This is a genomic window from Salmonella enterica subsp. arizonae, from assembly GCF_008692845.1.
Taxonomy (GTDB): Bacteria; Pseudomonadota; Gammaproteobacteria; order Enterobacterales; family Enterobacteriaceae; genus Salmonella; species Salmonella arizonae.
Window position 1 is genome coordinate 57672 of record NZ_VXJW01000009.1, and the last position, 57671, is coordinate 115342.

44 protein-coding genes and 6 pseudogenes (2 of these 50 cut by a window edge) are annotated in these 57671 nt (G+C 52.2%); 37 read left to right on the top strand and 13 right to left on the bottom strand.

The features are described from left to right. The 13 genes and pseudogenes from serC to F4V61_RS16560 form a co-directional block, all read left to right on the top strand. Nucleotides 1-12: the 3' end of a 3-phosphoserine/phosphohydroxythreonine transaminase gene (gene serC / locus F4V61_RS16495; protein WP_079829374.1), read on the top strand. Its footprint begins 1077 nt before the window's first position; only the last 12 of its 1089 coding nucleotides appear in the window; its start codon lies off the left edge, out of view; the stop codon is at nucleotides 10-12. Nucleotides 13-83: 71 nt separating this feature from the next. After that, entirely contained in the window at nucleotides 84-1367 is a 1284-nt protein-coding gene (aroA, locus tag F4V61_RS16500; protein WP_080160839.1) for a 3-phosphoshikimate 1-carboxyvinyltransferase, read from the top strand. A gap of 48 nt (nucleotides 1368-1415) precedes the next feature. Beyond that, nucleotides 1416-1690: pseudogene (locus F4V61_RS16505) on the top strand (metalloprotease); the annotation flags it as partial. A gap of 232 nt (nucleotides 1691-1922) precedes the next feature. Further along, on the top strand, nucleotides 1923-2606 hold the full coding sequence (cmk, locus tag F4V61_RS16510; RefSeq protein WP_079781519.1) for a (d)CMP kinase: 684 nt from the start codon (nucleotides 1923-1925) through the stop codon (nucleotides 2604-2606). 113 nt (nucleotides 2607-2719) lie between these two features. Next, on the top strand, nucleotides 2720-4393 hold the full coding sequence (rpsA, locus tag F4V61_RS16515) for a 30S ribosomal protein S1 (RefSeq protein ID WP_000140324.1): 1674 nt from the start codon (nucleotides 2720-2722) through the stop codon (nucleotides 4391-4393). Nucleotides 4394-4548: 155 nt separating this feature from the next. Beyond that, the gene (gene ihfB / locus F4V61_RS16520; RefSeq protein ID WP_000167329.1) at nucleotides 4549-4833 is read left to right on the top strand and encodes an integration host factor subunit beta; all 285 of its coding nucleotides are present in this window, start codon (nucleotides 4549-4551) and stop codon (nucleotides 4831-4833) included. 228 nt (nucleotides 4834-5061) lie between these two features. Continuing rightward, entirely contained in the window at nucleotides 5062-7326 is a 2265-nt protein-coding gene (locus tag F4V61_RS16525) for a ComEC family protein (protein WP_080160838.1), read from the top strand. A gap of 36 nt (nucleotides 7327-7362) precedes the next feature. Next, the gene (gene msbA / locus F4V61_RS16530; RefSeq protein ID WP_000551250.1) at nucleotides 7363-9111 is read left to right on the top strand and encodes a lipid A ABC transporter ATP-binding protein/permease MsbA; all 1749 of its coding nucleotides are present in this window, start codon (nucleotides 7363-7365) and stop codon (nucleotides 9109-9111) included. After that, nucleotides 9108-10085 carry a tetraacyldisaccharide 4'-kinase gene (gene lpxK / locus F4V61_RS16535; RefSeq protein WP_000561673.1) on the top strand — a complete coding sequence of 326 codons (978 nt, stop codon included), beginning with the start codon at nucleotides 9108-9110 and terminating at the stop codon, nucleotides 10083-10085. Before msbA ends, lpxK begins: the two co-directional genes overlap by 4 nt. A gap of 43 nt (nucleotides 10086-10128) precedes the next feature. Next, nucleotides 10129-10727 (top strand): annotated as a pseudogene (locus tag F4V61_RS16540) (DNA glycosylase AlkZ-like family protein); the annotation flags it as partial. Nucleotides 10728-10831: 104 nt separating this feature from the next. Next, complete coding sequence (gene ycaR / locus F4V61_RS16550) at nucleotides 10832-11014, top strand: protein YcaR (protein ID WP_000350056.1); 183 nt, start codon at nucleotides 10832-10834, stop codon at nucleotides 11012-11014. Then, entirely contained in the window at nucleotides 11011-11757 is a 747-nt protein-coding gene (gene kdsB, locus F4V61_RS16555; protein ID WP_000011568.1) for a 3-deoxy-manno-octulosonate cytidylyltransferase, read from the top strand. The genes ycaR and kdsB overlap by 4 nt, the downstream gene beginning before the upstream one ends. Nucleotides 11758-11967: 210 nt before the next feature. Further along, a complete protein-coding gene (locus tag F4V61_RS16560; RefSeq protein ID WP_000436892.1) occupies nucleotides 11968-12861 on the top strand; it encodes a YcbJ family phosphotransferase in 894 nt (297 codons plus the stop codon). On the opposite strand, the gene elyC is transcribed toward F4V61_RS16560, so the two are convergent. Then, nucleotides 12841-13617, bottom strand: a complete 777-nt coding sequence (elyC, locus tag F4V61_RS16565; protein ID WP_000899538.1) for an envelope biogenesis factor ElyC — start codon at nucleotides 13615-13617, stop codon at nucleotides 12841-12843. The two genes, F4V61_RS16560 and elyC, sit on opposite strands and share 21 nt — an antisense overlap. 135 nt (nucleotides 13618-13752) lie before the next feature. On the opposite strand from elyC, the gene cmoM reads away from it, so the two are divergent. The 7 genes from cmoM (at nucleotide 13753) to F4V61_RS16600 (ending at nucleotide 24750) form a co-directional block, all read left to right on the top strand. Further along, a complete protein-coding gene (cmoM, locus tag F4V61_RS16570; protein ID WP_001154022.1) occupies nucleotides 13753-14556 on the top strand; it encodes a tRNA uridine 5-oxyacetic acid(34) methyltransferase CmoM in 804 nt (267 codons plus the stop codon). After that, complete coding sequence (gene mukF, locus F4V61_RS16575; RefSeq protein ID WP_058345531.1) at nucleotides 14549-15871, top strand: chromosome partition protein MukF; 1323 nt, start codon at nucleotides 14549-14551, stop codon at nucleotides 15869-15871. The genes cmoM and mukF overlap by 8 nt, the downstream gene beginning before the upstream one ends. Further along, on the top strand, nucleotides 15852-16556 hold the full coding sequence (mukE, locus tag F4V61_RS16580; protein ID WP_000060022.1) for a chromosome partition protein MukE: 705 nt from the start codon (nucleotides 15852-15854) through the stop codon (nucleotides 16554-16556). The genes mukF and mukE overlap by 20 nt, the downstream gene beginning before the upstream one ends. Next, complete coding sequence (gene mukB / locus F4V61_RS16585) at nucleotides 16556-21022, top strand: chromosome partition protein MukB (protein WP_080160837.1); 4467 nt, start codon at nucleotides 16556-16558, stop codon at nucleotides 21020-21022. Before mukE ends, mukB begins: the two co-directional genes overlap by 1 nt. A 383-nt stretch (nucleotides 21023-21405) precedes the next feature. Next, complete coding sequence (ldtD, locus tag F4V61_RS16590; protein WP_080160836.1) at nucleotides 21406-23268, top strand: L,D-transpeptidase; 1863 nt, start codon at nucleotides 21406-21408, stop codon at nucleotides 23266-23268. 258 nt (nucleotides 23269-23526) lie between these two features. Further along, complete coding sequence (locus tag F4V61_RS16595) at nucleotides 23527-24075, top strand: YcbK family protein (protein WP_000357049.1); 549 nt, start codon at nucleotides 23527-23529, stop codon at nucleotides 24073-24075. 27 nt (nucleotides 24076-24102) lie between these two features. Then, the gene (locus F4V61_RS16600; RefSeq protein ID WP_038396267.1) at nucleotides 24103-24750 is read left to right on the top strand and encodes an MBL fold metallo-hydrolase; all 648 of its coding nucleotides are present in this window, start codon (nucleotides 24103-24105) and stop codon (nucleotides 24748-24750) included. 62 nt (nucleotides 24751-24812) lie between these two features. Here the strand turns inward: F4V61_RS16600 and aspC are convergent, their stop codons facing one another. Continuing rightward, complete coding sequence (aspC, locus tag F4V61_RS16605) at nucleotides 24813-26003, bottom strand: aspartate transaminase (RefSeq protein WP_000462661.1); 1191 nt, start codon at nucleotides 26001-26003, stop codon at nucleotides 24813-24815. A 184-nt stretch (nucleotides 26004-26187) separates the two neighbouring features. Continuing rightward, nucleotides 26188-27279 (bottom strand): porin OmpF, encoded by a 1092-nt coding sequence (ompF, locus tag F4V61_RS16610; protein ID WP_000977712.1) that lies wholly within the window; start codon nucleotides 27277-27279, stop codon nucleotides 26188-26190. Between the two features lie 668 nt (nucleotides 27280-27947). Between ompF and F4V61_RS22630 the strand changes: the two genes are divergently transcribed. Then, complete coding sequence (locus tag F4V61_RS22630; protein WP_012210306.1) at nucleotides 27948-28076, top strand: hypothetical protein; 129 nt, start codon at nucleotides 27948-27950, stop codon at nucleotides 28074-28076. Further along, nucleotides 28055-28444: pseudogene (locus F4V61_RS16615) on the top strand (IS4 family transposase); the annotation flags it as partial. The gene F4V61_RS22630 and the pseudogene F4V61_RS16615, both read left to right, overlap by 22 nt. Before the next feature lie 49 nt (nucleotides 28445-28493). Here the strand turns inward: F4V61_RS16615 and asnS are convergent. Beyond that, on the bottom strand, nucleotides 28494-29894 hold the full coding sequence (asnS, locus tag F4V61_RS16620) for an asparagine--tRNA ligase (RefSeq protein ID WP_000117861.1): 1401 nt from the start codon (nucleotides 29892-29894) through the stop codon (nucleotides 28494-28496). Nucleotides 29895-30062: 168 nt separating this feature from the next. Beyond that, a complete protein-coding gene (gene pncB, locus F4V61_RS16625) occupies nucleotides 30063-31265 on the bottom strand; it encodes a nicotinate phosphoribosyltransferase (RefSeq protein ID WP_012210305.1) in 1203 nt (400 codons plus the stop codon). A 172-nt stretch (nucleotides 31266-31437) separates the two neighbouring features. Here pncB and F4V61_RS22480 point away from each other — a divergent pair. Both F4V61_RS22480 and F4V61_RS16635 read left to right on the top strand, forming a co-directional pair. Then, nucleotides 31438-31751: pseudogene (locus F4V61_RS22480) on the top strand (phage tail protein); the annotation flags it as partial. After that, a pseudogene (locus F4V61_RS16635) lies at nucleotides 31751-32329 on the top strand (tail fiber assembly protein). The pseudogenes F4V61_RS22480 and F4V61_RS16635, both read left to right, overlap by 1 nt. A gap of 140 nt (nucleotides 32330-32469) precedes the next feature. Here F4V61_RS16635 and F4V61_RS16640 read toward each other — a convergent pair. After that, complete coding sequence (locus F4V61_RS16640) at nucleotides 32470-32943, bottom strand: hypothetical protein (protein ID WP_012210303.1); 474 nt, start codon at nucleotides 32941-32943, stop codon at nucleotides 32470-32472. A 75-nt stretch (nucleotides 32944-33018) separates the two neighbouring features. On the opposite strand from F4V61_RS16640, the pseudogene F4V61_RS16645 reads away from it, so the two are divergent. The 4 genes and pseudogenes from F4V61_RS16645 to zapC form a co-directional block, all read left to right on the top strand. Continuing rightward, nucleotides 33019-33248, top strand: a pseudogene (locus F4V61_RS16645) (DUF4113 domain-containing protein); the annotation flags it as partial. A 381-nt stretch (nucleotides 33249-33629) separates the two neighbouring features. Continuing rightward, nucleotides 33630-36242, top strand: a complete 2613-nt coding sequence (pepN, locus tag F4V61_RS16650; RefSeq protein ID WP_080160835.1) for an aminopeptidase N — start codon at nucleotides 33630-33632, stop codon at nucleotides 36240-36242. Nucleotides 36243-36448: 206 nt separating this feature from the next. Continuing rightward, nucleotides 36449-37459 carry a quinone-dependent dihydroorotate dehydrogenase gene (gene pyrD / locus F4V61_RS16655; protein WP_000291723.1) on the top strand — a complete coding sequence of 337 codons (1011 nt, stop codon included), beginning with the start codon at nucleotides 36449-36451 and terminating at the stop codon, nucleotides 37457-37459. Nucleotides 37460-37634: 175 nt separating this feature from the next. After that, nucleotides 37635-38177, top strand: coding sequence for a cell division protein ZapC (zapC, locus tag F4V61_RS16660; protein WP_038396254.1), 543 nt, complete (start codon nucleotides 37635-37637; stop codon nucleotides 38175-38177). Here the strand turns inward: zapC and F4V61_RS16665 are convergent. Beyond that, nucleotides 38174-39283: a YcbX family protein gene (locus F4V61_RS16665; RefSeq protein WP_058345523.1), complete on the bottom strand. Its 1110-nt coding sequence runs from the start codon at nucleotides 39281-39283 to the stop codon at nucleotides 38174-38176. The genes zapC and F4V61_RS16665 overlap by 4 nt on opposite strands. Before the next feature lie 98 nt (nucleotides 39284-39381). On the opposite strand from F4V61_RS16665, the gene rlmKL reads away from it, so the two are divergent. The 6 genes from rlmKL to rmf all read left to right on the top strand — a co-directional run bounded on the left by rlmKL (nucleotide 39382) and on the right by rmf (nucleotide 47299). Continuing rightward, nucleotides 39382-41490, top strand: a complete 2109-nt coding sequence (gene rlmKL / locus F4V61_RS16670; protein ID WP_080160834.1) for a bifunctional 23S rRNA (guanine(2069)-N(7))-methyltransferase RlmK/23S rRNA (guanine(2445)-N(2))-methyltransferase RlmL — start codon at nucleotides 39382-39384, stop codon at nucleotides 41488-41490. A gap of 12 nt (nucleotides 41491-41502) precedes the next feature. Next, entirely contained in the window at nucleotides 41503-43410 is a 1908-nt protein-coding gene (locus tag F4V61_RS16675) for an ABC transporter ATP-binding protein (RefSeq protein ID WP_038396248.1), read from the top strand. A gap of 14 nt (nucleotides 43411-43424) precedes the next feature. Then, nucleotides 43425-44678 carry a membrane integrity-associated transporter subunit PqiA gene (gene pqiA, locus F4V61_RS16680; protein ID WP_080160833.1) on the top strand — a complete coding sequence of 418 codons (1254 nt, stop codon included), beginning with the start codon at nucleotides 43425-43427 and terminating at the stop codon, nucleotides 44676-44678. Between the two features lie 4 nt (nucleotides 44679-44682). Continuing rightward, on the top strand, nucleotides 44683-46323 hold the full coding sequence (pqiB, locus tag F4V61_RS16685) for an intermembrane transport protein PqiB (protein ID WP_079835914.1): 1641 nt from the start codon (nucleotides 44683-44685) through the stop codon (nucleotides 46321-46323). After that, entirely contained in the window at nucleotides 46320-46883 is a 564-nt protein-coding gene (gene pqiC / locus F4V61_RS16690) for a membrane integrity-associated transporter subunit PqiC (RefSeq protein WP_000759140.1), read from the top strand. The genes pqiB and pqiC overlap by 4 nt, the downstream gene beginning before the upstream one ends. A gap of 248 nt (nucleotides 46884-47131) precedes the next feature. Next, nucleotides 47132-47299, top strand: a complete 168-nt coding sequence (rmf, locus tag F4V61_RS16695; protein ID WP_023177830.1) for a ribosome modulation factor — start codon at nucleotides 47132-47134, stop codon at nucleotides 47297-47299. Between the two features lie 99 nt (nucleotides 47300-47398). Here the strand turns inward: rmf and fabA are convergent, their stop codons facing one another. Both fabA and F4V61_RS16705 read right to left on the bottom strand, forming a co-directional pair. After that, nucleotides 47399-47917 carry a bifunctional 3-hydroxydecanoyl-ACP dehydratase/trans-2-decenoyl-ACP isomerase gene (gene fabA / locus F4V61_RS16700; RefSeq protein ID WP_000227925.1) on the bottom strand — a complete coding sequence of 173 codons (519 nt, stop codon included), beginning with the start codon at nucleotides 47915-47917 and terminating at the stop codon, nucleotides 47399-47401. A 68-nt stretch (nucleotides 47918-47985) separates the two neighbouring features. Then, the gene (locus F4V61_RS16705) at nucleotides 47986-49746 is read right to left on the bottom strand and encodes an AAA family ATPase (RefSeq protein WP_080160832.1); all 1761 of its coding nucleotides are present in this window, start codon (nucleotides 49744-49746) and stop codon (nucleotides 47986-47988) included. Between the two features lie 185 nt (nucleotides 49747-49931). On the opposite strand from F4V61_RS16705, the gene matP reads away from it, so the two are divergent. Next, nucleotides 49932-50384, top strand: coding sequence for a macrodomain Ter protein MatP (gene matP, locus F4V61_RS16710; protein ID WP_000877173.1), 453 nt, complete (start codon nucleotides 49932-49934; stop codon nucleotides 50382-50384). A gap of 59 nt (nucleotides 50385-50443) precedes the next feature. On the opposite strand, the gene ompA is transcribed toward matP, so the two are convergent. Next, on the bottom strand, nucleotides 50444-51496 hold the full coding sequence (ompA, locus tag F4V61_RS16715; RefSeq protein ID WP_024131942.1) for a porin OmpA: 1053 nt from the start codon (nucleotides 51494-51496) through the stop codon (nucleotides 50444-50446). A 357-nt stretch (nucleotides 51497-51853) separates the two neighbouring features. Then, complete coding sequence (gene sulA / locus F4V61_RS16720; RefSeq protein ID WP_038396240.1) at nucleotides 51854-52363, bottom strand: SOS-induced cell division inhibitor SulA; 510 nt, start codon at nucleotides 52361-52363, stop codon at nucleotides 51854-51856. 216 nt (nucleotides 52364-52579) lie between these two features. Here sulA and F4V61_RS16725 point away from each other — a divergent pair, with 216 nt between their 5' ends. Then, a complete protein-coding gene (locus F4V61_RS16725) occupies nucleotides 52580-53194 on the top strand; it encodes a TfoX/Sxy family DNA transformation protein (RefSeq protein ID WP_001202382.1) in 615 nt (204 codons plus the stop codon). On the opposite strand, the gene yccS is transcribed toward F4V61_RS16725, so the two are convergent. After that, nucleotides 53172-55325, bottom strand: a complete 2154-nt coding sequence (gene yccS, locus F4V61_RS16730; RefSeq protein WP_038396239.1) for a YccS family putative transporter — start codon at nucleotides 55323-55325, stop codon at nucleotides 53172-53174. The two genes, F4V61_RS16725 and yccS, sit on opposite strands and share 23 nt — an antisense overlap. Before the next feature lie 18 nt (nucleotides 55326-55343). After that, entirely contained in the window at nucleotides 55344-55790 is a 447-nt protein-coding gene (locus F4V61_RS16735) for a YccF domain-containing protein (RefSeq protein ID WP_001261226.1), read from the bottom strand. A 123-nt stretch (nucleotides 55791-55913) separates the two neighbouring features. On the opposite strand from F4V61_RS16735, the gene helD reads away from it, so the two are divergent. Further along, nucleotides 55914-57671, top strand: partial view of a DNA helicase IV gene (helD, locus tag F4V61_RS16740; RefSeq protein ID WP_080160831.1) — the 5' portion only. Its footprint extends 297 nt past the window's final position; only the first 1758 of its 2055 coding nucleotides appear in the window; the start codon lies at nucleotides 55914-55916; the stop codon falls past the right edge of the window.

Consider the following 57671-nt stretch of genomic DNA (forward strand, 5'->3'; position numbering starts at 1 on the left):
CGCCACGGCTAATGCGTTTCTTTTTTTCATCCCCACGGACAGTCTGTGGGGGTTTTATTTCTGTTTTTTGAGAGTTGAGTTTCATGGAATCCCTGACGTTACAACCCATCGCGCGGGTCGATGGCGCCATTAATTTACCTGGCTCCAAAAGTGTTTCAAACCGTGCTTTGCTCCTGGCGGCTTTAGCTTGTGGTAAAACCATTCTGACGAATCTGCTGGATAGCGATGACGTCCGCCATATGCTCAATGCCCTGAGCGCGTTGGGGATCAATTACACCCTTTCTGCCGATCGCACCCGTTGTGACATCACGGGTAATGGCGGCGCATTACGCGCGCCAGACGCTCTGGAACTGTTTCTCGGTAATGCCGGAACCGCGATGCGTCCGTTAGCGGCAGCGCTATGTCTGGGGCAAAATGAGATAGTGTTAACCGGCGAACCGCGTATGAAAGAGCGTCCGATAGGCCATCTGGTTGATTCGCTGCGTCAGGGCGGGGCGAATATTGATTACCTGGAGCAGGAAAACTATCCGCCCCTGCGTCTGCGCGGCGGTTTTACCGGCGGCGACATTGAGGTTGATGGTAGCGTTTCCAGCCAGTTCCTGACCGCTCTGCTGATGACGGCGCCGTTGGCCCCTAAAGACACAATTATTCGCGTTAAAGGCGAACTGGTATCAAAACCTTACATTGATATCACGCTAAATTTAATGAAAACCTTTGGCGTGGAGATAATGAACCATCACTACCAACAATTTGTCGTGAAGGGCGGTCAACAGTATCACTCTCCGGGTCGCTATCTGGTCGAGGGCGATGCCTCGTCAGCGTCCTATTTTCTCGCCGCCGGGGCGATAAAAGGCGGCACGGTAAAAGTGACCGGAATTGGCCGCAAAAGTATGCAGGGCGATATTCGTTTTGCCGACGTGCTGGAGAAAATGGGCGCGACCATTACCTGGGGCGATGATTTTATTGCCTGTACGCGCGGCGAATTGCACGCCATAGATATGGATATGAATCATATTCCGGATGCGGCGATGACGATTGCCACCACGGCGCTATTTGCGAAAGGAACCACTACCCTGCGCAATATTTATAACTGGCGGGTGAAAGAAACCGATCGCCTGTTCGCGATGGCGACCGAGCTGCGTAAAGTGGGGGCTGAAGTCGAAGAAGGGGATGATTATATTCGTATCACGCCGCCAGCGAAGCTCCATCATGCTGATATCGGTACGTACAACGACCACCGTATGGCGATGTGCTTCTCACTGGTCGCACTGTCCGATACGCCAGTCACGATCCTGGACCCTAAATGTACTGCAAAAACGTTCCCTGATTATTTCGAACAACTGGCGCGTATCAGTACGCCTGCCTGATCCCATTGTTGCGCCAGCCGACAGGCTGGCGCGCCGAAGTCCGCTACGCTGCTGGCAGGGTGTAAAAATGGCGTGGATGGCAATTTAATTGCCAGTTCCGGCATGCAGCCTGCAAAGCCGCCACTCTGTCCGACGCGGATGTTAAAGCATTACCTAACAATGCGTGTAAACAAATGGACAGCGCGAATCAACTGGCGGGCGCGAAAAGAAAATATACCAAACGTCTGAACAAAATTGCCAAGACGCTGGGCAACAACATTGACGGTACGCCGGATAATTATAAAGTCTATATGACCAGCAATATCAATGTATGGGCGATAGCGAAGGCCTCAGCCGACCGCGCGCAGCATATGCGCAACAGAATTGCCGGAGATAAAAAGTAAATCATTGTCATCTTTCGGACTCGTTCCTCGCCAGCCCGCTATAATTGCTCAATTATTCCGCATCTGATTACAGACAAAACTGGTTTTTGCACGCAACGTTAACGGTCGCGAGCGTTGGCGCGTATAATGCGCGGCGTTTACGTTAACGGTACGCCTGTTTAAGGAGATAAAGATGACGGCAATTGCCCCGGTAATAACCATTGATGGCCCAAGCGGTGCAGGTAAAGGCACCTTGTGCAAAGCAATGGCGGAAGCATTGCAATGGCATCTGCTGGATTCCGGCGCGATATACCGCGTACTGGCGCTGGCGGCATTGCATCACCATGTCGATCTCGCCTCTGAAGATGCGCTGGTGCCGCTGGCGTCCCATCTGGACGTGCGTTTCGTCTCAACGGACGGCAACCTGGAAGTTATCCTGGAAGGCGAGGACGTTAGCGGCGAAATCCGTACGCAGGAAGTCGCGAACGCGGCATCCCAGGTGGCGGCATTCCCACGCGTGCGTGAAGCGCTTCTTCGCCGTCAACGCGCATTCCGCGAAGCGCCTGGTTTAATCGCCGATGGGCGCGATATGGGGACCGTGGTCTTCCCGGATGCGCCGGTAAAAATTTTCCTTGACGCCTCCTCGGAGGAACGTGCGAATCGACGTATGCTACAGTTGCAGGAGAAGGGCTTTAGTGTTAACTTTGAACGCCTTTTGGCCGAGATCAAGGAACGCGACGATCGCGATCGTAATCGCGCTGTAGCGCCGTTAGTTCCTGCTGCTGATGCATTAGTTTTGGATTCTACCCGATTAAGCATTGAGCAAGTGATTGAAAAAGCGTTACAATATGCGCGCCAAAAATTGGCTCTCGCTTAAATGCGACCGAATTTGCAGTACCCCCGTTGCAAAGGATTGACAGCGGGTATGTTAAACAACCCCATCCGGCACGGAGCCAGGTGGACGTTAAATATGAAACCTGAAGATTAAACATGACTGAATCTTTTGCTCAACTCTTTGAAGAATCCTTAAAAGAAATCGAAACCCGCCCGGGTTCCATCGTTCGTGGTGTTGTTGTTGCTATCGACAAAGACGTAGTACTGGTTGACGCCGGTCTGAAATCTGAGTCTGCCATTCCGGCTGAGCAGTTCAAAAACGCCCAGGGCGAACTGGAAATCCAGGTTGGTGACGAAGTTGACGTTGCTCTGGATGCAGTAGAAGACGGCTTCGGTGAAACTCTGCTCTCTCGTGAGAAAGCTAAACGTCACGAAGCATGGATCACGCTGGAAAAAGCTTACGAAGATGCTGAAACTGTTACCGGTGTTATCAACGGCAAAGTTAAGGGTGGCTTTACTGTTGAGCTGAACGGTATTCGCGCGTTCCTGCCAGGTTCTCTGGTAGACGTTCGTCCGGTGCGTGACACTCTGCACCTGGAAGGCAAAGAGCTTGAATTCAAAGTAATCAAGCTGGACCAGAAACGTAATAACGTTGTGGTTTCTCGTCGTGCCGTTATCGAATCCGAAAACAGCGCAGAACGCGATCAGCTGCTGGAAAACCTGCAGGAAGGCATGGAAGTTAAAGGTATCGTTAAGAACCTCACTGACTACGGTGCATTCGTTGATCTTGGCGGCGTTGACGGCCTGCTGCACATCACTGACATGGCCTGGAAACGCGTTAAGCATCCGAGCGAAATCGTGAACGTTGGCGACGAAATCAACGTGAAAGTGCTGAAATTCGACCGCGAGCGTACCCGTGTATCCCTGGGCCTGAAACAGCTGGGCGAAGATCCGTGGGTTGCTATCGCTAAACGTTATCCGGAAGGTACCAAACTGACCGGTCGCGTGACCAACCTGACCGACTACGGCTGCTTCGTTGAAATCGAAGAAGGCGTTGAAGGCTTGGTTCACGTTTCTGAAATGGACTGGACCAACAAAAATATCCACCCGTCCAAAGTGGTTAACGTTGGCGACGTAGTGGAAGTGATGGTTCTGGATATCGACGAAGAACGTCGTCGTATCTCCTTAGGGTTGAAGCAGTGCAAATCTAACCCGTGGCAGCAGTTTGCAGAAACCCACAACAAGGGCGACCGCGTTGAAGGTAAAATCAAGTCTATCACTGACTTTGGTATCTTCATCGGCCTGGACGGCGGCATCGACGGCCTGGTTCACCTGTCTGACATCTCCTGGAACGTTGCAGGCGAAGAAGCAGTTCGTGAATACAAAAAAGGCGACGAAATCGCTGCAGTTGTTCTGCAGGTTGACGCAGAGCGTGAACGTATCTCCTTGGGCGTTAAACAGCTCGCAGAAGATCCGTTCAACAACTGGGTTGCTCTGAACAAGAAAGGCGCTATCGTAACCGGTAAAGTGACTGCAGTTGACGCGAAAGGCGCAACCGTAGAACTGGCTGATGGCGTTGAAGGTTACCTGCGTGCTTCTGAAGCATCCCGTGACCGCGTTGAAGATGCGACCCTGGTTCTGAGCGTTGGCGACGACGTTGAAGCTAAATTCACCGGCGTTGATCGTAAAAACCGCGCAATCAGCCTGTCTGTTCGTGCGAAAGACGAAGCTGACGAGAAAGATGCCATCGCAACTGTTAACAAACAGGAAGATGCGAACTTCTCTAACAACGCAATGGCTGAAGCATTCAAAGCAGCTAAGGGCGAGTAATTCTCTGAAACTTCGGACATTTTAGTCCGAAGTGTAACGAGTTTACTTGACAGATGGCAGGATTCGTCCTGTAATCAAGCACTAAGGGCGGCTACGGCCGCCCTTAATCAATCTCACGGCTGCAGCCAATTTGCCTTTAAGAAACCGGAGGAATCATGACCAAGTCAGAATTGATTGAAAGACTTGCAAGCCAGCAATCTCACATTCCCGCTAAGGCGGTTGAAGACGCAGTAAAAGAGATGCTGGAGCATATGGCCTCGACTCTTGCGCAGGGCGAGCGTATTGAAATCCGCGGTTTCGGCAGTTTTTCTTTGCACTACCGCGCACCTCGTACCGGACGTAACCCCAAGACTGGCGATAAAGTGGAACTGGAAGGAAAATACGTTCCTCACTTTAAACCAGGTAAAGAACTGCGCGATCGCGCCAATATTTATGGTTAAGTTTTAACGCAAAACGTGAACCCGAAAAAAGCACCTTCAAGGTGCTTTTTTCATTTATAGTCCATCAGGACAGACGCCATTCAGCCGCAAACTGGAAAGCGTTTCGTATTTTTTGTTGCACCTTACATTTGCTGGGAAAAAACTCTGGAATCCGTGCCGTAGGGGGCAAAATACCCACCAGACAATGACGTCCGGAATCTGCACACTTTCCTTCACAGGGAGGTGTTTATGAAGATAACGACGGTCAGCATATGCGTAGTATGGGGCATACTTCCACTTACGATATTGCCAGCATTACCCGACATGCGGATTCTCGCGGCGCTATTTTGCCTGGTATGCTTACTTTGCCTCATACCTCATCACTATGCGCGCTATGCGGCATTATCCCTGCTCTTTTTTCTGTGGGGGACACTTGCCGCCAGGCAGGCCATCTGGGCGGGTAACGTGCTACCTGCCTCTACGCAGGAAGCGACGGTCGTCATTACCGCCACCGATCATATGACGACCCATTATGGGCGAATCACTCAATTGCGCGGAAAGCCGCTCTTTCCTGCTGTAGGGATTGTCCTGTATGGTCAGTATTTACCCACGGAAGTGTGTGCCGGACAACAGTGGGCGATGAAGCTGAAGGTCAGAGCAGTACACGGCCAGCTTAACGAAGGCGGTTTTGATAGTCAGCGCTACGCGCTGGCGCAGCACCAACCATTGACCGGGCGTTTCCTGCAGGCTAAAGCGATTAACCCAACGTGTAGCTTGCGTGCGCGCTACCTTGCTTCGCTTCGCGCTACGCTTGCGCCTTATCCGTGGCAGCAGGTTATCCTGGCGTTGGGGATGGGGGAGCGGGGGGCGATGTCGCAGGATATAAAGGCCGTCATGCGCGAGACGGGGACGGCTCATTTGATGGCGATTTCCGGCCTGCATATCGCTTTTGCCGCGTTATTGGCTGCCGGGTTAATTCGCGGCGGGCAATTGTTTTTACCGGTCAGATGGATTCGTTGGCAGACGCCATTGCTCGGCGGCATTGTTTGCGCGATGTTTTATGCCTGGCTTACCGGTTTACAACCACCCGCACTGCGCACGGTGGCGGCGCTGAGTGTCTGGGGTGGATTAAAATTAAGCGGACGGCAGTGGAGCGGCTGGCAAGTCTGGTGCTGCTGTCTGGCCGCAATTATCTTCGCCGATCCTGTGGCGGTTATATCACAAAGTCTTTGGCTGTCAGCGTTTGCGGTTGCCGGCCTGTTATTCTGGTATCAGTGGTTTCCTGCGCCAAACGGAAATTTTCCATGGAGCATTCGCTGGTTGCTTAACCTGCTTCACCTACAGGCAGGCATTACACTTTTGCTTTTGCCTCTACAGGTGGCGCTTTTTCATGGCATAAGCGTCACCGCAATGCTGGCGAATCTTTTTGCCGTACCCTGGGTCACATTTGTGACGGTTCCGCTCATCCTGGCGGGCATGATTTTACATTTAACCGGGCCGTTTTTTCTTGAAGAGGGGGTATGGTTCCTGACCGATCGCGCGTTAGCCGCGCTATTTTACCTGTTGAATGCTTTACCGCAGGGCTGGGTGAATATTGATAACCGTTGGCAGTGGCTGGCGTTTTTGCCCTGGCTAACGCTTATCGCGTGGCGATTAAACGTCTGGCGTACCTGGCCGGCGGTCTGTTTATGCGGGTTATTGTTGATGAGCTGGCCACTCTGGCGGCCGATAAGCGCCAGCGGATGGCAGGTGCATATGCTGGATGTCGGTCAGGGGCTGGCGATAGCGATCGTCAGGGGCGATAAAGTAATACTCTACGATACCGGTCGGGCATGGCCGGAGGGCGACAGCGGGCAACAGGTTATTATTCCCTGGTTGCGCTGGCATAATCTGACGCCGGAGGGGGTTATTTTGAGTCATGAGCATCTGGATCATCGGGGCGGGCTGCGTTCGCTACAGCGGGTCTGGCCGTCAATATGGATTCGCAGCCCGTTAGGCTGGCAGGGACATTTGCCCTGTTTTCGCGGCGAGCAGTGGCAATGGCAGGGGCTAACGTTTCAGGCGCACTGGCCGTTACGCGAAAGTGCCGATCGAGGAAATAACCGCTCCTGTGTGGTCAAAGTGGATGACGGCGTACATAGCATCCTGCTCACGGGCGATATTGAAGCGGGCGCTGAACAAAAAATGCTAAGTCGTTACTGGCGACATCTTGCGGCGACGTTTATCCAGGTGCCGCATCATGGCAGTAATACGTCGTCGTCGCTACCGCTTATTCAGCGGGTACATGGTGAAGCGGCGCTGGCATCCGCATCGCGCTATAACGCATGGCGGCTGCCGTCCCGCAAGGTAAAACAGCGCTACCGACAACAGGAGTATCAGTGGTTTGATACACCCCACCAGGGACAAATTTCGCTGGTGTTTTCTCCGCAGGGCTGGCGCATACAAGGCTTACGGGATCAAATTTTACCTCGTTGGTATCATCAGTGGTTTGGCGTGTCCGAGGATAACGGGTAGAATATGCGGCTATTTCAACAAATGCTGGTTTTTTGAATGCATAACGATAAAGATCTCTCTACGTGGCAGACCTTCCGCCGATTGTGGCCAACCATAGCGCCTTTTAAAGCAGGTCTGATCGTGGCGGGCATAGCGTTAATTCTCAACGCAGCCAGCGATACCTTCATGTTATCGCTCCTCAAGCCATTGCTGGATGATGGTTTCGGTAAAACGGATCGCTCAGTGTTGCTGTGGATGCCGCTGGTGGTTATCGGGCTGATGGTTTTACGAGGCATCACCAGCTATGTCTCCAGCTACTGTATTTCGTGGGTGTCAGGTAAGGTGGTAATGACCATGCGCCGTCGCCTGTTTGGCCATATGATGGGAATGCCCGTCGCCTTCTTTGATAAACAGTCTACCGGTACGCTGTTGTCGCGTATTACTTACGATTCAGAACAGGTTGCCTCCTCTTCATCAGGCGCGCTGATTACCGTGGTGCGTGAAGGGGCATCGATCATCGGATTGTTTATCATGATGTTCTATTATAGCTGGCAACTGTCGATCATTTTGGTGGTTTTAGCGCCGATTGTGTCGATTGCGATTCGCGTTGTCTCAAAGCGGTTCCGCAGCATCAGTAAAAATATGCAGAACACGATGGGACAGGTGACAACCAGCGCCGAACAAATGTTGAAAGGACATAAAGAGGTACTGATTTTCGGCGGTCAGGAAGTCGAAACTAAACGCTTTGATAAAGTCAGCAATAAGATGAGACTGCAGGGCATGAAAATGGTCTCTGCTTCGTCGATTTCCGATCCTGTCATTCAACTTATTGCCTCGCTGGCGCTGGCGTTTGTCCTCTATGCTGCGAGCTTTCCAAGCGTAATGGATAGCCTGACGGCTGGGACCATCACCGTTGTGTTCTCCTCCATGATTGCGCTGATGCGTCCTTTAAAATCGCTGACAAACGTTAACGCGCAGTTCCAGCGTGGGATGGCGGCTTGTCAGACGTTGTTTGCGATTCTGGACAGCGAACAGGAGAAAGATGAAGGCAAACGTGTCATTGAGCGCGCGACCGGCGATCTCGAATTCCGTGATGTGACTTTCACTTATCCAGGCCGTGAAGTACCGGCATTGCGTAACATTAATTTGAAAATCCCTGCCGGGAAAACCGTGGCGCTGGTGGGACGTTCCGGATCGGGTAAATCGACAATCGCCAGCCTGATCACGCGTTTCTACGATATTGATGAAGGGCACATCCTGATGGATGGTCACGATTTACGCGAATATACTCTGGCCTCTCTACGTAATCAGGTGGCGTTGGTTTCGCAAAACGTGCATCTGTTTAACGACACAGTCGCCAATAACATTGCTTATGCCCGGACGGAAGAATACAGCCGCGAGCAGATTGAAGAGGCGGCGCGCATGGCCTACGCCATGGACTTTATCAACAAGATGGATAATGGCCTGGATACTATCATCGGCGAAAACGGCGTACTGCTTTCCGGCGGTCAGCGCCAGCGTATCGCGATTGCCCGCGCCTTACTTCGCGACAGCCCGATTCTGATCCTCGATGAGGCCACCTCCGCGCTGGATACGGAGTCTGAACGTGCGATTCAGGCGGCGCTGGATGAGCTGCAAAAAAACCGTACCTCTCTGGTGATTGCGCATCGTCTTTCCACTATTGAACAGGCGGATGAGATTGTCGTGGTCGAGGACGGCATTATCGTTGAGCGCGGCACTCATAGCGAGCTGCTGGCGCAACACGGCGTTTATGCTCAACTGCATAAGATGCAATTTGGCCAATGATTGCGCGCATCTGGTCGGGTGAATCCCCATTGTGGCGGTTACTGTTGCCGTTCTCCTGGTTGTATGGCCTGGTGAGCGGGGCGATTCGTCTGAGTTATAAGCTTGGTCTTAAACGCGCCTGGCGAGCGCCGGTACCGGTGGTCGTGGTAGGGAATCTCACCGCGGGCGGTAACGGTAAAACACCGGTGGTAATCTGGCTGGTGGAGCAGTTGCAACGGCGTGGCGTGCGCGTTGGGGTAGTTTCCCGCGGCTACGGTGGGAAAGCAGTTGCTTATCCGTTGCTCCTGACGCCGGAGACGACAACCGCAGAAGCGGGAGATGAACCGGTATTGATTTATCAACGGACCGGCGCGCCTGTCGCGGTTGCGCCTGAGCGCGCCGCGGCGGTGAAGGCGATTCTGGCGGCGCATGATGTACAGATCATTATCACGGACGATGGATTACAACATTACCGACTGGCGCGGGATATCGAAATAGTGGTGATTGACGGCGTGCGCCGCTTTGGCAACGGCTGGTGGCTCCCTGCCGGTCCTATGCGCGAGCGCGCCAGTCGCCTGAAAACCGTGGATGCCGCCATCGTGAATGGCGGCGTCGCCCGGGCGGGTGAAATACCCATGCAGCTAGCGCCTGGACTGGCGGTGAACTTACGTACGGGAGCGCGTTGCGATGTGGCGCAACTGAGCAATATTGTGGCGATGGCGGGCATTGGGCATCCGCCGCGCTTTTTCGCAACGCTGGAATCCTGTGGCGCGCATCCGCAAAAGTGCGTCCCGCTGGCGGATCATCAAACGCTCGCCCCTGCTGACGTTCAGGCGTTGGTCGGTGAAGGGCAGACCCTGGTAATGACGGAAAAAGACGCGGTGAAATGTCGTGCTTTTGCCGAAGATAACTGGTGGTTCTTACCGGTTGATGCGCGTTTGTCCGGCGAGAAGCCTGATAAGTTGCTTGAACATATCACCTCGCTGGTTCGCTAGCGCAACCCAATGCGGCGGCAGTGATGAATTGATGGAGTCATGAATGTCATTGCCGTACCTCTCTCTTTCCCAGGCCCGTTGTCTCCACCTTGCTGCGCAGGGGCTATTAAAAAAGCCGCGCCGTAACGCGCTGCCTGGCGATGTTCTTGCCGCCATCTCACGCATGGCGTTGCTGCAAATTGATACCATCAATGTTGTCGCGCGTAGAGCCCCTATCTGGTGCTGTTTAGCCGTCTCGGTTCGTACCCACAGGCCTGGCTGGATGAGGCGCTGTTCCGCGGCGAGTTGATGGAATACTGGGCGCATGAAGCCTGTTTCTTACCACGCCGCGACTTTAAACTTATCCGCCATCGTATGCTGTCGCCGGAAAAGATGGGCTGGAAATATCGCGCGGCATGGATGCATGAGCACGCGGAAGGAATAGAACAGCTAGTGCGGCATATTCAGGAGCACGGTCCGGTGCGTTCTGCCGATTTTGAACATGCGCAGAAAGGCGTCAGCGGCTGGTGGGAATGGAAACCACATAAACGCCACCTTGAGGGTTTATTTACCGCCGGAAAAGTCATGGTTGTTGAGCGGCGTAATTTTCAACGCGTATATGATTTAACGCGCCGTATGATGCCGCACTGGGGCAATGTCCGCCAGGCCTGTTTAGCGCCATGCGTCGCGGCTGGGAAATAGACCCTGCACCATAATCGATTATGTTAATATTGAAGGATTCACAATCCGGTCCATCTGGAGGAACTATGGATCATCGTCTGCTTGAAATCATCGCCTGCCCGGTATGCAACGGCAAACTCTGGTACAACCAGGAGAAGCAAGAATTAATTTGCAAACTGGATAACCTTGCTTTCCCATTACGCGACGGCATTCCTGTATTGTTGGAAAATGAAGCCCGCTCCCTGACATCTGATGAGAGTAAATCATGAGTTTCGTCGTTATCATTCCAGCCCGTTTTTCATCTACCCGACTGCCAGGCAAACCATTGCTGGATATCAACGGCAAGCCCATGATTGTTCATGTCCTGGAGCGGGCGCGCGAATCTGGCGCGGAGCGCATTATTGTCGCGACCGATCATGAAGACGTGGCCCGCGCAGTAGAAGCGGCTGGCGGTGAGGTGTGCATAACGCGCGCCGATCACCAGTCGGGTACCGAACGGTTAGCGGAAGTGGTAGAGAAGTGCGGTTTTAGCGACGATACCGTTATTGTGAACGTCCAGGGCGATGAACCGATGATCCCGGCGGTTATTATTCGCCAGGTCGCGGAAAACCTGGCGCAGCGGCAGGTCGGAATGGCGACGCTGGCGGCGCCGATTCACAGCGCCGAAGAGGCGTTTAATCCTAATGCGGTGAAAGTTGTGCTGGATGCCGAAGGCTATGCGCTCTACTTCTCCCGGGCGACGATCCCTTGGGATCGCGACCGCTTTGCAAAAAGTCTGGAAACGGTAGGGGATACTTGCCTTCGCCACCTGGGCATTTACGGCTATCGCGCAGGTTTTATCCGCCGTTACGTGAGCTGGCAACCCAGCCCGCTTGAACAGATTGAAATGCTGGAGCAACTCCGTGTGCTGTGGTACGGCGAAAAAATTCATGTCGCCGTCGCTAAAGCAGTGCCCGGCACGGGCGTAGACACCGCCGACGACCTGGAGCGCGTGCGCGCTGAAATGCGTTAACATGATCCTGTTCATGATCGTCTTAGACGATCATGAACAGCGCGGTATGGTAGCGCAAAGATGAATACTCACGTCTGCTCACTAGTGGCGACTTTCTCGTACCGTTACGATTTTCCTCATTTTTCTTTTCTTCCCTTGATCTGATACGGGTGACATCTGTCCATACGACGCTCATTATTAAAGCAGTAGCACTAATGGGGGTAATCTGGAATGGAACAGTTGCGGGCCGAACTCAGCCATTTACTGGGTGAAAAACTTAGTCGTATAGAGTGCGTGAATGAGAAAGCGGATTCTGCATTGTGGTCATTATATGACAGCCAGGGAAATCCGATGCCGCTAATGGCGCGAAGCTTTACGACTCCCGGCGTTGCGCAGCAACTGGCATGGAAAACTTCAATGCTGGCGCGTAGCGGTACAGTAAGGATGCCGGTCATCTATGGCGTATTAACGCATGAAGAGCATCCCGGCCCGGATGTGCTGTTGCTGGAACGCCTGCGCGGCGTGCCGGTGGAGGCGCCGGCGCGTACCCCGGAACGCTGGGAACAGCTAAAAGATCAGATTGTCGAAGGATTACTGGCCTGGCATCGTCTGGATAGCCGCGGTTGCGTTGGCGCTGTAGACCATACTCAGGAGAACATCTGGTCTTCCTGGTATCGTCAGCGAGTAGAGGTGCTATGGACAACGTTAAACCAGTTCAGCAACACCGGCTTAACGATGCAGGACAAACGTATCTTGTTTCGTACCAGAGAATGCCTTCCTTCGTTATTTGAAGGATTTAACGACAACTGCGTGCTGGTACACGGCAACTTCTGTCTACGCAGTATGCTTAAAGATGCCCGTAGCGATCAGCTTCTGGCGATGGTCGGCCCTGGACTGATGCTGTGGGCGCCAAGGGAATTCGAACTGTTTCGCCTGATGGATAATCCATTGGCGGAGGGATTGCTTTGGCATTATCTGCAACGCGCGCCAGTGGCGGAGTCCTTCATCTGGCGGCGTTGGCTCTATGTGCTGTGGGACGAGGTTGCGCAATTGGTCAATACCGGACGTTTTAACCGTACCCATTTTGATCTGGCGGCGAAATCATTACTCCCCTGGCTTGCCTGACGCGCCTTTCAGCCATTGCCAGATTCGCCCTAATGCTTCATAACTGGCGCGATCGCTATGCATCAGCCAGACCGGGGAGGGAATCGCCTGTTCCCAGGGATTTAAAGGCGAATCGATCGCCAGTTGATTGGCCGGCGCGGGAAGCGGGTTAAGCCCGGCATGCTGAAAGAAAATCATCGCACGCGGCAAATGCGAGGCGGACGTCACCAGCAGGAAAGGCGTGTCGCCGATGGCCTGCTTAACGGCGGCGGCTTCTTCTTCCGTATCTTTTGGCTTATCCAACGTAATAATATCGCTACGCGGTACGCCAAGCGACTGCGCCACCCGCGCGCCGACTTCCGCCGTGCTTACCGTATTGGTTTTTGCTACGCCACCGGTAAAAATCAGTTTTGCGCCCGGATTCGCTCGCCACAGCCGAATACCTTCCGCCAGCCGCGGCAGGCTGTTGTTAATTAAATTAGAGCTCGGCGCCCACTGCGGGTTCCAGGTATAACCGCCGCCGAGAACCACAATATATTCTACCTTTTGCGGACCCTGCCAGGTAGGGTAACTGTTTTCTATCGGGCGTAGCAGACGGTCGGCGACAGGTTGCAGGCTTAACAGCAAGAGCGCCAGCCAGCCCACGCTGATAAATACTTTTCCGGTCTTCTGAAAGCGGCTAAACCAGATCAGCGCCAGGCCAACGCCAATTATCAGCAACAGCAGTGGGAGCGGCAACAGCATACCGCCAATCACTTTCTTTAGCGTAAAAAGCATCCTTTTTGGTTCCTTTTTTAACCATATAGCGGAGGATTAACGGTGATATTACACCAGACAGGTTCATTCTCGCCGTGGCTGTGACAAAATAGCGGTTTTATCAGATAACGCCTGAGCCAGCCTGTGGAGAGTTCGATGCAGGATCGCAATTTTGATGACATTGCTGAAAAGTTTTCCCGTAACATTTACGGCACGACCAAAGGACAACTGCGGCAAGCCATTCTGTGGCAAGACCTGGATCGCGTGCTGGAGGAGATTGGCGGGCGAAAACTGCGGGTACTGGATGCCGGCGGCGGCGAAGGGCAAACGGCGATTAAGATGGCGGAGCGCGGTCATCAGGTGACATTATGCGATCTGTCTGGCGAAATGATCGCCCGCGCGCAGCAGGCGGCCGAGGCAAAAGGTGTGAGCAAAGACATGCATTTTATACAATGCCCGGCTCAGAATGTCGCTTCGCATTTGGAAAGCCCGGTTGATCTGATATTGTTTCATGCTGTGCTGGAGTGGGTGGCCGATCCTGTCGGCGTATTAGAAACGCTCTGGTCAGTATTGCGTCCTGGCGGCGCATTGTCGTTGATGTTCTATAACGCTAATGGTTTGCTGATGCACAATATGGTGGCGGGTAATTTTGACTACGTGCAGGCGGGGATGCCTAAACGCAAGAAGCGTACACTGTCGCCTGACTATCCGCGCGATCCCGCTCAGGTGTACCAGTGGCTGGAGGCGATTGGTTGGCAGATTACCGGTAAAACCGGCGTCCGTGTGTTTCATGATTATCTGCGTGAAAAGCGCCAACAGCGTGACTGTTATGAGACATTGGTCGAACTGGAAACGCGTTATTGCCGCCAGGAGCCGTATATTAGCCTTGGGCGTTATATTCATGTCACCGCGATTAAAAGCCCGGCTCTAGCCGCAGATGCAAGGATAACCTATGAGTGAAATTTCCCAGACAGTCCCCGAACTGGTTGCCTGGGCCAGAAAAAACGACTTTTCCATCTCGCTGCCGGTAGACAGACTCTCCTTTCTGCTGGCGGTCGCTACGCTGAACGGTGAACGCCTTGACGGCGAGATGAGTGAAGGCGAACTGGTGGATGCGTTTCGCCATGTGAGTGATGCGTTTGAGCAAACCAGCGAAACCATCGGCGTGCGCGCCAATAACGCGATTAACGATATGGTGCGTCAACGTCTGCTGAACCGCTTTACCAGCGAGCAAGCGGAAGGCAATGCGATTTACCGATTAACGCCGCTGGGAATTGGCATCACCGATTATTATATCCGCCAGCGGGAGTTTTCTACGTTACGTCTCTCCATGCAACTATCGATTGTAGCTGGCGAATTGAAACGCGCGGCGGACGCGGCACAAGAGGGCGGCGATGAGTTCCACTGGCACCGTAATGTTTACGCGCCGCTAAAATATTCGGTGGCGGAAATTTTCGACAGTATCGATCTGACTCAGCGCATCATGGATGAGCAGCAGCAGCAGGTAAAAGATGATATCGCACAGTTGCTGAATAAAGACTGGCGCGCGGCAATTTCGAGTTGTGAACTGCTGCTTTCCGAAACCTCCGGTACGCTGCGTGAATTGCAGGATACGCTGGAAGCGGCGGGCGATAAGCTGCAGGCTAACCTGCTGCGCATTCAGGATGCCACGATGTCTCACGACGATCTGCATTTTGTCGACAGGCTGGTTTTTGACCTGCAAAGTAAACTTGACCGCATTATCAGTTGGGGACAGCAGTCTATCGATTTATGGATCGGCTACGACCGTCACGTACATAAATTTATCCGCACCGCGATCGATATGGATAAAAATCGCGTCTTCGCCCAGCGTTTGCGTCAGTCTGTGCAAACGTATTTCGACGATCCGTGGGCGCTAACCTACGCGAGTGCCGATCGTCTGCTGGATATGCGCGATGAAGAGATGGCGTTGCGTGACGATGAAGTCACCGGGGAGTTGCCGCCGGATCTGGAATATGAAGAGTTTAACGAGATCCGCGAGCAACTGGCGGCCATCATTGAAGAACAACTGGCTATCTACAAAACCAGACAAACGCCACTGGATCTTGGACTGGTGGTGCGCGAGTATCTGGCGCAATACCCGCGCGCGCGTCATTTTGACGTGGCGCGCATTGTTATCGATCAGGCGGTACGTCTTGGCGTAGCGCAAGCAGATTTCACCGGACTGCCAGCCAAATGGCAGCCGATTAATGATTACGGAGCCAAGGTACAGGCGCATGTCATTGACAAATATTGAACAAGTGATGCCGGTCAAGCTGGCGCAGGCGCTGGCGAATCCGTTATTTCCGGCGCTGGATAGCGCATTGCGTGCGGGCCGTCACATTGGACTGGACGAACTGGATAATCATGCCTTTCTGATGGATTTCCAGGAATACCTGGAAGAGTTTTACGCGCGTTATAACGTGGAACTGATTCGCGCGCCGGAAGGTTTTTTCTACCTGCGTCCGCGTTCCACCACGCTGATTCCTCGTTCGGTGCTATCTGAACTGGATATGATGGTCGGTAAAATTCTCTGTTACCTCTATCTTAGTCCGGAACGCCTGGCGAACGAAGGGATCTTTACCCAACAGGAGCTGTACGACGAGCTGCTCACCCTGGCGGACGAAGCCAAGCTGCTGAAGCTGGTGAATAACCGTTCGACGGGATCTGACGTCGATCGCCAGAAACTACAGGAAAAGGTACGCTCTTCTTTGAACCGTCTGCGTCGTTTGGGCATGGTGTGGTTTATGGGTCATGACAGCAGCAAATTCCGCATTACAGAATCCGTCTTCCGTTTTGGCGCGGATGTACGTACCGGAGACGATCCTCGCGAGGCGCAGCGTCGCCTCATCCGCGACGGGGAAGCGATGCCGATTGAAAACCATCTGCAGCTCAATGATGAGACCGAAGAGAATCAGCCGGACAGTGGAGAGGATGAATAATGATTGAACGCGGTAAATTTCGCTCGCTAACGCTGATTAACTGGAACGGTTTTTTTGCCCGCACCTTTGACCTGGATGAATTGGTCACAACGTTATCCGGGGGCAACGGCGCCGGCAAATCCACGACGATGGCGGCGTTCGTCACGGCGCTGATTCCGGATCTCACATTACTGCACTTTCGTAACACCACGGAAGCCGGCGCCACCAGCGGTTCGCGCGATAAAGGCCTGCACGGTAAGCTGAAGGCGGGCGTTTGTTACTCCATGCTCGACACCATTAATTCCCGCCATCAGCGGGTGGTGGTCGGCGTGCGTCTGCAGCAGGTCGCCGGGCGCGATCGCAAAGTGGACATTAAACCGTTCGCTATTCAGGGACTGCCGATGTCGGTACAGCCGACGCAACTGGTGACAGAGACCTTAAACGAACGTCAGGCGCGCGTACTGTCGCTTGCTGAGCTGAAAGACAAGCTTGACGAGATGGAAGGCGTGCAGTTTAAGCAGTTTAACTCCATCACCGATTATCATTCGCTGATGTTTGACTTAGGGATTATCGCTCGTCGTCTGCGCTCAGCGTCGGATCGCAGTAAATTCTATCGTTTGATCGAGGCCTCGCTGTACGGCGGGATCTCCAGCGCTATTACCCGATCGCTACGCGATTATTTATTGCCGGAAAACAGCGGCGTGCGCAAGGCGTTCCAGGATATGGAAGCGGCGTTGCGCGAGAACCGGCTCACGCTGGAAGCGATTCGCGTTACCCAATCCGATCGCGATCTGTTTAAGCATTTGATCAGCGAAGCTACCGATTATGTGGCTGCAGATTATATGCGCCATGCTAATGAGCGTCGGGTTCATCTTGATCAGGCGCTGGCGTTTCGACGCGAACTGTACACATCGCGTAAGCAACTGGCGGCGGAGCAGTATAAGCATGTCGATATGGCGCGTGAGCTGGGCGAGCATAACGGCGCCGAAGGCTCCCTTGAAGCGGATTACCAGGCGGCGAGCGATCACCTGAACCTGGTGCAAACCGCGCTGCGCCAGCAGGAAAAAATTGAGCGTTATGAAGCGGATCTTGAAGAGCTGCAGATTCGACTCGAAGAGCAAGACGAAGTGGTGGCGGAAGCCGCCGAAATGCAGGAAGAAAATGAAGCGCGTGCCGAAGCTGCCGAGCTGGAAGTCGATGAACTCAAAAGCCAGCTTGCGGATTACCAGCAGGCGCTGGATGTACAGCAAACGCGCGCGATTCAGTATAACCAGGCGATATCAGCGCTCGCCCGCGCCAGAGAGCTTTGCCATCTGCCGGATCTAACGCCGGAAAGCGCCGCCGAATGGCTGGATACTTTCCAGGCAAAAGAACAGGAAGCCACGGAAAAACTGCTTTCTCTGGAACAAAAAATGAGCGTGGCGCAAACCGCGCATAGTCAGTTTGAGCAGGCTTACCAACTGGTTGCGGCGATCAACGGCCCGCTGGCGCGTGGAGAAGCCTGGGACGTGGCGCGCGAGCTGTTGCGGGACGGCGTAAACCAGCGTCACCTGGCGGAACAGGTACAGCCGCTGCGAATGCGCCTGAGCGAGCTGGAACAGCGGCTGCGCGAGCAACAAGAGGCGGAACGTCTGTTGGCGGAGTTCTGTAAACGCCAGGGCAAAAATTTTGATATTGACGAACTGGAAGCGCTGCATCAGGAGCTTGAAGCGCGTATAGCGGCGCTATCAGACAGCGTGGCTAACGCCAGTGAACAGCGTCTGGCGCTGCGTCAGGAGCAGGAGCAGCTTCAGTCGCGTATTCAACATCTGATGCAGCGGGCGCCCGTCTGGCTGGCGGCGCAAAACAGCCTTAACCAGCTTAGCGAACAGTGCGGCGAGACTTTTTCATCCAGCCAGGAAGTGACCGAATACCTGCAACAACTGCTGGAGCGTGAGCGCGAGGCTATTGTCGAACGCGACGAAGTGGGCGCGCGTAAGAATGCGGTTGATGAAGAGATAGAACGTTTAAGCCAGCCGGGCGGCGCGGAAGATCAGCGATTGAATACGCTGGCGGAGCGTTTTGGCGGGGTTCTGCTGTCGGAAATCTACGATGATGTCAGTCTCGAAGATGCGCCGTATTTTTCCGCACTGTATGGCCCGTCGCGCCATGCGATTGTCGTACCGGATTTATCGCAAATTGCCGAACAGCTTGAGGGGCTGACTGATTGCCCGGAAGATCTGTACCTGATCGAAGGCGATCCGCAGTCTTTTGATGACAGCGTATTCAGCGTTGACGAGCTGGAAAAAGCGGTGGTAGTGAAAATTGCTGACCGTCAGTGGCGTTATTCGCGCTTCCCGTCGCTGCCTATTTTTGGCCGTGCGGCGCGCGAAAACCGTATTGAAAGCCTCCATGCGGAACGGGAAGTGCTTTCCGAACGCTTTGCGACGCTCTCGTTTGATGTGCAGAAAACTCAGCGTTTGCACCAGGCGTTCAGCCGTTTTATCGGTAGCCATCTTTCCGTCGCCTTTGAGGACGATCCGGAAGCGGAAATTCGCCGACTGAACGGACGTCGCGTCGAGCTGGAGCGCGCGCTGGCGACGCATGAAAATGACAACCAGCAGCAACGTCTTCAGTTTGAGCAAGCGAAAGAGGGCGTTTCTGCGCTTAACCGTTTGCTGCCGCGGCTGAATTTATTGGCCGATGAAACGCTGGCCGATCGGGTCGATGAAATTCAGGAGCGGCTGGATGAGGCGCAGGAAGCGGCGCGATTCGTCCAGCAGTATGGCAACCAGTTAGCCAAACTGGAGCCGGTGGTTTCCGTTCTGCAAAGCGATCCTGAACAGTTCGAACAGTTAAAAGAAGATTATGCGTGGTCGCAGCAAATGCAGCGCGACGCGCGCCAGCAGGCTTTTGCGCTCGCGGAAGTCGTCGAACGTCGGGCGCATTTCAGCTATTCCGACTCGGCGGAAATGCTGAGCGGCAACAGCGATCTCAACGAAAAGCTGCGCCAGCGGCTGGAGCAGGCGGAAGCCGAGCGTACCCGCGCTCGCGAAGCGTTGCGCAGCCACGCTTCGCAGTTAAGTCAGTACAGCCAAGTTCTGGCCTCGCTAAAAAGTTCTTACGACACGAAAAAAGAGCTGCTTAACGATTTGCAACGTGAATTACAGGATATTGGCGTTCGCGCCGACAGCGGGGCGGAAGAGCGCGCCCGCCAGCGTCGGGATGAACTGCACGCCCAGTTGAGCAATAACCGTTCGCGTCGCAACCAGCTTGAGAAAGCGCTTACCTTCTGCGAAGCGGAGATGGATAACCTGACCCGCAAGCTGCGCAAGCTGGAGCGCGATTATCATGAAATGCGCGAGCAGGTCGTGACCGCGAAAGCCGGTTGGTGCGCGGTCATGAGGATGGTTAAAGACAATGGCGTGGAACGTCGTCTGCACCGTCGTGAGCTGGCCTATCTGTCGGCAGATGAACTGCGCTCCATGTCGGATAAGGCGTTGGGCGCGCTACGCCTGGCGGTCGCGGATAACGAACATCTGCGCGACGTGCTGCGCCTGTCGGAAGATCCGAAACGCCCTGAACGCAAAATCCAGTTCTTTGTGGCCGTTTACCAGCATCTACGCGAACGTATTCGTCAGGATATTATTCGTACCGACGATCCGGTTGAAGCCATTGAACAGATGGAGATTGAACTGAGCCGTCTGACGGAAGAACTGACGTCGCGTGAACAAAAGCTGGCGATCAGTTCCCGCAGCGTGGCGAACATTATCCGCAAGACTATCCAGCGCGAGCAGAACCGTATCCGAATGCTTAACCAGGGCTTGCAAAGCGTCTCGTTTGGCCAGGTCAATAGCGTGCGGTTAAACGTCAACGTGCGTGAAACACATGCCACTCTGCTGGACGTGCTTTCAGAGCAGCAGGAGCAGCACCAGGATTTGTTTAACAGTAATCGTCTGACCTTCTCCGAAGCGCTGGCGAAACTGTACCAGCGCCTGAATCCGCAGATCGATATGGGGCAACGCACGCCGCAGACCATCGGCGAGGAGTTGCTGGACTACCGTAATTATCTGGAAATGGAAGTCGAAGTTAACCGTGGGTCTGACGGCTGGCTACGTGCGGAATCCGGCGCGTTGTCGACCGGGGAAGCAATCGGGACCGGGATGTCGATTCTGGTGATGGTGGTACAAAGCTGGGAAGACGAAGCGCGCAGACTGCGTGGGAAAGATATTTCGCCATGTCGTCTGCTGTTCCTCGATGAAGCGGCGCGTCTGGATGCGCGGTCTATCGCCACGTTGTTTGAGTTGTGCGAACGTTTGCAGATGCAGCTCATCATCGCGGCGCCGGAGAACATCAGTCCGGAGAAGGGCACGACGTATAAACTGGTGCGTAAAGTGTTCCAGAATACTGAGCACGTTCATGTTGTCGGGCTGCGTGGTTTTGCACCGCAACTCCCGGAAACGCTTCCCGGTACGCAGACGGAAGATACACCTTCAGAAGCGAGTTAAACACGGCAGAAACGGTGGCAGGCTTGATGGCGCTTTGCTTATCATGCCTGGATAATTTCCTGAAGTATGGAAATTATCGCTGACTGCAGGTCGGATAAAGCATTTACGCCGCCATCCGGCAAAATAAATTCTGCTTTATCATCAGGCATGGGCGGCGAAAGCCGCCTTTTTCTTTATCCGAAAATCCTCTCCGGGCAGTGCATTTTCTTTAAACATCTTTACATTAGGTTAGGCAAAAGCGTATCGAACTTTATATACTGGAGTTAAGCCTGACGAGTGAGCAGGCTGACTCGTCATACTAAATAGCAGCATTGGTTGAGGTTGACCCGCGGCGCGGGCAGCACGCTCATGCGGAGTATGATAACAAAAACAGGGGGCAAGGGATGTTGCTTAACAAGATGTGTGGTCGTCGTCTGTCGGCAATCAGTTTATGCCTGGCCGTAACATTCGCTCCACTGTTCAATGCGCAGGCCGATGAGCCTGCAATGATACCTGGCGATAGCTCCGCTGCCGCGATTGGCCAGGCGGGCGCGTTAGCGCAACCGCAGAAGCAGTCAGCCGCGACGGCGATTCTGGCTGGGATTCAGCCGCTGCAGGAGGGTGTTTCAGCCGAGAAAGTCCGGGCTGATATACGGTCGCAGCTCCCTTCCGGCTATACGCCGGTCTATATGAGCCAACTGACATTGCTTTATGCTGCGCACGACATGAAGCCTATGTGGGATAATCGCGATGCGGTGAAAGCCTTCCAGCAGCAGTTAGCGGAGGTGGCGATCGCCGGATTCCAGCCGCAGTTTACCGCCTGGGTGGCTTTGTTGACCGACCCTGCCGTAAACGGTATGGCGCGCGATGTCGTGTTGTCAGATGCCATGATGGGCTATCTCCATTTCATTGCGAATATCCCCGTCAAAGGTAACCGCTGGTTATACAGTAACAAACCCTACGTATTAGCGACGCCGCCAGTTTCGGTGATTAACCAGTGGCAAATAGCGCTGGAGGAAGGGCAGTTACCGACATTTGTCGCCAGTCTGGCGCCGCAGCATCCGCAGTATGCGCCTATGCATGAAGCGTTGCTGAAGCTGGTGGCGGATTCTCATCCGTGGCCGCAGTTGACCAATACCGCGACGCTGCGACCGGGACAATGGAGTAACGATGTGCCTGCGCTGCGCGAAATATTACAGCGTACGGGGATGCTGGACGGCGGTCCAAAGATTGCCTTACCCGGCGATGACACCTCTGATAGCGCCGTCGTCAGCCCCTCCGCCGTGGAGGTCGAAACACTGGTGGCGCAGCCGATCGCCGAACAAACGGCCCGTCGTAGCAAGCCGGCTCCGGCGGTACGCGCCGCCTACGATCGTGAACTGGTCGAGGCGGTAAAACGATTTCAGGCATGGCAAGGTCTGGGGGAGGACGGCGTAATTGGCCCGGCAACGCGTAACTGGCTCAATATGACCCCCGCGCAACGCGCAGGCGTACTGGCGCTGAATATCCAACGTTTACGCTTGCTGCCGGCGGAATTATCTACCGGTATTATGGTGAACATTCCCGCTTATTCGCTGGTCTACTATCAGAATGGCAATCAGGTACTGGCTTCGAGGGTAATCGTCGGGCGTCCTGACCGTAAAACACCGATGATGAGCAGCGCGCTGAATAATGTGGTGGTGAATCCGCCGTGGAACGTTCCGCCCACGCTTGCGCGTAAAGACATTTTGCCGAAGGTATGGAATGACCCTGGCTACCTGGAGCGCCATGGTTATACCGTGATGCGCGGCTGGAACAGCAAAGAAGCGATCGATCCGTGGCAGGTTGACTGGGCCACAATTACGCCATCGAACCTTCCGTTCCGCTTCCAGCAGGTGCCGGGCGCGCGAAATTCGCTGGGGCGTTATAAATTTAATATGCCGAGTTCAGATGCGATATATCTGCACGATACGCCCAATCATAATCTCTTTCAGCGTGACGCCAGGGCGTTAAGTTCCGGTTGCGTGCGGGTCAATAAGGCCTCGGAACTGGCGAATATGCTCTTGCAAGATGCAGGCTGGAACGATGCGCGGATCTCCGGCGCCCTGAAGCAAGGTGACACGCGGTATGTGAATATCCGGCAGAACATTCCAGTAAATCTTTACTATCTTACCGCATTTGTCGGCGCAGATGGTCGTATGCAGTATCGTACAGATATTTACAATTACGATCTCACGGCGCGATCCAGCGCACAAATTGTGCCAAAGGTTGAACAATTAATCAGGTAAATGAAGAAGTTCTGGTAAATATGTTGTCCTAATGTTTAGCTTCAACGGGGGCGTTTCGCTGCGACCCCGTCGTTGCTGGGGGAGGGCAATCTTGACGCGGGCTTTATCGCCAGTTAAGGTGCCTTTCGTGCGCCAGAAGTGCATATACAACAACCTTTGAGCCGACCGGGCCGTTCAGAAGCCTGTGTCTGTCGGTATTATACCTGCTTAAAGGTAGAAGTGTATTAACGATAACATTGACCTGTAGACCTGATTATCATGGACAAATTTGACGCTAATCGCCGCAAGCTGCTGGCGCTTGGTGGTGTCGCTCTTGGCGCCGCCATCCTGCCCGCGCCAGCGTTTGCCACACTCTCGACCCCACGCCCGCGTATTTTGACGTTAAACAACCTCCATACCGGAGAGTCAATCAAGGCGGAGTTTTTTGATGGAAGAGCCTATATTCAGGATGAATTAGCAAAGTTAAACCATTTTTTCCGTGACTATCGCGCGAATAAAGTCCGATCAATCGATCCCCGGTTGTTCGACCAACTCTACCGACTTCAGGGGCTGCTAGGGACTCGTAAACCTGTGCAGCTCATCTCAGGCTACCGCTCTCTTGATACCAATAATGAATTACGCGCCCGTAGCAGTGGCGTAGCGAAAAAAAGCTACCATACGAAAGGGCAAGCGATGGATTTTCATATTGAAGGCGTGGCGCTGAGTAATATTCACAAAGCGGCGTTATCTATGGGCGCAGGTGGTGTAGGATATTACCCACGTAGTAACTTTGTGCATATTGATACCGGGCCAGCGCGGCACTGGTAATCAGCGAGGCTTATTCAAAGGAGCAGTATGAACTATCGTATTATTCCGGTCACCGCGTTCTCCCAGAACTGTTCATTAATCTGGTGCGAACAAACCCGGCTGGCGGCGTTGGTCGATCCGGGCGGCGACGCTGAAAAAATTAAACAGGAAGTGGACGCCAGCGGCGTGACGTTGATGCAGATTTTACTCACGCATGGGCATCTCGACCATGTCGGCGCGGCGAGTGAACTGGCGCAGCATTACGGCGTTCCTGTTATCGGTCCGGAAAAAGAAGATGAGTTCTGGCTGCAAGGACTGCCGGCGCAAAGCCGCATGTTTGGTCTGGATGAGTGCCAGCCGCTGACGCCTGACCGTTGGCTGAGCGAAGGCGATCGCATCAGCGTAGGGAATGTGACTTTACAGGTGTTACATTGTCCGGGACACACGCCAGGGCACGTGGTTTTTTTTGATGAACAGTCGCAACTGCTGATCTCCGGAGATGTGATTTTCAAAGGCGGCGTCGGGCGTAGCGATTTTCCTCGCGGCGATCACAATCAGTTGATTGACGTCATTAAGCGTAAACTATTGCCGCTTGGCGATGATGTGACCTTTATTCCTGGTCACGGCCCGCTCTCCACGCTCGGTTACGAGCGTCTGCATAATCCCTTCCTGCAGGATGAGGTGCCGGTCTGGTAAGCCGAATGAAAAAAGCCTGCAAATTGCAGGCTTTTTTGTCGGACACGCCAGCCGACAGGTTTTTACAGTACCGCGACGATGGCTTCACACAGCGGCGCCATATTATCCGGCGTCATCCCTGCCACGTTTACGCGACCAGAAGCCACGGCATAAACGCCAAACTCTTCACGCAGACGCAGCACCTGCTCTTTGGTCAGACCGCTGAATGAGAACATCCCGTTCTGCTTGATAATAAAGCTGAAGTCGCGGTTTGCGCCTTTCTCCTGCAGGGTATTCACGAACAGTTGACGCATACGTTGAATACGCTGGCGCATATCCGTCAGTTCTTGCTCCCAGATGGCGCGCAGGGCGTCATTACTCAGGATAGTCGCGACGATGGACGCACCGTGAGCCGGCGGATTGGAATAGTTAGCGCGAATAGCTGATTTCATCTGGCTAAAGGCGCAATCCACGGTCTCTGCATCGGCGGCAACGAGAGTGCAGGCGCCGACGCGTTCATTATATAAACCGAAGTTTTTTGAGTAGGAGCTGGCGACAATCAGCTCCTTATGCAGCGCGACAAAGGCACGCAGACCTTCCGCATCTTCTTCCAGACCGCGGGCAAACCCCTGGTAAGCGAAATCAAATAGCGGCAGCCAGCCTTTTTCAACGGAAAGCTGAGCCAACGTTTGCCACTGTTCCAGAGTAGGATCAATACCGGTTGGGTTATGGCAGCAGCCGTGGAACAGCACCACATCGCCAGCATGGGCTTCGCTGAGACTTGCCAGCAGCGCATCAAAGTCTAAGGAATGGTTGGCCGCATCGTAATAGTTGTATTCACGCACTTCCAGACCGGCAGAGTTAAAGACACTCTTGTGGTTCGGCCAACTGGGGTTGCTCACCCACACACGTTTTACCGGAGTATTTTTTGCCAGGAAGTCGGCGGCAACGCGTAGCGCGCCGGTACCGCCCGGCGTTTGCGCCGTGCGTGCGCGCTTGTCGTTAATCAGCGCGCTGCCTTTGCCGAACAACAGTTCCTGGGTGCAGCGAGCAAATTCTGGAATCCCGTCAATGCCGAGATAGTTTTTCGTCGTTTCATTTTCCAGTAAATACTGCTCGGCTTTTTTCACGCTGGTGAGCACCGGCGTTTTGCCGGTTTCATCCTTATATACGCCAATGCCAAGGTTAATTTTCCCTGGACGGTCATCGGCGCGAAACAGATCGGCCAGGCCCAAAATCGGGTCGGCAGGAGCGGCGGTTATGTTCTCAAACATGACGAGGTTCCATTGTAGTTACAGAAGGGAAATCCGCTATCAGGTTAACGGCAGATTTACAAAATGCCAACCGTTAGCGCTAAAAAGCCCACCTGTTTTTGAAAGACGCACATTTTCTCTAAGAGACATAAAAAAACAGGACCGAAGTCCTGTTTTTGGGGCATAAAACAAAGGGGTCTGCTGGTCAGAACTGATAAGTAATACCAACAGCCGCCTGATCGTCGGTGCCAACGTAGCTGGAGCTGTAGTCGTTTTTGTCCAGCAGGTTGAAGCGGTAGTCAACCCATACGTTCATGTTTTTGTTGAAGTAGTAAGTCGCGCCCGCCTGAATATATTTCGCCAGGTCGGCCGTGCTGTCAGCGCCGTTCAACTGCTTACCTTTACTCTGCACATATGAGATTGCCGGACGCAGGCCGAAGTCAAACTGGTACTGAGCGACCACTTCAAGGTTCTGCGTTTTATTTGCCATTTCAACGGTATCGGTAACCGTATTTTCAACAATGCTCATATTGCGGGTTTCGGCATATACGGCAGCCAGGTAAACGTTGTTCGCATCATATTTTGCGCCAACGGCCCACGATTCTGCGCGATCGCCATTACCATCGCGATCCTGCTGATCGTTAGTACGCTTGCTGTTGCTATATGCTGCGGTGACGCCAAAACCGTCGAACTCATATGCCATGGTGTAACCTACGCCATCGCCATTCTGAGAGTTGATGCTGTGGTTGTCCTGATTTTTACCCTGATACTGGATACCGAAGGAGAGACCATCCACCAGACCGAAAAAGTCAGAGTTACGGTAGGTCAACAAACCGCCGGCACGGCTGGTCATGTAGTTATCGGTATAGGCGCCGCCCCAGGTTTCGCCGGAGAAGTAGGGCGCCATATCGGTATAGGATTCAACATCGTAAACGATACCGTAGTTACGGCCATAATCGATTGAACCCACTTCCGCGTATTTCAGACCCGCGAAGGCCAGACGGACCAGATTCGAGTTCTGCTGTTCGCCTTCAGCGCGGTCTGCTTTGGTACGGTATTCCCACTGACCGAAACCGGTCAGATCGGTATTAATCTGCGTTTCCCCTTTAAAACCAATCTGGGCATAAGTCTGGTCGGCATTTTTGCTATCGCCGGTCGTTGTCCATACATGACGACCCACAGCCTTACCGTACAGATCCAGTTTATTACCATCTTTATTATAGATTTCTGCTGCGTTTGCGGTTGCAGCAGCCAGCAGGGCAGGGATCACCGCTGCCAGGATTTTGCGCTTCATCATTATTTATTACCCTCATTGGTTTTTTTATATGACACCCGCCACTGCCGCCAATAAAATACGTAAACAAAACTTTACAGAAATATTGATGAGAGTTTGGTGTCTTTATGTGTCTGACAGGCATCTTTCCATTCAAACTAACGTTTCGCTACCGTGAAAGTGCTACAAATATAAAAATTTAGTTTCAAAAAGAAAAAATATGTAAATAAATATTATTTCACGGGGCTTTGTGAACCACATCAAACTTCGCCTGAGTTTTCGTTTTTATTTGTTCTTTTTGCTTTTAGTTATTTGATTTTATTGTTTTTATTATGGCAGGGCACTATTGTGCCTAAAAAAGCAGCAGGGTGGGCCATTTTATAAAAATAGCCATTTGGATGTCCTGATGTCTGAAATGGTGGTGGAAAATTGTGCTATTAGAGCAGAAAAACCTAATCCGCAATAAAATTAAGGGTTAATTTTTGTGTATAAATGTTTTATTGAAATGTAAAGTAACAATATGTTGTAATTCATAGGGTTGTAATTAAATTTGTTTACCTATTGAGAATAAAGCTGACATTTAGTCAGCAAAAAGGCCAACATAGCTGTAATGCCGCTCAGTTAAGGATCGGTTGACCGATCCAGTGGCTGTCTAAGAATCCGGAAATGCTCACCCGTTTCCGGATTTTTTTATGCACACTGGACAGGCTCTTGATCTGGTATCCCGTTACGATTCTCTGCGTAACCCGCTCACTTCTCTGAGAGATTATCTGGACCCGGAACTGATTTCCCGCTGCCTGAACTGGGATACAGGGAGATGAAACAGACGATGCAGCAGAGCAGACTGACGCTGAGAAGTAAAAAACCGGAGCTTGTGGAGCAGGGGCTGTGGGGCGTGTTACTGGCTTATAATCTGATGAGATATCAGATGATTAAAATGGCAGGACATCTGAAAGGGTACTGGCCGAACCATCTGAGCTTCTCAGAATCATGCGGAATGGTTATGAGAATGCTGATGACCCTTCAGGGCGCTTCACCGGGGCGGATCCCGGAGCTGATGCGTGCTCTTGAAAGTATGGGGCAGCTAGTAAAATTACCGACAAGAAGGGAAAGGGCCTTCCCGAGAGTGGCGAAGGAGAGGCCTTGGAGATACCCCACAGCCCCGAAAAAGGGCCAGTCAGTTGCTTAACTGACTGGCATTACAGCATAGCTGGCCTTTAGTGTTTGTTACGTAGAAATTAGAAGCTGGCGTTACGTGGGGTCCGTGGGAATGGAATAACGTCGCGCACGTTTTGCACGCCGGTGACGTAAGCGATAAGGCGCTCAAAGCCCAGGCCAAAGCCGGAGTGCGGTACAGTACCGTAGCGACGTAAGTCGCGATACCACCAGTAATCCTCTTTATTCAGTCCCATTTCCGCCATACGGGCATCCAGCACATCCAGACGCTCTTCACGCTGGGAACCGCCGATGATTTCGCCGATTCCCGGTGCCAGCACATCCATTGCCGCCACGGTTTTGCCGTCTCCGTTAAGGCGCATGTAAAACGCTTTAATCTCTTTCGGATAGTTTTTCACCACCACCGGCGCTTTGAAATGTTCTTCCGCCAGATAGCGTTCGTGCTCGGAAGAGAGATCGACGCCCCAGAACACCGGGTTTTCGAATTTCTTACCACACCTTGCCAGAATAGCGACCGCATCGGTGTAATCCACCTGAGCGAAGTCGGTAGAGACAAAACGCTCCAGACGCGCGATAGCGTCTTTATCCACGCGTTCGGCAAAGAACTTCATGTCATCCGCACGTTCTTCCAGAACCGCTTTAAAAACATATTTCAGCATGGCTTCCGCCAGACGGGCATTATCTTCCAGATCGGCAAATGCGACTTCCGGCTCCAGCATCCAGAACTCCGCAAGGTGGCGGCTGGTGTTAGAGTTTTCCGCGCGGAAGGTCGGCCCAAAGGTATAGATTTTTGACAGCGCGCAGGCATACGTTTCACCGTTTAGCTGGCCGGAGACGGTCAGGAATGACTCTTTGCCAAAAAAGTCTTTGTCAAAATCTACTTTGCCCTGGTCATTACGCGGCAAGTTTTCCAGATCCAACGTTGAGACGCGGAACATTTCGCCAGCGCCTTCGGTATCGGAAGCGGTAATCAGCGGAGTAGAAACCCAAAAGAAGCCCTGCTCATCGAAGAAGCGATGCAGCGCCTGCGCCAGAGTATGGCGTACGCGCGCTACTGCGCCAATCAGGTTGGTGCGCGGGCGCAGATGCGCGACTTCACGCAGATACTCAATGCTATGGCGTTTTGCCGCCATCGGGTAGGTATCTGGATCTTCCACCCAGCCTGCGACCTCTACTTTCGTGGCCTGGATTTCGAAACTTTGTCCCTGTCCCGGCGACGCGACAACCTTACCCGTTACTACAACGGAGCAGCCTGCCGTCAGGTGTAATACTTCTTCATTATAATTGGGCAGAGAATTATTAATTACAGCCTGTACAGGATCAAAGCAGGAGCCGTCATAAACGGCGAGGAAGGAGATGCCAGCTTTTGAATCTCGGCGGGTACGCACCCATCCGCGCACGGTGACTTCTTGGTCAACGGCTACGCGGCCCTGGAGTACGTCGGCTACAGGCACAACGCTCATAATATTCTCTCTGTTAATAGTCGGAAAAAATAAACACTTGTCCACCCGAAATGGGGGGATTCCTATGTTACCTGGCATCTGCAATCAGACAAGCAGAAATCGCAGCTTGAGTGAAAGATTTCGGAAATAAACCTGAAAAAGGAGCCCTGGCTGGCTCCCTGGGTAGAGTTAACTGGCTTTGCGGACCTGGGGGAGATCAAAAGCTTTACGCAGCGCGCGCACAAACGCTTTGTCATGGCAGATCGTTTTACCGGGACTGTCGGAAAGTTTAGCAACCGGTTTCCCGTTACATTCCACGAGCTTAATAACGATATTGAGCGGTTTTACCTGGGGGATATCGCAGGTCAGGCGGGTACCGATGCCGAAACTTAACTGCACGCGAGACGCGAAATGGCGATAAAGTTCGACTGCCTTTTGCAGATCAAGGTTATCTGAAAAGACCAGAGTTTTTGTCATCGGATCAATCCCCAGCTTTTCATAATGGGCTATTGCCTTTTCGCCCCATTCGACAGGATCTCCTGAGTCGTGGCGTAATCCCTGATAATGGCTGGCGAATTCAACGCCGAAATCGCGTAAAAACGCGTCCATCGTGATGCAATCTGTCAATGCGATACCGAGCTGATCCGGATATTCGTTGAGCCAGGCGGCCAATGCGGCACGTTGACTGGTCGCCAGATCCGGACTGATTTGTTGATGCGCCTGGAACCATTCGTGCGCCTGAGTGCCCATCGGCATCAGTGCCAGGCGACGCGCGAGATCATAGTTGCTGGTGCCGACAAACCATGGTTCCTGCTGGAGACGTTTAACAATAGTCTGCTGCACTTCACGGGAGAAACGGCGACGGGTGCCGAAGTCCATCAGGTGGAAGCGGGACATATCGAGATCGGCGGTTAACGCAGTGAAGTCAACCAGCTTACTTTCCAGCGCATCGAGCGCCTGATCCACGCCCGCTTTTGGCGAGCGGTAGTGATGAACCAGTTCACTGATTACAGCCAGCAGCGGCACTTCCCACATAATGACTTCACGCCACGGGCCGGTTAAGCGAATATTGAGCTTGCCATTATCATTGGTGACGCAGACCTGCGCCGGGTCATAGCGAAACTCGCGTAACCAGTCCAGATAATCCGTTTTAAAAAAGGGCAGGCCGGAGAGCCACTGGAACTCGTCCTCCTGGAGGCGCAAGTGCTGCATCGCGTCCACCTGCTCGCGAATAGCATCGGCATAAATACCCAGCAGGTCGTCGCCACGGCAACGAAACTCAGCCGCTACCTGCACATCATAGTAGTGGTGAAAAACGGCTTGCTGCATATGCAACTTATAAGCATCTGTATCCAGCAACGAGTGCAGAACAGGAGAAGCGAATTGTGTCATAGGTGCGCTGTAGCGTCCTCTCACGGGAGCGTTTAGTACAATAAACAACTAAGAAAACCGCTGGAGTATACCTTGTTTAGCGATTTATTGAACCCCGATCACACCATAAGCTGTCTTTAGGGTCGAGCGCATTTCGTGCCTCATGTTATAAAAATGTAGCAGTATCACCCATACCGACCTCAGAACGAAGAACACCTCGTCATTTGATTACGGCACGAAGAGTTCCAATACAACAGGAGGTCATAACCATTCGGCTGGCGAGGCATACAGTAGTGACTCAATCGGCGGAAAAATTCTCGTTCAGCGTAACGGAAATGACCAGTTAACAAGCTGGAATGGTGACCACGCCCATACAACCTGGATTAGTCCTCATGGTCATACCGTGTATATAGTCCACACGGATACGTCGTTACAGTTGATGCAGATGGTAATGCAGAAACCACAGTTAAAAACATTGCATTTAGCTACATAGCGAGGCTGGCATAATGACGTTTAAAATGAGCGATAACGCACAGACAATTAAGATTTATAATCTGCGCTCAGATACAAATGAGTTTATTGGTGCTGGAGATACGTATATTCCTCCGCACACCGGATTACCGGCAATTTGTACGGATATTGCGCCCCTGACATTCCAGCCAGTCATATTGCTGTATTCGATGCTGAAACCAAGGTGTGGATTCTGCAAGAAGACTATCGCGGCGAGACGGTTTACGACACAACAACCGGTAATCAGGTTTACATCACCGAACCCGGCCCGTTGCCCGAAAATGTCACATCAGTTTCACCAGATGGTGAATACCAGAAATGGTATGGATGAAGGATGAGTCTGCGGAAGCTGCGGCCCGGCTTTGTGAGTCTGAAGAGACCAAAAGCTGCCTTTTGCAAATGGCCTCAGGTAAAATTGCGCCGCTTCAGGATGCTGTTGCTCCTGGAATAGCAACAGATGATAAGAAAGCGCGTCTGGATATGTAGGGGCAAATCCAGTGGATACGTCAAATCCTGACTGGCCTGAACAGCCAGTAGTCGTTACTGTGGTAATGCTGGCCACCGTATTTTATTAAAAGTGACCTCGTCTTGCACTCCGCTTAATTGTTGGATACCGAAACAGGGAGCGGTTCAAAGTGGCAGTGATGTTTCATTACGGCAGGCTGAATATGGATTTTTCGCCAGTTATTTACAGTCCCCCTCACTGAAAAGGAAACTAAGGATGTAAAGAATAGCTGCGTGTAGTACCGTCAGCAAAAAATGCCCCCCTGGTTCCTGTTGTAACAGTATAATCATCTCCAAAACTTGCCGACAGAAGTTCATCGCCATTGTTGTCCATGATACAGAAACTCTTCCCTCCATACCGATAACACTGAATATTGTCCGCATAGCCCGGGTAGGCTAATTCCTTAAGACGTTCAAACAGTCTCCTCACATCATCTGGCGTCGTTCCAGGAGATGGATGGCAGATCCGGTAAAGGCAATTCTGTGCTTCAGCCTGATGAGTGGAAAAGAAAAACTCTTTAAACTTATCCCATAAACTCATCTTAGGGAGAGTATCCGAATTGAGTATATCAGAAATTTTTTTCTTGCTTATGCAAGCAGGAAAACAGTTGGAGCCTACATAAAAAGGCATTGTAACCTCACTCAACAAATGTATCTGGGCAACCACGATAGTCCCTACAAACATGTTGTGAATAAGGTAAAAAGATGAATCTTTAACAGGTAGCAGAATAAGATAGCCACCATGATCGGGGAAGACCCGCTGGGGGGCTTCTTCAGCCAAGGCGTGGTGCAGCTCAACCTTTTCGATGATAACGCGCCGCGCGCCGGTAGCGAGAAGCTGATGGAAGTACTGGATCACCTGAATGCAAAGGAAGGCAGGGGGATTTTGATTTCGCTGGGGGAGGGTATCCAGCAACAGTTGGCTATGAAGAGAGATATGCGGTCGTCCCGTATACTACCCGCTATGAAGACCTGCTTCAGGTTAAGTGACAGGTTTAATTAAATCTGCACCCTGATGTTTCACATTTCCGTCAGCACGTGTTACCGCAGCCACGTTGTATGTAAGAACGGGCTGCGGCAAATCGGCGATCGTTCAATCGTGCGAGCATTGAATAGTGGCCAGTCGCGGCGGATTCTACTTGCTCAGGGCGACGAATCAAGGTGCTTAATCTGAAATAGGATATCGCTTATCCTTTGTTTTATGCGCTCCTGGACGATCATTTGTTCGATATTAAAAATTATGAGTTCATGTCATAAAAATGTAGCAAAGAGGCTGTTTGTGTCTGAAAAGATGAACATTCTGCGTAGCGCGATTTACGCAACAGGAATAGACTGGAGTCGACACTCTACAAAAGATGCGAAAGGGTTTTTATGACACAACAGCCACAAGCCAAATACCGACATGACTATCGCGCGCCGGATTACCAGATTACCGATATTGACTTGACCTTTGACCTTGATGCCGAAAAAACCGTGGTCACCGCAATAAGCCAGGCTGTTCGTCATGGCGCGCCTGATGCGCCTCTTCGCCTTGACGGGGAAGATTTAATGCTGGTATCTCTCCACGTCAACGATGCGCCGTGGACAGCATATAAAGAAGAAGAGGGCGCGCTTATCATCAGCGACCTGCCAGAGCGTTTTACATTGCGCATTGTCAATGAGATAAGCCCGGCGGCGAATACGGCGCTGGAAGGGTTGTATCAGTCCGGCGATGCGCTCTGCACGCAGTGTGAAGCTGAAGGTTTCCGCCATATCACCTGGTATCTTGACCGCCCGGATGTCCTGGCGCGATTTACCACCAAAATTATTGCCGATAAAACCAAATATCCGTTTCTGCTCTCCAATGGCAACCGTGTTGCGCAGGGCGAACTTGAGAATGGGCGTCACTGGGTACAGTGGCAAGATCCATTCCCGAAACCATGTTACCTGTTTGCGCTGGTGGCCGGTGATTTTGACGTACTGCGCGATACCTTTACCACCCGCTCCGGGCGTGAAGTCGCGTTAGAACTGTACGTTGACCGCGGCAATCTGGATCGCGCGCCGTGGGCAATGACCTCGCTGAAAAATTCTATGAAATGGGATGAAACGCGTTTTGGGCTCGAATATGACCTCGACATCTATATGATTGTCGCGGTGGATTTCTTTAATATGGGCGCGATGGAGAATAAAGGTCTCAATATCTTTAACTCCAAATACGTGCTGGCGCGAACCGATACCGCGACGGATAAAGATTATCTCGATATTGAGCGCGTGATAGGTCATGAGTATTTCCACAACTGGACCGGCAACCGCGTCACCTGCCGCGACTGGTTCCAGTTGAGTCTGAAAGAGGGCTTAACCGTCTTCCGCGACCAGGAATTTAGCTCTGATTTGGGATCACGCGCGGTGAACCGCATCAGTAACGTGCGTACCATGCGTGGTTTACAATTCGCGGAGGACGCCAGCCCGATGGCGCATCCTATCCGCCCGGATAAAGTTATCGAAATGAATAATTTCTATACCCTCACCGTTTACGAAAAGGGCGCGGAAGTCATTCGTATGATCCACACGTTGCTGGGTGAGGAAAATTTCCAGAAGGGTATGCAGCTCTATTTTGAGCGCCATGACGGCAGCGCAGCGACTTGTGATGATTTCGTACAGGCGATGGAAGATGCTTCTAATGTCGATCTATCCCATTTTCGCCGCTGGTACAGTCAGTCCGGCACGCCGATTGTAACGGTAAAAGATGATTATAATCCGGAAACCGAGCAGTACACGTTGACCATCAGCCAGCGTACACCAGCGACGGCGGATCAGGCGGAAAAGCAGCCGCTGCATATTCCGTTCGCCATTGAACTGTACGATAATGAAGGCAATGTCATCCCGTTGCAAAAAGGTGGTCATCCGGTCAGTGCTGTGCTGAACGTCACGCAGGCAGAACAAACATTTACCTTTGATAATATCTACTTTCAACCTGTGCCGGCCTTGCTGTGTGAGTTCTCAGCGCCGGTGAAACTGGAATATAAATGGAGCGATCAGCAACTGACGTTCCTGATGCGCCACGCGCGCAACGATTTCTCCCGTTGGGATGCGGCGCAAAGCCTGCTGGCCACTTACATTAAACTGAATGTAGCACGTCATCAGCAGGGACAACCGCTATCGCTTCCGGTGCATGTCGCTGATGCGTTCCGCGCGGTGCTGTTGGATGAGAAAATCGATCCAGCGCTGGCCGCAGAAATTTTAACGCTGCCTTCGGCCAATGAAATCGCGGAGCTATTTGATGTCATTGATCCGATCGCCATTGCGCAAGTTCGTGAAGCGCTAACACGTACGCTGGCGGCCGAACTGGCGGATGAGTTTCTTGCTATCTATAACGCCAATTATTTGGATGAATATCGTATTGATCACGGCGATATCGGCAAGCGTACGCTACGTAATGCCTGTCTGCGCTTCCTGGCGTTCGGCGAGACGGAGCTTGCTAATACGCTGGTCAGCAAACAGTATCGCGACGCCAATAACATGACCGATGCGCTGGCGGCCCTATCTGCTGCGGTGGCGGCGCAGTTGCCGTGCCGCGATACGCTGATGCGCGAATATGACGATAAGTGGCATCAGGACGGCCTGGTGATGGATAAATGGTTTATCCTGCAATCCACAAGCCCAGCGGAAAATGTACTGGAAACAGTACGTGGCCTGCTCAAACACCGTTCTTTCAGTATGAGTAACCCGAACCGCATTCGTTCATTAATTGGCGCGTTTGCCGGCAGCAACCCGGCGGCATTCCATGCGGAAGACGGTAGCGGATACCAGTTCCTGGTCGAGATGCTGACCGATCTGAATAGCCGTAACCCACAGGTAGCGTCGCGCCTTATTGAACCTCTGATTCGTCTGAAACGTTACGATGATAAGCGTCAGGAGAAAATGCGCGCGGCGCTGGAGCAGCTAAAAGGACTGGAGAATCTCTCCGGCGATCTGTACGAGAAGATAACCAAAGCGTTAGCCTGAACATATCTGGTATAAAAATGTAAGACATGCCCGGTAAGCGTTAACGCTGCCGGGCATTTTTTTGCCTGACGACGACGCGGCCTGGCGAAGCGTGAGTGGGGACGAAGGAAAACGATTGCTATTTATTGCCGTAGGTCAATTCCCTTTTGCACTGTTATCGCCCATAATACGCCCCCGGTTTGCACACCGGGAATCCAGGAGAGTTCATGTACTACCCCTTCGTTCGTAAAGCCCTTTTCCAGCTCGATCCAGAGCGTGCTCATGAGTTTACATTTCAACAATTACGCCGTATTACCGGTACGCCGCTGGAAGCGCTGGTGCGCCAGAAAGTACCGACAAAGCCGGTTACCTGCATGGGACTCACTTTTAAAAATCCACTGGGACTGGCTGCCGGTCTGGATAAAGATGGGGAGTGCATCGATGCCTTAGGCGCGATGGGGTTTGGTTCCCTTGAAATCGGCACCGTAACGCCGCGTCCACAACCGGGTAACGATAAGCCCCGTCTTTTCCGTCTGGTGGATGCTGAAGGTTTAATCAATCGGATGGGCTTTAATAATCTGGGCGTTGATAACCTGGTCGAGAATGTTAAAAAGGCCCATTTTGATGGTATTCTGGGAATTAATATCGGTAAAAATAAAGATACCCCTGTCGAAAATGGCAAAGATGACTACCTGATTTGTATGGAAAAAGTCTATGCTTATGCGGGTTATATCGCCATTAATATTTCTTCACCGAATACGCCAGGGCTACGCACGCTCCAGTATGGCGATGCGCTGGACGATCTGTTGACCGCCATTAAAAATAAGCAAAACGATCTTCAGGCGATCCATCATAAATATGTGCCTGTGGCGGTAAAGATCGCGCCGGATCTTTGTGAAGAAGAATTGATCCAGGTTGCTGATAGTCTGCTTCGACATAATATTGATGGTGTGATTGCGACAAATACGACCCTCGATCGCTCTCTGGTACAAGGAATGAAAAATTGCCAACAAACGGGGGGATTAAGCGGCCGGCCATTACAATTAAAAAGCACAGAAATTATTCGCCGTTTATCCCAGGAGCTAAAAGGACAATTGCCTATTATTGGCGTCGGTGGCATTGACTCAGTTATCGCCGCGCGCGAGAAGATAGCGGCAGGGGCAACGCTGGTACAAATTTATTCCGGCTTTATTTTTAAAGGCCCGCCATTGATTAAAGAAATCGTAACGCATATCTAAACTTTACCCTTTATCAGATTTATCAGACAACCAGGGCTTTATTTCCGGCGCTGGTTGTTTTATATTTCTCCACTGTTGCTTATTTAGACATTTTAGGCTTTTATTATTGGGGTAATAAACGAAACGGCAAAAGGACAATGCTGTTACGAGTTGCTTAAAAGCGGGAGAGAGGCCAATGCGAATTAAACCTGACGATAACTGGCGCTGGTATTATGATGAAGAGCATGATCGTATGATGCTCGATCTCGCCAATGGTATGCTTTTTCGCTCGCGTTTCTCTCGCAAAATGCTCACACCAGACGCGTTTTGCCCGACCGGTTTTTGTGTGGATGATGCCGCGCTCTATTTTTCCTTTGAAGAAAAATGCCGGGATTTCGAATTAACCAAAGAGCAACGCGCGGAACTGGTGTTGAATGCGCTGGTGGCGATTCGTTATCTCAAACCGCAGATGCCAAAAAGCTGGCATTTTGTGGCGCATGGCGAAATGTGGACCCCTGGAACGGGCGATGCCGCAAGCGTCTGGTTAAGCGATACGGCGGAGCAGGTTAATTTGCTGGTCGTTGAGCCGGGAGAAAATGCCGCGTTGTGTCTTCTGGCCCAGCCGGGCGTGATGATAGCAGGCCGAACCATGCAGCTTGGCGATGCGATTAAAATTATGAACGACAGGCTGAAACCGCAGGCTTACTGCCACAGTTTTAGCCTGGAACAGGCGGTTTAATTTTCCAGTCGTAGCGCAGTCTTAGGCACGCAACTACAGCTCAGAATCGTACCATCGTCGCCAATGGCCGATTTTTTCAGCGGGCTTACTTCGCCTTCCAGCAAACGTATCCGGCAGCAACCACAGATCCCCGCCCGGCAAGAATACGGAATACGAATACCCTGATTCTCCAACTGTTCAAGCAGCACCTGTTGATTATTTCCGCGAAAGATTTGTCCCTGCCAGTCGATAGTCACGCTCACGTCCGGGTGTTTATCTGGCGTAATACTGTCGTCGACCGCTGCGGTGCCATAGGCTTTTGCCGGAGCCGTCGCCAGAATCTCCACCTCATCGCCGACGCGAATGACGCCGCTATTGCGGGCAATCAGGTTCTGACCAAAATCTACATCGCCATTGTCCTGGGCGGTACGAAACGATTGCAGCGTCGCCAGCGGTTCGCCGGAGGGATGTTTTTGACCTTTTTCGGGGCTTATAGTCGTAAAAATACAGCGGCTACAGGGCTTCACGACGTCAAAAATCACATCGCCAATGCGAAGAACTTTCCAGCTATCTTCCTCCCAGGCCGCTACGCCGGAAATCACTAAGTTTGGGCGGAACTGCTCCATTTGTACGCCAGCCGAACAACGGCGTTGCAGATCGCGCAGCGAGGCTTCGTTGGTCAATAAATACGGGTAGCCATCGGCAAATCCCAACGGCACCGCGTTATGTCGTTTAACCCGGCGCGTCAACTGCGGCCCAACCCAGCGCAACTGGATATTGCGGGAGAAAAAGCCGCTTAGCCATTGATTAATCGCCGTCGGGGCGACGCGAGCGGTAAAATGGTTTCCCCAGACCTCGGTCGGCGCATCCTGTGGGGTAAAATCCGTAAAGCGAACCAGCGCGTTACTGCCATCTGGCGCGGTCAAATGGAGGCCGTCGTGAAAAGGGGAGGGCGTAAAACGTACCATTTGTGGAAACTGTCGGGCGGTAATAAATTTACCGTCAGGCTCGGTAATCATAAAGATGCGATCAAAAGCCAGACCGCTGATATCTGCCAGCGCATGAGTCAGACCAATGCCGCGCATGGATTTGACTGGATGAATAAAGAGTCGTGATAACGTCGCCACCGTACAGTCCCTCAAATGAAAATAAGCTTTCAACTTTATGACATGGGCGTGAGATTAGCTATAATGCGCAACAATTTTCTTAGCGTAAAAGTGACAATATGAATTCTCTGTTTGCCAGTACGGCCCGCGGGCTGGAAGAGCTGTTAAAAACTGAACTGGAAAAGCTGGGCGCCGTAGCATGCCAGGTTGTTCAGGGTGGGGTCCATTTTCAGGGCGACACGCGGCTTATTTACCAGAGTCTGATGTGGAGCCGCCTGGCCTCGCGTATTATCCTACCGATGGGTGAGTGCAAGGTCTACAGCGATCTCGATCTTTACCTCGGCGTTCAGGCGATAAACTGGACAGAGATTTTTAATCCTGGCGCGACGTTTGCAGTGCATTTCAGCGGCCTGAACGACACCATCCGTAATAGTCAGTATGGCGCGATGAAAGTTAAAGACGCGATTGTCGATGCGTTTACGCGGAAAAATCTTCCGCGTCCCAATGTGGATCGCGAAGCGCCGGATCTGCGTATTAACGTCTGGCTGAATAAAGAAACTGCCAGCATTGCGCTGGATCTCAGCGGTGATGGCCTGCACCTGCGCGGCTACCGCGATCGCGCCGGTCTTGCGCCAATTAAAGAGACGCTGGCGGCGGCGATTGTCATGCGTTCCGGCTGGCAGCCGGGTACGCCGCTGCTCGACCCTATGTGTGGTTCAGGAACATTATTGATTGAGGCCGCGATGTGGGCGACCGATCGCGCGCCGGGACTGCACCGTGGTCACTGGGGATTTAGCGGCTGGGCGCAGCACGACGAGACTATCTGGCAGGAAGTGAAAGCCGAAGCGCAGACCCGGGCGCGTAAGGGACTGGCGGAGTATTCGTCTCATTTCTACGGTTCCGACAGCGATGCGCGCGTTATTGAGCGGGCGCGCAGCAACGCCCGTCGCGCTGGTATCGGCGAGCTAATCACCTTTGAAGTGAAAGATGTGGCGCAACTGAGCAATCCGTTGCCGAAAGGCCCGTATGGTACGGTTATCAGTAACCCGCCTTACGGCGAACGTCTGGACAGCGAACCGGCGCTGATTGCGCTGCACAGTCTGCTGGGCCGTATCATGAAAAATCAGTTTGGCGGCTGGAACCTGTCGCTGTTCAGCGCCTCGCCCGATCTGCTGGGCAGCCTGCAACTGCGTGCCGACAAACAGTTTAAAGCCAAGAATGGCCCGCTGGACTGCGTGCAGAAAAACTATCATATTGCGGAAACCACTGCGGACAGTAAACCGGCGACGGTGGCGGAAGATTACGCTAATCGCCTGCGTAAAAATCTTAAAAAGCTGGAAAAATGGGCACGCCAGGAAGGCATTGAGTGCTATCGCTTGTATGATGCCGATCTGCCGGAATATAACGTGGCGGTAGACCGTTACGGCGACTGGGCGGTGATTCAGGAGTACGCGCCGCCGAAAACGGTGGATGCGCAAAAAGCGCGGCAGCGTCTGTTCGATATTATTGCGGCAACCTTGTCAGTACTTGGTATCTCGCCGAATAAACTGGTGTTAAAAACCCGCGAACGGCAAAAAGGAAAAAACCAATATCAAAAAATGAGCGAAAAGGGCGAGTTTCTTGAGGTCAGCGAATATAATGCGCGCTTATGGGTAAATCTGACGGATTACCTCGACACCGGCCTGTTCCTCGATCACCGTATTGCCCGCCGGATGCTAGGAGAGATGAGTCAAGGCAAAGATTTCCTGAATCTCTTTTCTTATACCGGCAGCGCCAGCGTACATGCAGGTCTGGGCGGCGCGCGCAGCACCACAACGGTGGATATGTCCCGCACCTATCTGGAGTGGGCCGAACGTAATTTGCGTCTGAACGGACTGAGCGGCCGCGCGCATCGCCTGATTCAGGCCGACTGCCTGGGCTGGCTGCGCGAGGCGAATGAACAGTTCGATTTGATCTTTATCGATCCGCCGACGTTCTCTAACTCAAAACGTATGGAAGCGTCGTTTGATGTTCAGCGCGATCATGTCGCGTTAATGAAAGATTTAAAACGCCTGCTGCGTAAAGGCGGCACCATCATGTTTTCAAATAATAAGCGCGGATTCCGTATGGATCTGGAAGGGCTGGCTGAACTGGGGCTTACAGCACAAGAAATTACGCAAAAAACGCTCTCCCCGGATTTTGCCCGTAACCGTCAGATCCATAATTGCTGGCTGATCCGCGCCGCCTGAAAGGAAAAGTAAATGTCATTAATCAGTATGCATGGCGCATGGCTGTCGTTCAGCGACGCGCCGCTTCTCGATAACGCAGAATTGCATATCGAAGATAACGAACGCGTCTGTCTGGTGGGGCGTAACGGCGCCGGGAAATCCACCTTGATGAAGATCCTCAACCGCGAACAGGGTCTGGACGATGGGCGTATTATTTATGAGCAGGATCTGATCGTCGCGCGTCTGCAACAGGACCCGCCCCGTAATATTGCGGGCAGCGTCTATGACTTTGTCGCCGAAGGTATCGAAGAACAAGCGGAATACCTCAAGCGCTATCATGAGATTTCCCGTCTGGTGATGACCGATCCCAGCGAGAAAAACCTCAATGAAATGGCGCGCGTACAGGAACAGCTCGATCATCATAATCTGTGGCAGCTGGAAAACCGTATTAATGAAGTGCTGGCGCAGCTTGGACTTGATCCTAACGCCGCGCTGTCGTCGCTTTCCGGCGGTTGGCTGCGTAAAGCCGCGCTGGGTCGGGCGCTGGTCAGCAATCCGCGCGTATTGTTACTGGATGAACCGACTAACCATCTGGATATCGAAACCATCGACTGGCTGGAAGGGTTTTTGAAAACCTTTAACGGAACGATTATTTTTATCTCTCACGATCGTTCGTTTATTCGCAATATGGCGACCCGTATTGTCGATCTCGATCGTGGCAAATTAGTCACCTATCCTGGAAATTACGATCAGTATCTGCTGGAGAAAGAAGAAGCGCTGCGCGTAGAAGAGTTACAAAACGCGGAATTTGATCGCAAGCTGGCGCAGGAAGAAGTCTGGATTCGGCAGGGCATCAAGGCGCGCCGCACCCGTAATGAAGGGCGCGTGCGGGCATTAAAAGCGATGCGTCGCGAACGCAGCGAGCGTCGTGAAGTGATGGGCACGGCGAAGATGCAGGTCGAAGAGGCGACGCGCTCCGGTAAAATCGTTTTTGAGATGGAAAATGTCGATTACCAGGTAGAAGGAAAGCAACTGGTAAAAGATTTCTCTGCTCAGGTACAGCGCGGCGACAAGATCGCGTTAATTGGCCCGAACGGCTGCGGTAAAACCACGCTATTGAAACTGATGCTGGGTCAGCTCCAGGCTGACAGCGGGCGTATCCATGTGGGTACGAAGTTGGAAGTCGCTTACTTCGATCAGCATCGCGCCGAACTGGACCCGGAAAAAACCGTGATGGATAACCTTGCGGAAGGCAAGCAAGAGGTAATGGTAAACGGTAAACCGCGCCATGTACTGGGATATTTGCAGGACTTCCTGTTTCACCCCAAACGGGCGATGACGCCAGTCCGCGCGCTTTCCGGCGGCGAACGTAACCGTCTGCTGCTGGCGCGACTGTTCCTCAAGCCGAGCAATCTTTTAATTCTCGATGAACCAACGAACGATCTTGACGTCGAAACGCTGGAATTATTAGAAGAATTAATTGATGGCTATCAGGGGACGGTACTACTGGTCAGCCACGATCGGCAATTTGTCGATAATACCGTGACGGAGTGCTGGATTTTTGAGGGCGGCGGCAAAATCGGACGTTATATCGGCGGCTATCATGATGCGCGTGCGCAGCAAGAGCAGCATCTGGCGACGAGACAGCCGATGGTGAGAAAGAACGAGGAAGTTATTGCCCCTAAAGCAGAAATTGTAAAACGCGGCAGTAGCAAACTAAGCTATAAACTGCAGCGCGAGCTGGAGCAGTTACCCGGTCAGCTTGAAGACCTGGAAGCGAAGCTGGAAGCGCTACAGGCGCAGGTTGCGGATGCGGCCTTTTTTAGCCAGCCCCATGAACAAACGCAAAAAGTTCTGGCCGATTTAAGTCAGGCGGAGCAAGAACTTGAGCAAGCCTTCGAACGTTGGGAGTATCTTGAAGGCCTGAAAAACGGGGCATAATTAAAGGAGCGCCTATGTGTGAACATCACCATGCTGCGAAGCACATATTGTGCCCGCAATGTGACATGCTGGTGGCTTTACCCCGCCTCTCGCATGGACAAAAAGCAGCATGTCCACGATGCGGCGCAACGTTAACGACCGAGTGGGACGCGCCCCGGCAGCGTCCTACCGCCTATGCGTTAGCGGCCCTATTTATGTTGCTGCTTTCTAACCTTTTTCCCTTCGTCAATATGAATGTCGCGGGCGTCACCAGCGAAGTAACACTTCTGGAAATTCCCGGCGTCATGTTTTCTGAAGATTACGCCAGCCTCGGCACTTTCTTTTTATTATTTGTTCAACTGGTGCCGGCATTTTGCCTGGTGACCATTTTATTGCTCGTCAACCGCGCCAGTCTCCCATTGTCGGTAAAAAAAACGCTGGCGCGGATCCTTTTCCTCCTGAAATCCTGGGGAATGGCGGAAATATTTCTCGCCGGGGTGCTGGTCAGCTTTGTTAAGCTGATGGCCTACGGCGATATCGGCATCGGCAGCAGTTTTATTCCCTGGTGTTTATTTTGTCTCGTTCAGTTGCGGGCGTTCCAGTGTGTCGATCGCCGTTGGTTGTGGGATGACATTGCCCCGCAGCCTGCATTGGCGCAACCGTTAACGCCGGGGATTACCGGTATCCGGCAGTCTTTGCGTTCCTGCGCCTGCTGCACGGCGATCCTGCCTGCGGAGAGTCTCGTCTGTCCGCGTTGCCATACGAAAGGCTATGTCCGGCGTAAAAACAGTTTGCAGTGGACGCTGGCGTTATTATTTACCTCGATCATGCTTTATCTGCCCGCTAATATTTTGCCGATTATGATTACCGACTTACTGGGCTCGAAAATGCCGTCGACCATTCTGGCTGGCGTGATTTTGCTGTGGAGCGAGGGGTCTTATCCGGTGGCGGCGGTTATCTTTCTCGCCAGTATTATGGTGCCGACGCTAAAAATGATCGCTATTGCCTGGCTTTGTTGGGATGCGAAAGGCCACGGTAAGCGCGACAGTGAACGGATGCATTTTATTTATGAAGTAGTGGAGTTTGTGGGGCGCTGGTCAATGATTGATGTCTTTGTCATTGCCGTACTCTCTGCGCTGGTGCGTATGGGAGGGTTAATGAATATTTATCCTGCGATGGGTGCGTTGATGTTTGCTTTAGTCGTCATAATGACAATGTTTTCTGCAATGACCTTTGATCCGCGTCTGTCGTGGGATCGTGAATACGAACCAGGCCATGAGGAGTCCTGATAGCATGGAACCTAAAAAAGGGGAAGCCAAAGTACAAAAGGTGAAAAATTGGTCGCCTGTCTGGATATTCCCGATCATTACTGCGCTTATCGGAGCCTGGATTCTGTTTTATCACTATAGCCACCAGGGGCCGGAAGTCACCTTAATCACCACCAATGCAGAAGGCATTGAAGGCGGAAAAACGACCATCAAAAGCCGCAGTGTGGATGTTGGCGTGGTTGAAAGCGCGACGCTGACCGACGATCTGACCCATGTACAAATCAAAGCGCGACTTCATTCCGGTATGGAAAAGTTGCTACATAAAGACTCGGTATTTTGGGTTGTAAAACCGCAGGTGGGGCGTGAAGGCATAAGCGGGCTTGGGACGTTGTTGTCAGGCGCGTATATTGAACTGCAACCTGGGAACAAGGGCAGCCAGCCGGAAAGCTATCAGCTTCTCGATTCACCGCCATTGGCGCCGCCTGATGCGAAAGGAATTCGTGTGATTCTGGACAGCAAAAAGGCCGGTCAGCTAAGTCCCGGCGATCCGGTCTTGTTCCGTGGATATCGCGTAGGTTCCGTAGAAACCAGTATGTTCGATCCACAGAAACGTTCCATCAGTTATCAGCTTTTCATCAATGCGCCGAACGACCGCCTGGTGACCAGTAACGTCCGTTTCTGGAAGGACAGCGGTATTGCGGTGGATCTGACTTCTGCTGGTATGAGAGTTGAAATGGGCTCGCTGAGCACTTTGTTTGGCGGCGGCGTTAGTTTTGATGTTCCGGAGGGGCTTGAACAGGGACAACCGGTTGCGGAAAAAACCGCTTTCAGCCTGTATGACGATCAGAAAAGCATTCAGGATTCACTCTATACCGATCACATCGATTACCTTATGTTCTTCAAAGATTCGATTCGTGGACTCCAGCCGGGAGCGCCGGTCGAATTCCGCGGGATCCGTTTAGGGACAGTCGGAAAGGTGCCTTTTTTTGCGCCAGGTATGCGACAAGCGTTTAATGACGATTATCGTATTCCGGTGTTGGTTCGTATTGAACCGGAACGTCTGAAAGCGCAGCTTGGAGAGAATACCGACGTTGGAGCTCATCTGGCCGATCTGCTTAATCGCGGGTTAAGGGCGTCGCTGAAAACCGGTAACCTGGTGACGGGCGCGCTATATGTGGATCTGGATTTCTATCCTAAAGAACCGCCCTTGAAAGGCATTCGCGAGTTTGGTGGTTACCAGATTATTCCAACAGTCAGTGGTGGCCTGGCGCAAATTCAGCAGCGACTGATGGAAGCTCTGGATAAGATCAATAACCTGCCTTTGAATCCAATGATTGAACAGGCGACTAACACCTTGACGGAAAGCCAGCGGACGATGAAGCATCTGCAAACCACACTGGATAATATGGACAAGATTACCTCCAGTCAGTCGATGCAGCAGCTTCCGGCGGATATGCAAACGACGTTACGCGAACTTAATCGCAGTATGCAAGGCTTCCAGCCTGGATCAGCGGCGTATAACAAAATGGTGGCGGACATGCAGCGTCTTGATCAGGTGCTTCGCGAGTTACAACCCGTGTTGAAGACGCTGAACGAGAAGAGCAACGCGCTGGTATTTGAAGCGAAGGATAAAAAAGATCCCGAGCCTAAGAGGGCGAAACAATGAAAAAATGGCTAGTCGTGATAATGGCGTTCTGGCTGGCGTCATGTAGCTCCAGCGGAGAGAATAAAAGTTATTATCAGCTGCCGATAGCGCAAAGCGGTGTGCAGAGCACCGCGAGCCAGGGCAACCGCCTCTTATGGGTAGAGCAGGTTTCCGTGCCTGACTATTTGGCAGGTAATGGCGTGGTGTATCAAACCAGTGATGTTCAGTATGTGATTGCCAATAACAATTTATGGGCCAGCCCACTGGATCAGCAATTGCGTAACACTCTGGTGGCAAATCTTAGCACCCGGCTTCCAGGCTGGATCGTCGCTTCCCAGCCGTTGGGAACAACGCAGGATACGTTAAACGTTACCGTAACCGGATTCCATGGGCGTTACGATGGTAAGGTTATCGTTAGTGGGGAGTGGCTATTAAATCACAACGGACAGCTGATTAAGCGGCCTTTCCATATTGAAGCCAGTCAGCAGAAAGATGGCTATGATGAAATGGTCAAAGTGCTGGCAAGCGTATGGAGTCAGGAAGCGACCGCTATGGCCGATGAGATAAAACGGCTTCCCTGAGATAAAAGTAATGTAAATTTAACCGCTTCAGGCCGTGCGACTGAAGCGGTTTTTTCAACGCCGGAAAATAGTTGTTCTGGCGCACGTTTTTTGTACAAATGATTTACCGTATAGCTCACAAATATGACATTGGTGTGAATCTTGCGCATTGACGGGCGATCCATTTAGAGGTATTTGTGCAGTGTGATTGCACAATTTGTAATCACTGTTTTCTTTTCCACCAGATACAAGTATGAGGGAAACGAGGCATGAAGAGACAAAAACGAGATCGCCTGGAACGGGCACATCAGCGTGGATATCAGGCCGGCATCGCCGGACGCTCAAAAGAAATGTGTCCCTATCAGACGCTGAATCAACGGTCATACTGGCTAGGAGGTTGGCGACAAGCCATGGAGGACAGGGTGGTAATGGCCTGATTCTGTCTCTTTAGAAAAAGAAACCTCCGCAGTGCGGAGGTTTCGCCGTTATCGATTTTGCCAGCATGATACCGATAGCGCGGAATATCAATTCATCACTTAAAACGCGGACGTATCCTGGAACAAACCAACTTTTAAATCGTGTGCGGTATAGATCAGTCGACCGTCTACAAGAACCTCGCCGTCCGCCAGGCCCATGATAAGGCGACGGTTAACAATACGTTTGAAATGAATACGATAGGTGACTTTTTTTGCTGTCGGCAGAACCTGGCCGGTGAATTTCACTTCGCCCACGCCCAGAGCACGGCCTTTGCCTTCGCCGCCCAGCCAGCCCAGGTAGAATCCCACTAACTGCCACATGGCATCAAGACCCAGACAGCCTGGCATTACTGGATCACCGATAAAGTGGCACCCGAAGAACCACAGATCCGGATTGATATCCAGCTCTGCTTCGACATAGCCTTTGTCGAAATTGCCGCCCGTTTCGGTCATCTTAACGACGCGGTCCATCATCAGCATATTCGGCGCAGGGAGTTGCGGCCCTTTAGCGCCAAACAGTTCACCACGACCAGAGGCAAGAAGGTCTTCTTTTGTATAGGATTCGCGTTTATCTACCATGTTTTATGTAAACCTTATTTTATTGAAGCACGCAGGATAGCTAACACGTGTACGCTGAACAAGTCCGATCAGTTCGGAATAAAATAGTTCAGCCAACGTAATGGCCACGGGAAGCGATGACGACCTTCCTGTTGCGTCGCCTGCGCGATACGCTCCTGGATAGTCTGCATCAGCGTCGTTTGTCCTTCGCCATCCCACACCAGATTTAACAGTAGCGGTAAGGCGTCGGTCACGTCGTCTACCGCCCAGATAGTGAACTTCTCTTCTTTAACTGCCTGCAGCAGCCTGGATTTAAGACTGAGATGCCGGACATTGGCGGCAGGAATAATCACGCCCTGTTTACCGCTTAACTCCCGCTGTTCGCAGATGGCGAAGAAACCCTCAATTTTTTCGTTAAGCCCGCCCACCGGCTGCGCGCGGCCAAACTGATCGACCGAGCCGGTAATCGCAATGTTTTGATTCACTGGCACATTAGCCAGCGCGCTGATGAGCGCACATAATTCAGCCATTGAGGCGCTATCGCCATCAACTTCGCTGTAGGACTGCTCAAAGGTTAACGAGGCGGAGAAGGGGATTTGCTGTTCCAACTGCAACTCCGACATCAGGAAGGCCTGCATAATCATCATTCCCTTAGCGTGAATATTTCCGCCAAGTTCGGCCTTTCGTTCAATATCGTTAAATTCGCCATCGCCGATATGCACAACGCAGCTAATTCGCGAGGGTTCGCCAAAAGCGCGCGGATGCCCAGGAAACTCAATAACTGAAAGCGCATTGATTTGTCCAACACGTTCGCCTTCGGTTTCAATCAGAATCTGCTCTTGCAGAATTTCGTCCTGCATCCGCTCTGCCAGAAACCCTTCTCGCCATTCGCGTCGGGCAAGCATCAGGCTGAGCGCTTCTGCACCGCATGTCTCTCCTTCGCATAATGGCGCCGCCTCCTTAAACTGGCGGGCTATCCACAGTGGGCAAAGGGGCAGGGTGTCCTGTTCACCGGTATAACGGACAGCCTCGCGTATCAGAACTGGCCAGACGTCCGGCGCCGGGGCAGGCAAATTATCGCGTGAAGCGATATGTGTCACCCACTGACACCACAGAGTCATGGCTTCTGCATCCGCTATCTGCAGGTTGTCCTCAAATTCACTGTAGATAGCCTGTTCCGCGAGCTCTGGTTCCATCTCCTGAAAATCAGCTAACGACTCACGTTCGCCAACCAGGATCACTTTTAATTTGAGCGGCATCGATGGCACGGAAACCGGTAATGGACGCGATTCGTCAAACGCTACCCAGTCAAAACGTTCGCGGGTAACGATGGCTTTCAGGCGCATCCACAGCAATGGCTGCGCCAGAAGGGTCCGCAAGGAAATAATAAGTACGCCGCCGTTCGCCTGATGAACCAGACCGGGCTGCAGGGTAATATCGCCTTTATACTGCCGCAGGCAACCAAAGAGTTGTTCGGCTTCGACCCAGTCCGCGCTAACTACTTGTGCGAGGGTGGCAAAGTTGTCTTGTACATCCTGCGCGGCACGGTAATGAATAGTATGCCCGGAAACGTCATAATGCCCGCCGGTTAATTGTCCGGCATCGGTTTGCAGATCGCGGACGACATCTGAAAGTAAAGTGAGATACTCTTGCTCTTCAGGCGCTTTAGTCAGCATAAAAGAGGATGAGGCCCGCGGCTGAATAAGTTGCTCAAGCGCAAATTGCAGACGTGGCTGAGTATCACTGAGTAAGGTGTCTTTTTCGTTAGTCGCGTGTGGCTGTGCAAATATCTCCTGATAACTTTCGCTATCCGGAACCAGATCACGCCATGCAAGTTTCGTAATGGTCAAAGTTGAGGTTTTTTAGTCTGTTGTAAAAGGGGGGATTATAGCCTAACCCGCCACGCTGCACACGCGGAAAGCGAACGCAAAGTAATGTGAAGACGCGTAACCCTTCACAGGTTCGAGATTCTTTTCTTCAGATGGCTAAAAAACTGATATTCTGATATCAGTTACACGGTAACATTGGGATCACGATGAAATATCAACAACTTGAAAATCTTGAAAGCGGTTGGAAATGGAAATATCTGGTGAAAAAGCACCGCGAAGGGGAGTTGATCACCCGCTACGTGGAAGCCAGCGCTGCCCAGGAAGCCGTCAATTTGTTGTTGGCCCTCGAAAATGAACCGGTGCGGGTAAATGTCTGGATTGACAGGCATATGAATCCTGCCTTGCTTAATCGGATGAAACAAACGATCCGGGCAAGACGCAAACGACACTTTAATGCGGAACATCAACATACGCGTAAAAAATCTATCGATTTAGAGTTTATGGTCTGGCAGCGTCTGGCGGGCCTTGCGCAGCGACGCGGTAAAACATTATCCGAAACGATTGTGCAACTCATAGAGGATGCGGAGCATAAAGAAAAATACGCGACGACGATGAGTACGTTGAAGCAGGATTTACAGGCGTTATTAGGCAAAAAATAGTGTAATGAATAAACACAAAAAACCCCGCGATGAGGCGGGGTTTTTTATCAGACGGAAACTTAAGCCTGCGGCTGAGTTACCACGTCTTTAATACCTTTAACTTCGATCTCTACGCGACGATCCGGTGCCAGGCAGTCGATCAGTGCAGCGCGCTGTTTCACGTTGTCACAGGTGTTGCCGGTAACCGGGTTGGATTCGCCCATACCGCGTGCGGAGATTTTGTCAGCCGGGATACCTTTGGAGATCAGGTAATTAACAACAGACTGAGCACGTTTCTCGGACAGACCCTGGTTGTAAGCGTCAGAACCGATGCGGTCAGTGAAGCCCAGAACGACGACGGAACCGTCTTTCGGATCCAGGTTGTTCAGTTGGTTGTACAACTGATCAAGAGCCTGCTTGCCTTCCGGCTTCAGGTTATCTTTGTTGAAGGTAAACAGGACGTCAGACTTCAGGGTGAAGTGTTTGGTCTGTACTTCCGGAGCCGGAGCCGGGGTCGGCGCTGGCATCGGAGCCGCCTCTTCCTGACCGAAACGATAGGAAACACCTACGCTCAACAGGCCGTTGTCCGGACGAGTGCCGATGGTGTGGGCATCACCGATGTTGTTGGTCCACTGGTATTCCAGACGGGTAGCGATTTCAGGCGTGATAGCGTATTCGATACCACCCGCGAATACCGGGGAAACGCCGGTGTCGTGGTCTTTATAAGAAGCACCGCCAGGGGTGTTAGACTTGGTGTCTGCACGCCATACCATACCACCCAGACGGGTATAAACGTCCAGATCGTCAGTGATTGGGTAACCAAGTTTAGCGGTCAGCTGAACGCCCTGAGCTTTGTAAGCGCCATTGATGTTGTCGCCTTTGTACGGCATACGGCCTAACCAGTCGTAACCCATTTCAAAGCCAACATACGGGTTAACCTGGTAACCACCAAAAGCACCTGCGCCCAGTTGGTTTTCATGGGTCGGGCCATTGTTAGGAATGAAACCAGTGTCATGGTACTGGGACCAGCCCAGTTTAGCACCAGTGTACCAGGTGTTATCTTTCGGAGCGGCCTGCGCTACGGTAGCGAAACCAGCCAGTGCCACTGCAATCGCGATAGCTGTCTTTTTCATTTTTTGCGCCTCGTTATCATCCAAAATACGCCATGAATATCTCCAACGAGATAACACGGTTAAATCCTTCACCGGGGATCTGCTCAATAGTTACTCTACCGATATCTACGGCTTATGCCGAGCACCCCTGGCGATGTAAAGTCTACAACGTAGTTGGAAACTTACAAGTGTGAACTCTGTCAGACATGTGAAAAAAACATGACGAATATGCACATGATTTAACAGTTATCAGATGATAAATTGTACAGCAAAAATCGCGGAAACCGCTTCTGGCAAGCTTTCTTGCAAAAAAAAACATTAGCACTCAAAGGAGATGCAATCACATAAAAAAAATTCCAGGATAAATCCTAATTTTACTTAATGATACAAATTAGAGTGAATTTTTAGCCCAGAATGCTGTCTCCTGGGTAAAGCATGCGCACGTACAGGGCGCATGATAAACCCTACCGCATTGCCTGCATTTGCTGCTTCAACCAGGCTGGCATGTTCTTCTTCCGTAAGTTCTTCTGTCAGCCAGCCAATCACCACACTGTAATTCCCTGTACGTAGAGCGCGAATCATTGCTTCAAGCGTATGAGGAGGTGCAAGCTGACTAATTTGCATTACTTTCGTTAACGGCAAACCTGCAGACTGTACCCATTCACGGCTGAGTTTTTGCTGCGGCGTGAGCCAGAGCTGCCAGCGTGATTGTTGGCCTAAATGCCGAAGCAAAGGCAAAAGCAGGAGTTGCGCCATCATGGGCTGGTCTTCGTGGTAGACAACTTCACTGACCAGCCCTGCGGCGGTATTTTCCGTAGCGGCACGCGCAGCGTTGTGGGTAGTGGTAGGAAATGACGAAGAACGATTTGCATAACCTGAAGTGTACATAATCAATCCAGCCCTGTGGGTTACTGTATATTCATACAGTAACCCTGCGGCGATGAAAGATCAACTCTATTTTCGGAAACTGTCTCGCAATTTTTATTCTTAGTGACGTCAAAAATAAAAATCATCTTGCTCGTAGAGTATAAGTTGCCTATTTTCGTCATTAACGGATCATTTAATGCAAATTATTCTTTTACTTTATGATTTAAAAGGAATTTTATGAGAGCACTTTCCTATGACAGGATCTATAAATCGCAAGAATATTTGGCCTCTCTGGGGACGATCCAGTATCGATCCTTATTCGGCAGCTATAGTCTGACCGTTGAGGATACCGTCTTTGCGATGGTAGCTAATGGCGAGCTTTATCTCCGCGCCTGTGAACAAAGCGTATCCTACTGTGTGAAGCATCCTCCCGTCTGGCTCACGTTTATGAAGTGTGGACGGCCCGTTATGCTCAACTATTACCGGGTGGATGAAAGCCTGTGGCGCGATCAGCAGCAACTGGTACGTTTATCGAAGTATTCTCTTGACGCGGCAATGAAGGAAAAACACAGCCGTTTTTTACAGCACAGACTCAAAGATCTCCCCAACATGACCTTCCATCTGGAAACATTGCTCAATGAGTCAGGGATAAAGGATGAGAATATGCTACGCGTACTGGGCGCGAAAATGTGCTGGCTAAGATTGCGACAAAGCAACCCCTTGCTGACGGTAAAAGTCTTGTATGCGTTGGAAGGCGCAATTGTTGGCGTACATGAAGCGGCGCTCCCGGCGAGCCGTCGCCAGGAGCTTGCGGACTGGGCTCATTCGCTTACGGCTGCGCAATTGCTGTAGAAGGCAGCGGTGAAATTTGTCGCTGTAAGCGCCCGATTTCGGGCAGTAAGGCAATGAGCAAACCAATTTGTTGTACAACCAGAGGTTCTTTGCTGTCCGGGCGTGTTTCCAGCGACTGAACTCGCTGCTTTAAATCTTCCAGTGCCAGGTGTACGCGCTGTTCGTCTTCTGGTTGATGATGGAGCGCATCATCAACGTAGCAGACCGCGTCATCCAGAAGCCCCAACACGTCCGGATTACTGAGCTTTTCGCGGTGCGCGCCCAGGGCGGAAATATAGCTGGTAAAAGTATGATTGAGACAAAGCAGCCTGAACGCCGCTTCCCGGGTTTCGGCCGTGACGTCGGGTTCGCTTGACATATTAGAAACCACGGACGCCAGTTCTGCATCGCGGTTGTGCGCGTCGCGTCTGGCAATGCGATAGGCCAGGCGGTTGTCCCTGCCTTGGTGATATTGCTCAAGGATCGCATCAAGGTAACGGCAATTCGCATCGGTGGCGCGCTGGAGTACCCGGGGAAGGTTGCGAAAGCGCCAGTCCGGCCAAATAAAGCTGACCGCAGCCCAGGCAATAGCGCAGCCAAGTAACGTGTCGATGACGCGTGGTAACGCTACCTCAAAGCCTTCGCCCAGTAGATTAAAGCAGAGTAATACCAGTAGGGTGATGAACATCGTCGCATGGGCATACTGCACATTACGGAATGCGAAGAAAAGCACGCCGGTGATCACCAGCAGCACTAACTGTCCTTCGAGGGAAGGAACAAACCATAAAATCGGCAGGCCGATGGCAACGCCCACCAGCGTACCGATAATTCTTAGCGCAAGACGATGGCGGGTAGCGTTATAGTTAGGCTGACAAACAAATAGGCTGGTGAGCAATATCCAGTACCCGTGGCGCATCCCGGTAATTTGAATGAGAGCATAACCCACGCACAAAACCAGCGACATGCGTACCGCATGGCGAAAGAGAGCGGACTCCGGAGTAAAGTTGCGGCTTAGACGCAGCCAGATGTCGCTAAACCCATGCAGGCTATCATCGGCCAACTGGTTTTCTGATTCATTGCGCGGCATTGCCTGGGCCTGTTCCGACTCGATCGTCGCCAGTTGCGCATCAATGGCGCGCAAGTTGGTTAATAAGAACCCAAGCGTATTCAGTAGCTCCAAAGAGGCGCCGTTGGCGCGCATACGTTCAAGCGCAGCGTCAATATGGGTAAACACGCGCTCAAAGCGCGGATCATGCTGGTATGGCGTGCGTAGTAAAATACAGCGCGCCAGCTGCGTGCAGGCCTGTGCCTGCATCGACATCAGACGTTGAAAGCGAAACATCACGTCGCTGTGACGAAAATGGTCGCGCAGCGTCTGGTATTGAATATGCGAAGAGCTGGCGCGTTCATGAATATCCTGCGCCACAAAATAGTAATGGAGGGTGCGGCGCGTGCCGCGTTGACCGCGATCGCCGCGCAGGCGAGTTAACAACGATACTTTCGTTTGGTTCAGCGTCGCCATTAACTGCCCGTTCGCTAACGCTAAATCATAGAGCGGCGCCTGGCTCTCATCTTCGATATCAGGATCAAACAGGCGTGATTTCAGCTCCAGATAGTGCGCCAACTGTTCGTAACTGCGCGCAAGGTTATCCTGTAACGGGCGGATCGGAAATAGCAAGTGCCCGGTTAGCGTTAGCAGGTTATACCATACCGCGCCCGCCAGCAGGAGTAGGGGTTGCTGATACCAGTGTGTATATAAAGAGGCACCCAGCATCGTGTAGATGGCAATGAGTAACGCGCCGAACGCGATGGTGGCATAGCGTTGCCCTAATCCTCCCAACAGAATAAATCCGCTTGTGGATAAGGTTAAGCCCAACGCAAATAGCCACGGCCAGGGAAAGAGCAGCTCAACAGAAGCAGAAGCGATAAAAAAGCAAATTAAGGTAATGATTAAATTACGCAAGCGCCCGGCGAGGCGGTCGTCAAGATCGGTTAGCGCCGCAGCGACCATACCGAGGGTGAGCGGGATGGTAAGTTTGACGTCGCCCATCCACCAGGGCAGGGCGGTGGTGCCGCACAGAGCGATAAAAATGCGTATGTAATACAGCCAGGTACTGTTCCAGGTATAACGGCGAATCAGCGGACTTAACATAAAGATTATTTGTTCCGATCATTCAAAACGGCGGCGCGCGTTAGCTTCCCGCGCGGCGCGAGCGGTTTCAACAGAGACGACGCGGCGACCGACAGGCCAAAGCGCAATCGCGGCAATTTTAAAGTTCGCAATCCCGACAGGTATCCCGATGATAGTGACACACTGCGCGATTCCGGAGGCAATGTGCATCACGCATAGCCACCAGCCGAAAAAAAGTAACCAGAAAATATTCAGCAAGGTACCGCCAGTATTCATTAGTACGTTTTTCGCCGCTGGATTGAGTTCGTCAACGTGGATAGCTTCATTGCCGTAAGGGAGCAGGGAAAGTTTGGTTATCTCCCAGCAGGAACGGGTCAACGGCAGGGTAAAAATAAGCACAATACTGACAAGCGTCGCCAACAGCCAGGCCAACGTAGTGGCAAAGCCGCCCAGTACAAAGTTTAAAATATTCAGAACGGTACGCATAAACCCTCAGTTCATTCCGGTTTTCTATCACTGCGGGCAATTGTAACGTTTTTTTAAACTGGAGCACGTTTTCTCTGGCGGTTACACTGATAAGCACATCTTTACGTCTGGATTCGCTGAGTCATGGAACTGAAAGCAACTTCTCTTGGAAAACGTCTGGCGCAACACCCCTATGATCGTGCTGTGATCCTTAACGCTGGGGTGAAAGTGTCTGGCGACAGGCATGAATATCTTATTCCATTCAATCAGTTATTGGCGATTCACTGTAAGCGTGGGCTAGTGTGGGGCGAGCTGGAATTTGTCCTCCCGGAGGACAAAGTCGTGCGTTTGCACGGCACCGAGTGGACAGAAACCCAGCAATTTCATCGCCACCTGGACGCGCACTGGCGTCGCTGGAGCCAGGAGATGAGCGATGTCGCCGCGCAGGCATTACAAGAGCAATGGGCGCGTATTAGTGAACGAACGGGAGAAAATCAATGGCTTACTCGTGAGCGGGTTCGGGGACTGGAACACGAAATTCGCCAGACCTTTGCCGCCTTGCCGCTACCGATCTCACGGCTGGAGGAATTTGATAACTGTCGCGAGATATGGCGTAAGTGTCTGGCGTGGTTACAGGACAGCGAGGGAAGCCGGCAGCAGCACAATCAGGCGTATGCTGATGCCATGCTGGAAGCGCATGCCGACTTTTTTACCGAGATAGAGACCTCTCCGCTTAATTCCTCTCAGGCCAGGGCGGTAGTTAACGGCGAATCATCATTACTGGTGCTGGCGGGCGCGGGGAGCGGAAAGACCTCGGTGTTGGTGGCGCGTGCGGGCTGGCTGTTGGCGCGCGGACAAGCCGATGCGGGGCAAATTCTTTTGCTGGCGTTTGGTCGCAAGGCGGCAGAGGAGATGGATGAGCGTATCCGCGAGCGTTTACATACGGAAGAAATTACTGCCCGTACCTTCCATTCGCTGGCGCTGCATATTATTCAGCAAGGCAGTAAAAAAGCGCCTGTCGTCAGTAAGCTGGAAAGTGACGCCGCAACGCGGCATCAGCTATTTCTGCACACCTGGCGTCAGCAGTGTAGCGAGAAGAAAGCACAGGCCAAAGGCTGGCGTCAGTGGCTGCAAGAGGAGATGAAGTGGACGGTGCCGGAAGGCAATTTCTGGGACGATGAGACATTGCAGCGGCGTCTGGCCCCGCGCCTGGATCGTTGGGTCAGTTTGATGCGTATGCACGGCGGCGCTCAGGCAGAAATGATCGCTGGCGCACCAGAGGAGTGCCGCGAGCTGTTCGGCAAACGTATTAAGCTGATGGCGCCGCTGCTGAAAGCCTGGAAAAGCGCGCTGAAAGCGGAAAACGCCGTTGATTTCTCCGGGTTGATTCATCAGGCAATGGCGATCCTCGACAAAGGGCGTTTTATCAGCCCGTGGAAACATATTCTGGTCGATGAATTTCAGGATATTTCTCCGCAACGGGCGGCGCTGTTACAGGCGCTGCGCAAACAGAATAGCCAGACTACGCTGTTTGCCGTTGGCGATGACTGGCAGGCGATTTACCGTTTTAGCGGGGCGCAACTCTCCTTAACGACGGCGTTTCATCAGACGTTCGGCGAAGGAGAACATTGCCATCTGGACACCACGTACCGTTTTAACAGCCGGATTGGCGATATTGCTAATCGCTTTGTGCAGCAGAATCCGCACCAGCTTAAAAAACCATTAAATAGTCTGACCGCAGGCGATAAAAAAGCGGTTACGTTATTGGATGAAAGCCAGTTAGACGCCTTACTGGATAAATTATCCGGCTATGCGAAAGAGGATGAACGTATTCTGGTGTTGGCGCGCTATCATCACCTGAAACCTACCAGTCTGCAAAAAGCGGCTATCCGCTGGCCGAAG

Excerpts from the sequence above, each read along its gene's own strand:
- aroA (WP_080160839.1), top strand. The coding sequence starts at position 84 with ATGGAATCCCTGACGTTACAACCCATCGCGCGGGTCGATGGCGCCATT.
- cmk (WP_079781519.1), top strand. The coding sequence starts at position 1,923 with ATGACGGCAATTGCCCCGGTAATAACCATTGATGGCCCAAGCGGTGCA.
- rpsA (WP_000140324.1), top strand. The coding sequence starts at position 2,720 with ATGACTGAATCTTTTGCTCAACTCTTTGAAGAATCCTTAAAAGAAATC.
- ihfB (WP_000167329.1), top strand. The coding sequence starts at position 4,549 with ATGACCAAGTCAGAATTGATTGAAAGACTTGCAAGCCAGCAATCTCAC.
- F4V61_RS16525 (WP_080160838.1), top strand. The coding sequence starts at position 5,062 with ATGAAGATAACGACGGTCAGCATATGCGTAGTATGGGGCATACTTCCA.
- msbA (WP_000551250.1), top strand. The coding sequence starts at position 7,363 with ATGCATAACGATAAAGATCTCTCTACGTGGCAGACCTTCCGCCGATTG.
- lpxK (WP_000561673.1), top strand. The coding sequence starts at position 9,108 with ATGATTGCGCGCATCTGGTCGGGTGAATCCCCATTGTGGCGGTTACTG.
- ycaR (WP_000350056.1), top strand. The coding sequence starts at position 10,832 with ATGGATCATCGTCTGCTTGAAATCATCGCCTGCCCGGTATGCAACGGC.
- kdsB (WP_000011568.1), top strand. The coding sequence starts at position 11,011 with ATGAGTTTCGTCGTTATCATTCCAGCCCGTTTTTCATCTACCCGACTG.
- F4V61_RS16560 (WP_000436892.1), top strand. The coding sequence starts at position 11,968 with ATGGAACAGTTGCGGGCCGAACTCAGCCATTTACTGGGTGAAAAACTT.
- elyC (WP_000899538.1), bottom strand. The coding sequence starts at position 13,617 with ATGCTTTTTACGCTAAAGAAAGTGATTGGCGGTATGCTGTTGCCGCTC.
- cmoM (WP_001154022.1), top strand. The coding sequence starts at position 13,753 with ATGCAGGATCGCAATTTTGATGACATTGCTGAAAAGTTTTCCCGTAAC.
- mukF (WP_058345531.1), top strand. The coding sequence starts at position 14,549 with ATGAGTGAAATTTCCCAGACAGTCCCCGAACTGGTTGCCTGGGCCAGA.
- mukE (WP_000060022.1), top strand. The coding sequence starts at position 15,852 with ATGTCATTGACAAATATTGAACAAGTGATGCCGGTCAAGCTGGCGCAG.
- mukB (WP_080160837.1), top strand. The coding sequence starts at position 16,556 with ATGATTGAACGCGGTAAATTTCGCTCGCTAACGCTGATTAACTGGAAC.
- ldtD (WP_080160836.1), top strand. The coding sequence starts at position 21,406 with ATGTTGCTTAACAAGATGTGTGGTCGTCGTCTGTCGGCAATCAGTTTA.
- F4V61_RS16595 (WP_000357049.1), top strand. The coding sequence starts at position 23,527 with ATGGACAAATTTGACGCTAATCGCCGCAAGCTGCTGGCGCTTGGTGGT.
- F4V61_RS16600 (WP_038396267.1), top strand. The coding sequence starts at position 24,103 with ATGAACTATCGTATTATTCCGGTCACCGCGTTCTCCCAGAACTGTTCA.
- aspC (WP_000462661.1), bottom strand. The coding sequence starts at position 26,003 with ATGTTTGAGAACATAACCGCCGCTCCTGCCGACCCGATTTTGGGCCTG.
- ompF (WP_000977712.1), bottom strand. The coding sequence starts at position 27,279 with ATGATGAAGCGCAAAATCCTGGCAGCGGTGATCCCTGCCCTGCTGGCT.
- F4V61_RS22630 (WP_012210306.1), top strand. The coding sequence starts at position 27,948 with ATGCACACTGGACAGGCTCTTGATCTGGTATCCCGTTACGATTCTCTG.
- asnS (WP_000117861.1), bottom strand. The coding sequence starts at position 29,894 with ATGAGCGTTGTGCCTGTAGCCGACGTACTCCAGGGCCGCGTAGCCGTT.
- pncB (WP_012210305.1), bottom strand. The coding sequence starts at position 31,265 with ATGACACAATTCGCTTCTCCTGTTCTGCACTCGTTGCTGGATACAGAT.
- F4V61_RS16640 (WP_012210303.1), bottom strand. The coding sequence starts at position 32,943 with ATGTTTGTAGGGACTATCGTGGTTGCCCAGATACATTTGTTGAGTGAG.
- pepN (WP_080160835.1), top strand. The coding sequence starts at position 33,630 with ATGACACAACAGCCACAAGCCAAATACCGACATGACTATCGCGCGCCG.
- pyrD (WP_000291723.1), top strand. The coding sequence starts at position 36,449 with ATGTACTACCCCTTCGTTCGTAAAGCCCTTTTCCAGCTCGATCCAGAG.
- zapC (WP_038396254.1), top strand. The coding sequence starts at position 37,635 with ATGCGAATTAAACCTGACGATAACTGGCGCTGGTATTATGATGAAGAG.
- rlmKL (WP_080160834.1), top strand. The coding sequence starts at position 39,382 with ATGAATTCTCTGTTTGCCAGTACGGCCCGCGGGCTGGAAGAGCTGTTA.
- F4V61_RS16675 (WP_038396248.1), top strand. The coding sequence starts at position 41,503 with ATGTCATTAATCAGTATGCATGGCGCATGGCTGTCGTTCAGCGACGCG.
- pqiA (WP_080160833.1), top strand. The coding sequence starts at position 43,425 with ATGTGTGAACATCACCATGCTGCGAAGCACATATTGTGCCCGCAATGT.
- pqiB (WP_079835914.1), top strand. The coding sequence starts at position 44,683 with ATGGAACCTAAAAAAGGGGAAGCCAAAGTACAAAAGGTGAAAAATTGG.
- pqiC (WP_000759140.1), top strand. The coding sequence starts at position 46,320 with ATGAAAAAATGGCTAGTCGTGATAATGGCGTTCTGGCTGGCGTCATGT.
- rmf (WP_023177830.1), top strand. The coding sequence starts at position 47,132 with ATGAAGAGACAAAAACGAGATCGCCTGGAACGGGCACATCAGCGTGGA.
- fabA (WP_000227925.1), bottom strand. The coding sequence starts at position 47,917 with ATGGTAGATAAACGCGAATCCTATACAAAAGAAGACCTTCTTGCCTCT.
- matP (WP_000877173.1), top strand. The coding sequence starts at position 49,932 with ATGAAATATCAACAACTTGAAAATCTTGAAAGCGGTTGGAAATGGAAA.
- ompA (WP_024131942.1), bottom strand. The coding sequence starts at position 51,496 with ATGAAAAAGACAGCTATCGCGATTGCAGTGGCACTGGCTGGTTTCGCT.
- sulA (WP_038396240.1), bottom strand. The coding sequence starts at position 52,363 with ATGTACACTTCAGGTTATGCAAATCGTTCTTCGTCATTTCCTACCACT.
- F4V61_RS16725 (WP_001202382.1), top strand. The coding sequence starts at position 52,580 with ATGAGAGCACTTTCCTATGACAGGATCTATAAATCGCAAGAATATTTG.
- yccS (WP_038396239.1), bottom strand. The coding sequence starts at position 55,325 with ATGTTAAGTCCGCTGATTCGCCGTTATACCTGGAACAGTACCTGGCTG.
- F4V61_RS16735 (WP_001261226.1), bottom strand. The coding sequence starts at position 55,790 with ATGCGTACCGTTCTGAATATTTTAAACTTTGTACTGGGCGGCTTTGCC.